General features: G+C 71.9%; 53 protein-coding genes (1 of these 53 only partly in view). 25 read left to right on the top strand and 28 right to left on the bottom strand.

Annotation, left to right across the window (positions count from 1 at the left end; translation table 11 throughout):
• On the bottom strand, nt 1-756 hold the 5' portion of the coding sequence (locus J4H92_RS12200) for a substrate-binding domain-containing protein (RefSeq protein WP_208098476.1). The gene continues 381 nt to the left of window position 1, outside the view; only the first 756 of its 1,137 coding nucleotides appear in the window; its start codon is at nt 754-756; its stop codon lies off the left edge, out of view.
• 220 nt (nt 757-976) lie between these two features.
• Here J4H92_RS12200 and J4H92_RS12195 point away from each other — a divergent pair, with 220 nt between their 5' ends.
• Together J4H92_RS12195 and J4H92_RS12190 are read left to right on the top strand one after the other, a co-directional pair.
• A complete protein-coding gene (locus J4H92_RS12195) occupies nt 977-1,780 on the top strand; it encodes an SDR family NAD(P)-dependent oxidoreductase (protein WP_208098475.1) in 804 nt (267 codons plus the stop codon).
• Nucleotides 1,780-2,082, top strand: a complete 303-nt coding sequence (locus J4H92_RS12190; RefSeq protein WP_208098474.1) for a hypothetical protein — start codon at nt 1,780-1,782, stop codon at nt 2,080-2,082. Before J4H92_RS12195 ends, J4H92_RS12190 begins: the two co-directional genes overlap by 1 nt.
• Nucleotides 2,083-2,104: 22 nt before the next feature.
• Here the strand turns inward: J4H92_RS12190 and J4H92_RS12185 are convergent, their stop codons facing one another.
• From J4H92_RS12185 to J4H92_RS12140, 10 genes are all read right to left on the bottom strand, one after another.
• Nucleotides 2,105-3,037, bottom strand: a complete 933-nt coding sequence (locus J4H92_RS12185; RefSeq protein ID WP_208098473.1) for a LysR family transcriptional regulator — start codon at nt 3,035-3,037, stop codon at nt 2,105-2,107.
• An 80-nt stretch (nt 3,038-3,117) separates the two neighbouring features.
• Nucleotides 3,118-4,080 (bottom strand): fumarylacetoacetate hydrolase family protein, encoded by a 963-nt coding sequence (locus J4H92_RS12180; protein WP_208098472.1) that lies wholly within the window; start codon nt 4,078-4,080, stop codon nt 3,118-3,120.
• On the bottom strand, nt 4,080-4,373 hold the full coding sequence (locus tag J4H92_RS12175; protein ID WP_208098471.1) for a putative quinol monooxygenase: 294 nt from the start codon (nt 4,371-4,373) through the stop codon (nt 4,080-4,082). The genes J4H92_RS12180 and J4H92_RS12175 overlap by 1 nt, the downstream gene beginning before the upstream one ends.
• Nucleotides 4,374-4,608: 235 nt before the next feature.
• Entirely contained in the window at nt 4,609-5,586 is a 978-nt protein-coding gene (locus tag J4H92_RS12170) for a fumarylacetoacetate hydrolase family protein (RefSeq protein ID WP_208098470.1), read from the bottom strand.
• Between the two features lie 9 nt (nt 5,587-5,595).
• Entirely contained in the window at nt 5,596-6,396 is an 801-nt protein-coding gene (locus tag J4H92_RS12165; RefSeq protein ID WP_208098469.1) for a cyclase family protein, read from the bottom strand.
• Between the two features lie 97 nt (nt 6,397-6,493).
• Nucleotides 6,494-7,234 (bottom strand): SDR family oxidoreductase, encoded by a 741-nt coding sequence (locus J4H92_RS12160; RefSeq protein WP_208098468.1) that lies wholly within the window; start codon nt 7,232-7,234, stop codon nt 6,494-6,496.
• The gene (locus tag J4H92_RS12155) at nt 7,231-8,832 is read right to left on the bottom strand and encodes an FAD-binding oxidoreductase (RefSeq protein WP_208098467.1); all 1,602 of its coding nucleotides are present in this window, start codon (nt 8,830-8,832) and stop codon (nt 7,231-7,233) included. The genes J4H92_RS12160 and J4H92_RS12155 overlap by 4 nt, the downstream gene beginning before the upstream one ends.
• 89 nt (nt 8,833-8,921) lie before the next feature.
• Entirely contained in the window at nt 8,922-9,941 is a 1,020-nt protein-coding gene (locus J4H92_RS12150) for a dihydrodipicolinate synthase family protein (RefSeq protein ID WP_208098466.1), read from the bottom strand.
• Between the two features lie 41 nt (nt 9,942-9,982).
• Nucleotides 9,983-10,990, bottom strand: a complete 1,008-nt coding sequence (locus tag J4H92_RS12145) for an ornithine cyclodeaminase family protein (protein ID WP_208098465.1) — start codon at nt 10,988-10,990, stop codon at nt 9,983-9,985.
• A complete protein-coding gene (locus J4H92_RS12140; protein ID WP_208098464.1) occupies nt 10,987-11,703 on the bottom strand; it encodes a GntR family transcriptional regulator in 717 nt (238 codons plus the stop codon). The genes J4H92_RS12145 and J4H92_RS12140 overlap by 4 nt, the downstream gene beginning before the upstream one ends.
• A gap of 158 nt (nt 11,704-11,861) precedes the next feature.
• On the opposite strand from J4H92_RS12140, the gene J4H92_RS12135 reads away from it, so the two are divergent.
• Nucleotides 11,862-13,238 carry an NADP-dependent succinic semialdehyde dehydrogenase gene (locus J4H92_RS12135; RefSeq protein ID WP_208098463.1) on the top strand — a complete coding sequence of 459 codons (1,377 nt, stop codon included), beginning with the start codon at nt 11,862-11,864 and terminating at the stop codon, nt 13,236-13,238.
• 171 nt (nt 13,239-13,409) lie between these two features.
• Here the strand turns inward: J4H92_RS12135 and J4H92_RS12130 are convergent, their stop codons facing one another.
• From J4H92_RS12130 to J4H92_RS12115, 4 genes are all read right to left on the bottom strand, one after another.
• A complete protein-coding gene (locus J4H92_RS12130) occupies nt 13,410-14,324 on the bottom strand; it encodes an NADP-dependent oxidoreductase (RefSeq protein ID WP_208098462.1) in 915 nt (304 codons plus the stop codon).
• A 10-nt stretch (nt 14,325-14,334) separates the two neighbouring features.
• Nucleotides 14,335-14,853: an RpiB/LacA/LacB family sugar-phosphate isomerase gene (locus J4H92_RS12125; protein WP_208098461.1), complete on the bottom strand. Its 519-nt coding sequence runs from the start codon at nt 14,851-14,853 to the stop codon at nt 14,335-14,337.
• A 4-nt stretch (nt 14,854-14,857) separates the two neighbouring features.
• Entirely contained in the window at nt 14,858-16,261 is a 1,404-nt protein-coding gene (locus tag J4H92_RS12120; RefSeq protein WP_208098460.1) for an FAD-binding oxidoreductase, read from the bottom strand.
• A 67-nt stretch (nt 16,262-16,328) separates the two neighbouring features.
• Nucleotides 16,329-17,600, bottom strand: coding sequence for a multidrug effflux MFS transporter (locus tag J4H92_RS12115; RefSeq protein ID WP_208098459.1), 1,272 nt, complete (start codon nt 17,598-17,600; stop codon nt 16,329-16,331).
• A gap of 174 nt (nt 17,601-17,774) precedes the next feature.
• Between J4H92_RS12115 and J4H92_RS12110 the strand changes: the two genes are divergently transcribed.
• From J4H92_RS12110 to J4H92_RS12095, 4 genes are read left to right on the top strand one after another with little or no spacing between them, the layout of a single operon-like run.
• Nucleotides 17,775-18,989: a cytochrome P450 gene (locus tag J4H92_RS12110; protein ID WP_208098458.1), complete on the top strand. Its 1,215-nt coding sequence runs from the start codon at nt 17,775-17,777 to the stop codon at nt 18,987-18,989.
• On the top strand, nt 18,989-19,189 hold the full coding sequence (locus J4H92_RS12105) for a ferredoxin (RefSeq protein WP_208098457.1): 201 nt from the start codon (nt 18,989-18,991) through the stop codon (nt 19,187-19,189). Before J4H92_RS12110 ends, J4H92_RS12105 begins: the two co-directional genes overlap by 1 nt.
• Entirely contained in the window at nt 19,189-20,310 is a 1,122-nt protein-coding gene (locus J4H92_RS12100; RefSeq protein WP_208098456.1) for an FAD-dependent oxidoreductase, read from the top strand. The genes J4H92_RS12105 and J4H92_RS12100 overlap by 1 nt, the downstream gene beginning before the upstream one ends.
• Nucleotides 20,307-20,972 (top strand): TetR family transcriptional regulator, encoded by a 666-nt coding sequence (locus J4H92_RS12095; RefSeq protein ID WP_208098455.1) that lies wholly within the window; start codon nt 20,307-20,309, stop codon nt 20,970-20,972. The genes J4H92_RS12100 and J4H92_RS12095 overlap by 4 nt, the downstream gene beginning before the upstream one ends.
• A 50-nt stretch (nt 20,973-21,022) precedes the next feature.
• Here J4H92_RS12095 and J4H92_RS12090 read toward each other — a convergent pair whose 3' ends face one another.
• Nucleotides 21,023-21,946, bottom strand: a complete 924-nt coding sequence (locus J4H92_RS12090) for an Lrp/AsnC family transcriptional regulator (RefSeq protein WP_208098454.1) — start codon at nt 21,944-21,946, stop codon at nt 21,023-21,025.
• A gap of 198 nt (nt 21,947-22,144) precedes the next feature.
• Between J4H92_RS12090 and J4H92_RS12085 the strand changes: the two genes are divergently transcribed.
• From J4H92_RS12085 to J4H92_RS12070, 4 genes are all read left to right on the top strand, one after another.
• Nucleotides 22,145-23,815 carry an amidohydrolase family protein gene (locus J4H92_RS12085; RefSeq protein WP_208098453.1) on the top strand — a complete coding sequence of 557 codons (1,671 nt, stop codon included), beginning with the start codon at nt 22,145-22,147 and terminating at the stop codon, nt 23,813-23,815.
• A gap of 37 nt (nt 23,816-23,852) precedes the next feature.
• The gene (locus J4H92_RS12080) at nt 23,853-25,208 is read left to right on the top strand and encodes an MFS transporter (RefSeq protein ID WP_208098452.1); all 1,356 of its coding nucleotides are present in this window, start codon (nt 23,853-23,855) and stop codon (nt 25,206-25,208) included.
• An 88-nt stretch (nt 25,209-25,296) separates the two neighbouring features.
• On the top strand, nt 25,297-26,937 hold the full coding sequence (locus J4H92_RS12075; RefSeq protein WP_208098451.1) for a thiamine pyrophosphate-binding protein: 1,641 nt from the start codon (nt 25,297-25,299) through the stop codon (nt 26,935-26,937).
• On the top strand, nt 26,934-27,929 hold the full coding sequence (locus J4H92_RS12070) for a C-terminal binding protein (protein ID WP_208098450.1): 996 nt from the start codon (nt 26,934-26,936) through the stop codon (nt 27,927-27,929). Before J4H92_RS12075 ends, J4H92_RS12070 begins: the two co-directional genes overlap by 4 nt.
• 37 nt (nt 27,930-27,966) lie before the next feature.
• Here the strand turns inward: J4H92_RS12070 and J4H92_RS12065 are convergent, their stop codons facing one another.
• Entirely contained in the window at nt 27,967-28,905 is a 939-nt protein-coding gene (locus tag J4H92_RS12065) for a VOC family protein (RefSeq protein ID WP_208098449.1), read from the bottom strand.
• Nucleotides 28,906-29,010: 105 nt separating this feature from the next.
• Here J4H92_RS12065 and J4H92_RS12060 point away from each other — a divergent pair, with 105 nt between their 5' ends.
• The 8 genes from J4H92_RS12060 to J4H92_RS12025 all read left to right on the top strand — a co-directional run bounded on the left by J4H92_RS12060 (nt 29,011) and on the right by J4H92_RS12025 (nt 35,062).
• Nucleotides 29,011-29,925 carry a LysR family transcriptional regulator gene (locus J4H92_RS12060; RefSeq protein WP_208098448.1) on the top strand — a complete coding sequence of 305 codons (915 nt, stop codon included), beginning with the start codon at nt 29,011-29,013 and terminating at the stop codon, nt 29,923-29,925.
• 169 nt (nt 29,926-30,094) lie between these two features.
• Entirely contained in the window at nt 30,095-31,231 is a 1,137-nt protein-coding gene (locus J4H92_RS12055; protein ID WP_208098447.1) for an FAD-dependent monooxygenase, read from the top strand.
• Between the two features lie 26 nt (nt 31,232-31,257).
• Nucleotides 31,258-31,770 carry a cupin domain-containing protein gene (locus J4H92_RS15785; protein ID WP_208098446.1) on the top strand — a complete coding sequence of 171 codons (513 nt, stop codon included), beginning with the start codon at nt 31,258-31,260 and terminating at the stop codon, nt 31,768-31,770.
• An 8-nt stretch (nt 31,771-31,778) separates the two neighbouring features.
• Nucleotides 31,779-32,195, top strand: coding sequence for a VOC family protein (locus tag J4H92_RS12045; protein ID WP_208098445.1), 417 nt, complete (start codon nt 31,779-31,781; stop codon nt 32,193-32,195).
• On the top strand, nt 32,192-32,986 hold the full coding sequence (locus J4H92_RS12040) for an SDR family NAD(P)-dependent oxidoreductase (RefSeq protein WP_208098444.1): 795 nt from the start codon (nt 32,192-32,194) through the stop codon (nt 32,984-32,986). Before J4H92_RS12045 ends, J4H92_RS12040 begins: the two co-directional genes overlap by 4 nt.
• A 45-nt stretch (nt 32,987-33,031) precedes the next feature.
• Nucleotides 33,032-33,457 carry a nuclear transport factor 2 family protein gene (locus J4H92_RS12035; protein ID WP_208098443.1) on the top strand — a complete coding sequence of 142 codons (426 nt, stop codon included), beginning with the start codon at nt 33,032-33,034 and terminating at the stop codon, nt 33,455-33,457.
• Between the two features lie 41 nt (nt 33,458-33,498).
• On the top strand, nt 33,499-34,659 hold the full coding sequence (locus J4H92_RS12030) for an alpha/beta hydrolase family protein (protein WP_208098442.1): 1,161 nt from the start codon (nt 33,499-33,501) through the stop codon (nt 34,657-34,659).
• Between the two features lie 7 nt (nt 34,660-34,666).
• Nucleotides 34,667-35,062: a Rid family hydrolase gene (locus J4H92_RS12025; protein WP_208098441.1), complete on the top strand. Its 396-nt coding sequence runs from the start codon at nt 34,667-34,669 to the stop codon at nt 35,060-35,062.
• Between the two features lie 4 nt (nt 35,063-35,066).
• Here the strand turns inward: J4H92_RS12025 and J4H92_RS12020 are convergent, their stop codons facing one another.
• Entirely contained in the window at nt 35,067-35,858 is a 792-nt protein-coding gene (locus tag J4H92_RS12020; protein WP_208098440.1) for an SDR family NAD(P)-dependent oxidoreductase, read from the bottom strand.
• A 148-nt stretch (nt 35,859-36,006) separates the two neighbouring features.
• Here J4H92_RS12020 and J4H92_RS12015 point away from each other — a divergent pair, with 148 nt between their 5' ends.
• A complete protein-coding gene (locus J4H92_RS12015; protein WP_208098439.1) occupies nt 36,007-36,306 on the top strand; it encodes a rhodanese-like domain-containing protein in 300 nt (99 codons plus the stop codon).
• A 25-nt stretch (nt 36,307-36,331) separates the two neighbouring features.
• Here J4H92_RS12015 and J4H92_RS12010 read toward each other — a convergent pair whose 3' ends face one another.
• Both J4H92_RS12010 and J4H92_RS12005 read right to left on the bottom strand, forming a co-directional pair.
• Nucleotides 36,332-36,775: a hypothetical protein gene (locus J4H92_RS12010; protein ID WP_208098438.1), complete on the bottom strand. Its 444-nt coding sequence runs from the start codon at nt 36,773-36,775 to the stop codon at nt 36,332-36,334.
• A 131-nt stretch (nt 36,776-36,906) separates the two neighbouring features.
• Nucleotides 36,907-37,545 (bottom strand): Maf family protein, encoded by a 639-nt coding sequence (locus J4H92_RS12005; protein WP_208098437.1) that lies wholly within the window; start codon nt 37,543-37,545, stop codon nt 36,907-36,909.
• 155 nt (nt 37,546-37,700) lie between these two features.
• Between J4H92_RS12005 and J4H92_RS12000 the strand changes: the two genes are divergently transcribed.
• The gene (locus J4H92_RS12000) at nt 37,701-39,053 is read left to right on the top strand and encodes a class I SAM-dependent RNA methyltransferase (protein ID WP_208098436.1); all 1,353 of its coding nucleotides are present in this window, start codon (nt 37,701-37,703) and stop codon (nt 39,051-39,053) included.
• A gap of 31 nt (nt 39,054-39,084) precedes the next feature.
• Here J4H92_RS12000 and J4H92_RS11995 read toward each other — a convergent pair whose 3' ends face one another.
• On the bottom strand, nt 39,085-40,032 hold the full coding sequence (locus J4H92_RS11995; RefSeq protein ID WP_208098435.1) for an NAD(P)-dependent oxidoreductase: 948 nt from the start codon (nt 40,030-40,032) through the stop codon (nt 39,085-39,087).
• A 56-nt stretch (nt 40,033-40,088) separates the two neighbouring features.
• Here J4H92_RS11995 and J4H92_RS11990 point away from each other — a divergent pair, with 56 nt between their 5' ends.
• Nucleotides 40,089-40,955 (top strand): alpha/beta fold hydrolase, encoded by an 867-nt coding sequence (locus tag J4H92_RS11990; RefSeq protein WP_243752324.1) that lies wholly within the window; start codon nt 40,089-40,091, stop codon nt 40,953-40,955.
• A 40-nt stretch (nt 40,956-40,995) separates the two neighbouring features.
• Here J4H92_RS11990 and J4H92_RS11985 read toward each other — a convergent pair whose 3' ends face one another.
• Genes J4H92_RS11985 through J4H92_RS11975 form a run of 3 tightly spaced genes read right to left on the bottom strand, consistent with a single transcriptional unit; the run spans nt 40,996 to nt 45,317 of the window.
• Nucleotides 40,996-42,177 carry a M24 family metallopeptidase gene (locus J4H92_RS11985; RefSeq protein WP_208098433.1) on the bottom strand — a complete coding sequence of 394 codons (1,182 nt, stop codon included), beginning with the start codon at nt 42,175-42,177 and terminating at the stop codon, nt 40,996-40,998.
• Nucleotide 42,178: 1 nt separating this feature from the next.
• The gene (locus tag J4H92_RS11980; protein ID WP_208098432.1) at nt 42,179-43,672 is read right to left on the bottom strand and encodes an amino acid permease; all 1,494 of its coding nucleotides are present in this window, start codon (nt 43,670-43,672) and stop codon (nt 42,179-42,181) included.
• Nucleotides 43,659-45,317: an amidohydrolase gene (locus J4H92_RS11975; RefSeq protein ID WP_208098431.1), complete on the bottom strand. Its 1,659-nt coding sequence runs from the start codon at nt 45,315-45,317 to the stop codon at nt 43,659-43,661. Before J4H92_RS11975 ends, J4H92_RS11980 begins: the two co-directional genes overlap by 14 nt.
• Nucleotides 45,318-45,467: 150 nt before the next feature.
• On the opposite strand from J4H92_RS11975, the gene J4H92_RS11970 reads away from it, so the two are divergent.
• Both J4H92_RS11970 and J4H92_RS11965 read left to right on the top strand, forming a co-directional pair.
• Complete coding sequence (locus tag J4H92_RS11970; protein ID WP_208098430.1) at nt 45,468-46,124, top strand: TetR/AcrR family transcriptional regulator; 657 nt, start codon at nt 45,468-45,470, stop codon at nt 46,122-46,124.
• Nucleotides 46,121-47,227, top strand: a complete 1,107-nt coding sequence (locus tag J4H92_RS11965) for a lipoate--protein ligase family protein (protein WP_208098429.1) — start codon at nt 46,121-46,123, stop codon at nt 47,225-47,227. The genes J4H92_RS11970 and J4H92_RS11965 overlap by 4 nt, the downstream gene beginning before the upstream one ends.
• Nucleotides 47,228-47,394: 167 nt before the next feature.
• Here J4H92_RS11965 and J4H92_RS11960 read toward each other — a convergent pair whose 3' ends face one another.
• From J4H92_RS11960 to J4H92_RS11950, 3 genes are read right to left on the bottom strand one after another with little or no spacing between them, the layout of a single operon-like run.
• Nucleotides 47,395-48,492 (bottom strand): hypothetical protein, encoded by a 1,098-nt coding sequence (locus J4H92_RS11960; RefSeq protein WP_208098428.1) that lies wholly within the window; start codon nt 48,490-48,492, stop codon nt 47,395-47,397.
• A gap of 20 nt (nt 48,493-48,512) precedes the next feature.
• Entirely contained in the window at nt 48,513-50,711 is a 2,199-nt protein-coding gene (locus J4H92_RS11955; protein WP_208098427.1) for a YhgE/Pip domain-containing protein, read from the bottom strand.
• On the bottom strand, nt 50,708-53,452 hold the full coding sequence (locus tag J4H92_RS11950) for an MMPL family transporter (RefSeq protein WP_208098426.1): 2,745 nt from the start codon (nt 53,450-53,452) through the stop codon (nt 50,708-50,710). Before J4H92_RS11950 ends, J4H92_RS11955 begins: the two co-directional genes overlap by 4 nt.
• 188 nt (nt 53,453-53,640) lie before the next feature.
• Here J4H92_RS11950 and J4H92_RS11945 point away from each other — a divergent pair, with 188 nt between their 5' ends.
• The gene (locus J4H92_RS11945) at nt 53,641-54,285 is read left to right on the top strand and encodes a TetR/AcrR family transcriptional regulator (RefSeq protein ID WP_208098425.1); all 645 of its coding nucleotides are present in this window, start codon (nt 53,641-53,643) and stop codon (nt 54,283-54,285) included.
• Between the two features lie 27 nt (nt 54,286-54,312).
• Here the strand turns inward: J4H92_RS11945 and J4H92_RS11940 are convergent, their stop codons facing one another.
• On the bottom strand, nt 54,313-54,945 hold the full coding sequence (locus tag J4H92_RS11940) for an FMN-dependent NADH-azoreductase (protein ID WP_208098424.1): 633 nt from the start codon (nt 54,943-54,945) through the stop codon (nt 54,313-54,315).
• Between the last annotated feature and the right edge of the window lie 213 nt (nt 54,946-55,158).

The following is a 55,158-nucleotide window of genomic DNA, read 5'->3' as shown; positions in this document are numbered from 1 at the left end:
GACCTTCTGCAGGTAGGAGTTGTCGGCGGTCTCCGGATCCGAGACATCGATGACCTCGAGCACCTCGCCGCCGCCGAGCTCGTCCAGCTGCGACTCGAAGGACTCGGTGATCCACGGCCCCCAGGCGTTCGTCGTGCTGTTGATCACGATCGCCTTGACCTCGCCGTCGTTCTTGCCGTAGGCGTAGTCCGCCATGAGCTCGCCGAAGACGCCGAAGAACCCGAACTCGCCGGCGTCCGACAGCCACAGGCGCTCGGAGTCCCACACCTTCGGGTCGCAGTCGTCGACGCCGCCGCCGCCGATGATGGTGACCCCCGCGTCAGCCGCCTCCTGGAAGGCCGCCGCCGCGGCGCCGCAGCTGATGCCGATCGGCACGAGCACATCCGCACCGCCCGCGATCGCCTGCCGGATCGCGGTGGCGAAGCCCTCCGGGCTGAGCTTCCCGTCGACGATCTGCGCGCTCCACCCCGCCGCCTCGCCGGCCTCGACCACGGCAGCGGCGGGCTTCGCGCAGGTCGCGAGCTGCTCGCCGCAGGACATGACGTAGAGATCGAGCCCCTCGGGGACCGTCGTGCTCGCCAGATCGCTCAGATCCGAGCCGACGCCCTCGTAGGCCCGGTCCAGCGCCTCCTGCGCCTCCGCGCTGACCTCGGTCGTCGGATCGTCGGTCTCCTCCGGCGCCTCGCTGCAGCCGGAGAGGATGAGCGCGGCCAGTACCAGCATCGATGCGGATGCCGCCGCCTTTGCCTTGATCACAAGTTACCTCCTGGTATCGGCGGCAACGCTGCGATCGGTTCGGCCGCGCTGCCGCAAGGCTCCGCCGGTGGGAGCCTGCACCCAGTCAAGACGTCCGAGCCCTCGCTCGCCAGCGCCGCGCGGCAATAACAGCTATCGATCGTGCGGATGGGTGGGGCCGATGCCAGTCATCGCCGAGAGCGCTGTCGCGGGCGACCCCTCGCGGGCTACCGTTGGCGCCATGACCGCATCGACGCCGCCGACCGGAGCCGCACCATCGGCGGCCGAACTCTTCTCCCTCCAAGGCACGGTGGCTCTGGTCACCGGAGCGACCTCGGGGATCGGGCTCGCCACGGCGAGGCTGCTCGCCTCCGCCGGCGCGCGAACCGTGCTGAGCGGACTCGGAGACGAGGACCCGGCCGGCGCCGCGGCGGGGCTGCGCGCCGAGGGGCTGCCCGTCGAGGGGCGGGCCTGCGACGTGACCTCGGAGGAGGAGCTGACCGCGCTCGTCGGCACCGCGCTCGACGCGCACGGGCGCATCGACACGGTGTTCTGCAACGCCGGCCTGGCACTCGACACCGGGCCGCACCTCACGAGCACCGACGAGCAGCTCGATCGCATGTTCGACGTGCACGTCCGCAGCGTGCTGCGGCTCGCCAACCTCACGATCCCGCACATGGCCGAGCGCGGCGGCGGCGCCTTCATCGTCATGTCGAGCCTGTCGGGACTCCGCGGCAACTCGCAGATCGGCCTCTACGGCCTCACCAAGGCCGCGAACGCCCAACTCGCCCGCAACCTCGCCGTGCAGTGGGGAGCCTCCGGGGTGCGGGTGAACGCGATCTCGCCCGGCGTGATCGAGACCGGGTTCGCGCGACCCATCACGGAGGGCCCGGGCAGGGACGAACGGCTTCGGAAGACCCCGCTGCGACGGTTCGGCGAGGCCGCGCACGTGGCGGGCACGGTGCTCTACCTGGCGTCGCAGGCGGGCGGGTTCACCACCGGGCAGAACCTCGTCGTCGACGGCGGCACCCTGGTGAGCGACTGATGAGCGACCGCACCCTCATGCTCCGGCGCTACGAGCTCGCCCCCGGCACCGCCGAGGAGTTCGGGAGCTGGTGGTCGGCGCACATCCCCGCACTGCGGGAGCGCGCCGGGTTCGCGATCGAGTGGGCCTATCTGGACGCCGAGCACGAGGCCTTCACCTGGGCGATCTCGCACCCGGGGGACCGGGAGGCGTTCCTGCGCGCCGAGCGCGCCTACGAGGCGGACCCGGATCGCGCCGCCGCGATCGCGCTCGCACCGCCGCTGCGCAGCGCCGCCGTCGGCTTCCCGGAACGGCTCCGCTGAACCCCTCGGGCGCTCCGAACGCTCACACGCCCGCCGGCTCCGCCTCGGACGAGAACTCGATCCGTTCGGCGGTCTGGCGCAGAATGCCGATGAGCCAGCGCAGCGCGGGGTCGTCCGTCTTCGAGGGATGCCAGTACACGACCTCCACGAGGGTGCGATGCGAGAGCGGGGTCCTGGCGATCACGAGGTCCAGCGGGCCGGCGTACTGCTCGGCGACCCGCGCCGGGACGAAGCCGTACATGTCGGTCCCCTCGAGCAGGAACGGGATCGGGAGGAAGCCGGTCACGCTCATGGTCACGCGGGGCGCCACCCCGGCGTCGTGGAGCGCGTCGTTCGCCACGGCCACGACGTCCTCGGCGAACGCCACGTCGATGTAGGGCATCTCCCCGAGATCCTCGAGCGTGAGCGCGCCGTCCCGCAGGCGCGGGTGTCCCGCCCGCACGAGGCAGACGAACGTGTCCGAGAACAGCGCCTGGTGCTTGCCGGGCACGGCGCGGTTCGCCGCCGTGACGACGACGTCCTTGCGGAGCAGGTCGACGGGGTCGATGCTGTTGAGCGCATCGAACTCGACCGAGATCTCCGGCGCCTCCTGCTCCAGCACCGCCAGCAGCGGCGCGGTCATGACGGAGAGCGCGTAGTCGGAGGCCGAGATGCGGAACTGCCGGTCGCTCGTGCGCGGGTCGAACATCGGGCGGAGGTTGAAGGTGCGGGCGACCTCCGTGAGCGCCTCGCTCACGATCGGCTGCAGCTCCCTCGCGTGGTCGGTGAGCTCGAAGGTGCGGCCGGAGCGCACGAGCAGCGGGTCGCCGGTCACCTTGCGCAGCTTCGCCACGGCCCCGCTGACGGCCGGCTGCGTGAGGCCGATGGACTCGCCCGCCTTCGTCAGGTTGCGCTCCGCGAGCACGGCGTCGAGCACCATGAGCAGGTTGATGTCGATGCCTCGCAGATCTTCCATGACCCGACTTTCACTCCATTGTGCGTTCGTCACAGCATAGCCGATCCCGCCCCGATGCCCGCGGGGCACCGGGGCCCTCCCTACAGCCGATCGGGGCCGTAGGTCCGCCGCGCCCGCGGCACCGTGTGCCCGGGGCTCGTCTGCTCCACGACGCGGTTCTCGATCGATCCGAGCCCCGCCACCGTCATCCGCACCACGTCGCCGACCCGCAGCGGCGGGGGCGTGAGCGCACCGCTCCGGCTCCAGCGCTCGGAGAGGGCGCCGGTCGAGGCGGTGCCCGAGGCGAGCGCATCGCCCGCGCCGACCCAGGCATCGCGGGACGCGTGCACGAGCATCTCCTCGAACGACCACGACATGTTCCGCAGGTTGTCGCCGCCGATCACCTCGCCGTTGACCTCGACGGTCATCTCGAGGTCGAAGCGGTCGCCGTCGCGATACGGCTCGAGTTCGTCCGGCGTGGTGATCCACGGGCCGAGGGTGTTGGCGAAGTCCTTGCCCTTGGAGGGGCCGAGCCCGATCCGCATCTCGCGGCCCTGGATGTCGCGCGCGCTCCAGTCGTTCAGGATGCAGTAGCCGGCGATGTGCCCGGCGGCCTCCTCGATCGGCACGTCGCGGACCGTGTTCTTGACGATCGCGGCGACCTCGAGCTCGAAGTCGAGCCGTTCGGTGAACGGGGGCATGGGGATCTCGGCGCCGGTGCCGACGACGGACCAGGGGTTCATGAAGAGGAAGGCGGGGGCCTCGTACCACGGTTCGGGCACGCTCCCATCGCCCGGCTCGCTCTTCTTCATCCCCGCGATGTGCGCCTCGAAGGCCACGAAGTCGCGCATCGCGCGCGGCTCCACCGGCGTCAGCAGCTGGGTCTGCTCGACCGGCTTGCGCTGCTGCCTGCCCGAGCGCAGCAGCACATCCGCGCGCTCGGCCTCCGGCGCCTGGAGCAGCGTCAGGATGTCGGGATCCCCCGGCAGATCCTGCACGCGATCGTGGCGGACGACGCCCGTGTGCACGATCCCGTGCTCGCGGTAGCGCACGTAGCGCGGCATCAGAAGTCCAGGGTCTCGTAGAAATCCCGCTGCCGCGTCTCGAGGGCGGGGATCGCCTGACCGAGCGCCCACTGCTCGAAGTGCGGGTAGGTGCCGTGCGCCTTGAACGCGGCCTCGTCGGTGTAGACCTCGAAGATGCGGAAGACGTTCGGCTCCTCCGGGCTCCGGTAGGCCTGGTAGTAGACGTTGCCGGGCTCCTCGCGCGAGGCGGGCGAGAGGCGCTCCAGCGCCTGGCGCACCGTCTCCTCCTCACCGGGCTTGGCGGTCCAGGTTGCAGAACAGACAAAGGCCATTTCGGGTTTCCTCTCTCAACTTCTTCGTCGGGTGTCCCCCGCGGATCTCACCTTACGGATCTCGGCACGCGCCGGCTACCGGCCGGGCGCAATGCCTCCTATCGGCGAGCGGCCGGTCCGCCGATGCGATCGAGCGGCGAGAAGCCCCCTCCGCCACGAGAATGGCGCTCCGCACCGGTCGCGGAGCGTGCCTCTCGTGCCGGAGCATCGTGCTCGCGACCGCCACAGGCGGTTCTCAGCGGGTGCGCGCCCGTGACCTCGGGCGCGCCGGCGGGATCTCGGGCACCTCGCGCGCGGCGCCCACGATCCCGTGCAGCTCGCCGATGCGCTCGACCCGCAGCGTGACGGTGTCGCCCGCGACCAGCGGCGGCGGCGTGCGCGCGCCGTTCCTCCCCCACAGCTCGCCCAGGCAGCCGCCGTTCCCGGCCGTTCCGGAGCCGAGCAGGTCCCCCGGAACGACCCGGGTGTTGCGCGACGCGTAGGCGACCAGCTCCCCCAGCGGCCAGCCCATGTTCGAGAGCAGATCGTGTCCGACCCGCTCACCGTTGACGAGCGCCTCCAGTTCGAGCGGCAGGAAGCCCTCGTCGTCGACGAGGTCGGCGAACTCGTCCGCCGTGACGATCCAGGGGCCGAGGGCCGTTCCGAAATCCTTCCCCTTCGCGGGGCCGAGGCGGACCTGCATCTCGCGGGCCTGCACATCGCGCGCGGACCAGTCGTTCATGATCGTGTAGCCGAAGATCGCCTCGGCGCCCTCGCCCGGGGTGAGATCCGATCCGTCGCGGGGCGGCGCACCGACCACGACCGCGACCTCGAGCTCGAAGTCGAGCGCCTCGCACCGCGGCGGAGTGACCCGCTCGTCCGGCCCGAGCACCGAGTGGGGGTTGGTGAAGTAGAAGGTGGGGTAGCGGTACCAGGCCTCGGACACGCCACCCCGGCCGTCGACCGACACCGACACGCCCTCGACGTGCTCCTCGAAGGCCACGAAATCGCGGATCGACGACGGCTGCAGGGGAGCGAGCAGCCGCACGGCGGCGAGCGCCGTCCCCCGCCCGTCCGCCGCGGCGAGCATCTCCGCACCGACCTCCAGCGCGGTGGCCAGGCCCGCGGCCAGCAGGCCGGCCGTGGTGGTGCCGTCAGGGAAGGGGATCACCCGATCCCCGTGCACCAGGCCCTCCTCGAGCCGGCCGTCGGTCTCCCAGCGTGCGATGCGCATCGTCCCCCCTTACGATTCGTCGCGTCCGCCGCGGCCCTCGGGCTCGTCGCCGAGGATCGCGACGGCGCGGGTCCAGCCGGCAGAGGCCCCGCGCACCTTCGCGGGGAAGCAGGCGACGGTGAAGCCGTGATCCGGGAGCGATCCGAGGTTCTGCAGCTTCTCGATCTGGCAGTAGCCGACGTCCGCACCGGCCTTGTGCCCCTCCCACACGGTCGAGGGGTCTCCCGTCTCCTCGAAGCGACGGCGGCCCGAGCTGACCGGCAGATCCCAGCCCCACGCGTCGGTGCCGACCACGCGGATGCCCTGATCGGTGAGGTGCAGGGTCGCGGCGCGCCCGAAGCCCACGCCGGTGTCGATGTAGTCGTCGCGGCCGTAGGCCGCCGCCGCGACCGTGTGCATGAGCACGATGTCGAGGGGACGCAGCCGGTAGTCGATCCTCGCGAGCGCGGCATCGATGTCGGCCGGCGTGACGAGGTGGCCGCTCGGCAGGTGCCGCAGGTCGAGCCGCACCCCCGGCCGGAAGAACCAGTCGAGGGGCACTTCGTCGATGGTCCAGGCGCGCTCGCCGCCGTTCATCGTCGGATGGTAGTGCCAGGGCGCGTCGACATGGGTGCCGGCGTGCGTCGTGATCGTCACCGTCTCGGCGGCGAGACCCTGGCCGTCGAGCAGCTGCTCGGGCAGGATCCCGTACATGGCGCGCAGGTCGGCGAGGCCGGCGGTGTGATCCTTGAACTCGATCCTCGGCTTCAGGAACGGGGGATCGACGGGGACGACATCGTCCAGTGGCATCGACAGGTCGACGAATCGCATGTGGCTCCTTCGCTCGCTGACTCTATCCTGCGCGGTCGCGCCGCCCCGCGACACCCGCGCCGGGGGATGCTTGCCATCGCCCGGACCGGGGCAGGCCTCAGATCCGGCTCTCCCCGCCGTCCACCAGCAGGGTCTGGCCGGTCATGAACGCCGCGTCGGCGGAGACCGCGAACGACACCACCGCCGCGATGTCCTCGGGCCGGCCCGTGCGCGGGATCGCCTGCCGCGAGCGCACCGCGGCGAAGTGCGCCTCGGGCACGTCGCCGAGCGCGTGCTCGGTCGCGGTGAGCCCCGGCGCGACCGCGTTCACGGTGATGCCGTGCGGGCCGAGTTCGGTCGCGAGAGCGCGCACCATCCCGGTGAGCGCGCCCTTGCTCGCGATGTAGTGGGTCATCATGGGCGGCGGAGCGAACTGACTCGACGAGGTGATCATCACGATCCGGCCCCGACCGGCCTCCCGCATGTCGGGAAGCACCGCCCGCACCACGTTGAAGCCGCCGTCGACGTTCACGCGGAAGGTGCGATCCCACACTGCGGGATCGAGCCGGTCGAACTCCGCCAGCACCTGATAGGCGGCGCCGTGGATCACGGTGTCGACGGGGCCGAGGACGGCGCCGACGTGTTCGACGGCGGCGGCGACCGCCGCGGGATCGGCGATGTCGCACTCCAGATCGACGACCCCCTCGCGGGGCCGCGGCGGGCGCAGCAGATCCAGGCTCGCCACCCGCAGGCCGTCGGCGCGGAGCCGCGCGGCGACGGCCGCGCCGATGCCACGAGCCCCGCCCGTCACCAGCGCGACCCGGCCGCCGCCGGGAACGCCCGCGGCGCCCGCGCTCACCGCTCCCCCCGCAGCGCCGCCGGCCAGATGCCGTGCCGTCCGGGGCTGAGGATGCCCTGCGGATCGACGGCGTCCTTGATCTTCTCGACGAAGCGGCGATAGGCGTGGTCGCCGTAGCCGAACTGCTCCTGCGCGAGGTCCATGAAGTGCAGGTGGGCGCGGTACTCGCCGTAGCCGATCCTGCCGGCCTCGCGCACGAGCTCCTGCATGACCCGGTAGGCCTCCGCCGTCGCTGCCGCGTCGTCGACGTCGAAGGTGATGCCGGCCACGCTGCACAGGGAGCGCTCGTTGACGACGATGAGATCGGCCGTGTGGTCGATGCCGTTCCGCTCGAACTGCGACTTCAGCCACATCTGCAGCTCGTACGTCTGCCGGCCGGTGAGCGGCGCGACCGGCGTGAACGACATGTGCCCGCCGTGCGTGCCCCCGCGCCATCCCGACATGGTCGTCCAGTCCTGGTTTGGCACTCCCGCGTAGACGCGGTCGGACGGGTCGGGCAGATCCGCCCACTCGTCCGGTCCGGTCGTCGTGCTGCGGATCCGGGCATCGGGAATGCCGCCGAACGCGCGCTCGATCTTCGCCAGATTGTGCTCGTTGACCGGCCGGTCGCCGTAGAGGGCGAGACGCAGGTGCCAGCGGCCGACGCCGATCCGCTCAGCGATCTCGTCGATGACGCGGTCCGGGATCACCCCCTCCTCCGGCTCGTACCAGTGCGAGCGCGGCGCGATCGTCGAGGCGATCAGCAGGGTGTTGAGGATGCAGGGCACGCCGTCGATCGTGCCGTCAAGCCGCAGCCGGCGCAGGGTGTCGACGAGCGGGATGAGATCCTCGTCGCGCGTCACGTCGATGTGCACGTGGGTGATCGCCTCGGGCTTCGGCATGAGCCAGACGCCGAGCCTCGTCACGATCCCGAAGCTGCCCTGGAAGAAGAGCGGCTCGATGGTGGGCCCGAGGCTGCGCCGGTAGAGATGCCAGGAGTCGTTGCCCTCCATCGCGCCCATACCGGTGCGCAGCAGCCCGCCGTCGGCGGTGACGACCTCGAGCCCGCAGATGTTCCGCCAGTCCTTGCCGTACGGGAGGTAGGTGAGCCCGTTGTCCTGCTGGTTGCCGCCCATCGACCCCCAGCCGAGATCCGGCACGCTCACCATGAGATCCGCGCCCGCCGCTTCGACGGCGTCGTAGAGCTCAGCGAACGAGACCCCGGGCTCCACGACCGCGTAGCCGAGTTCCTCATCGATCTCGAGCACCCGGTTCATGCGCCGGAAGTTGACGGTGATGCCGCCGGACACCCGCGGAGCCGCGCCGCCGTAGCCGTTGTTGCGCCCCTGCCCCTGCGCCCAGACCGGAACCCCGTGCGCGGCCGCGATCCGCACGATCGCCTGCACGTCCTCGGTGCGGTCGGGCTGCACGACGCCGGCGGTCTCGAACGCCTCCCACCCCTCGGGCTGGTAGGGATCCCGGTACTCCCCGCCGCCGTCGCCGAGGATGACGCGATCCTCGCCGATGGCCGCGGCGATCTCGCGCAGTGCCGCGCGCACCTCGTCCGAGTCGGCGGCGGTGCGCACCGCGGGAATGAATGCCGGGGTCGTGCGGCTCATCGGTCTCTCCTTCGAGTCGATCGTGCGGGGTGGGGAACCGCCCCGGCCGGAGGTCGATCCGGCCGGGGCGACGCCGTCGGCCGGCGGCCTCAGGCCGGGTTTCGCCCGACGAAGAAGTCGCGCAGCGGATCGGCGGTCGGCTCGAAGCCGGCATCGATCAGCCCCTTGCGCAGCGCGTTCATCTGCGGGTCGTGGATGCGCTGGGTCGGCAGGCGCAGCGGGCCGCCGTTGTAGCCGCGCAGCCAGCCCTGGAACTTCCACAGCTGGCGGTCGATGAAGTGGCCGCCGTTGAGCTGCTGGGCCATCTGGCCCTTCACCTTGCGGGCCGGATGCATCCTCCAGTAGAGCTCCGTCACCTCGTCGAACCGCTCCTCGCGCAGCAGCCGCATCGCCTCGGGGATCGTGGGCCCCCAGAACTCGTGGTCGCTCGTCGCCGAGAGCTGGATCGGGATCAGCTGCCCGAGCGGCAGCAGCTCGCCCTCGATCGGGCACGAGATCACGACCTCCTCGCCGAAGAGCCGATGGGCCTCGACGATGCCCATGATGCTGGGGAAGCCGCCCTCGGCCTTGATGACGGCGATGTTGGGGACGTCGTCGAGCAGACGGCGGATGAGCCGCGCGGGGATGTCGGAGGGGTGGATGCGCGAGCTGAAGCCCCACAGGAACATCGGGAAGAGGATCACCGCGAGGTTCGTGGCCTCGCAGACCGCCCTGGTGTAGTCGTAGATCTCCTGCTCAGACTCGGGGTAGAAGTTCGGCGGGTACGAGAGCAGCACGAGTTCGGCCCCGGCGGCCTCGGCGCCCCGGACCGCCTCGATGTTCTGCTCGAGGGTGCTCCAGCTCGCGTGGTGCACGACCACGAGCCCGCCCCGCGCCTCGTCGACCATGATCTCGAGGAACTCGAGATACTCGGGCAGGGTGATGTTCACCTCGGAGACGCCCAGGCTGCCGAGGAAGCCGTGCTCCTTCGCGAGTCGCACGTCGTGCCGGATGCCGCGCTCGTTGATGGCGGTGAGGTCGCCCGTGAACGAGGGGATGGTGCAGTTGACGGCGCCGATGAGCCGCTCGCGGGCCCACTCGCGGGCTTCGGCTTTCGTATATCCGGCCATGAGGCTTCTCCTTCGGAAGACGGTCTGGGTGGTGGTCTGCGTTACTTGCGGATGGTCAGGACGCCGACCGGCAGCGGCGTGCCGCGTCCCTGCGCGACCGCCCGGTCGTAGAGCAGCTCGGCGAGCACGATGTCCTGGAAGCCGCTGCCCGTGGACTTGTAGACGGCGATGCCGTGCTCGGGCCGCGCCGCGCGACCGCCGAGGAGGTCGTGCAGCGAGACGGTGATGGCGTCGGGATCGAAGCCGGCGCCTCGGGCGGCGATCAGGTCGCCGCTGTCGTGCAGCACCTCGGCCGGCGCGTCGGCGACCACGAGGGCCGCGCGGCCGATGATGGCGGGATCGAGCTCGCGCTGGGAGCGCGTCGTCGATCCCACCGAGACGACGGTCGCGTCGTCCGACACCCAGTCCGAGCGCACGGTGGGCGTCTCGTCGCGCGAGCGCGCGGCGCACAGCACGAGCCCCGCGCCGCGCACCGCCGCCTCCGGGTCGCCGACGGCGGTGACGGGGAGGTCGAGCTCGGCCGACAGCTCGGTCGCGAAGCGCTCCCGGTTGGCCGCGGTGGGACTCGTGACCCGCACCTCGGCGAGATCGGCGACCCGCGACGCGGCGCGCAGCTGCGCGCGCGCTTCGAACCCGGAACCGACGACGGCCGCGACGACCGGGCGCGGCGGCAGCAGGGCGGTCAGCGCGGCCGCGGCGGTGGCCGCGGTGCGCAGGCCGGTGATCCGGTTGCCGTCGACGAGGGCCGCGAGACGCGAGTCCCGCTGATCGAAGAGGGTGATGAGGTAGCTCGCGAGCCCGTTGCGCATCGACGCCGCGATCGTCTTCGAGCCGGCGAACTTCGCACCGGGAGGAGCGGAGGGCATCACCCGCTGCCAGCCTCCCGCGGTCGCGGCCACGGCGCGCTCCGGAGTGGCCGCCGCATCGTCGGGGCGGCGGTACGCCTCCCGGAGGGCGTCGATCGCGCTCTCCCAGTCGGCGAGCGCCTCGACATCGGCGTCCGTGAGGAACAGGGTCGGCGGCTCGGCCAGGAATGCGTCGGCGGTCATCGCTTGGTCTCCATTCTCGAGTCGCGGATCACGTCCGCGAGCATGCCCGTCTCGGGCGGCTGCGACGCCCCTCGGATCGCGAGGTACGATTCGAGCAGGTGCCGCCTCGTCGCCTCGCAGGCGGCCTGCGGATCCCGGCGTTCGCAGGCGTCCAGGATCTGCGCGTGAAAGGCCTCCGCGGTGGGTCGACGCATGTCGACGCGCAGCCGCATGCGATCCGCCTCGTCCTGGAGGACGCCGATGATCCGCAGCAGCGTCGGCGAATCGGCCGCGGCGTAGACGACGCCGTGGAACTCGCGATTGAGCCGGTTGAAGCCGTCGGAGCGCCGGGCCGCCTCGTCGCGGTGGGCGCGATCGTATGCGGCGAGCGCGGCGTGCAGCTCGCGCATGCGGTCGACGTCGGCCTCGGAGAGCCGCGGCACGCCGAGCAGGGTGGCGCGTCCCTCGAGATCGATGCGCAGCGCCGTCACCTCCTCGAGGCGGTTCGGATCGATGCCGGCGACCACGCTGCCCCGGTACGGCTGGCGCGTCACGAGCCCCAGCGCCTCGAGCTGGAGGATCGCTTCGCGCACCGGGGTCTGGCTCACGCCGAGCTCGGCGGCGATCTCGTTGATGTCGATCCGGCGGCCCGCGGCGAGCGCGCCGGCGACGATGCGCTCGCGGAGCACGCGGACGACCTGATCGGTCATACGGCGGGGCTGGAGCGCGGTCATGCCCCAAGGATTATCGAATATCGAATATCGAACCAGGCCGGATCCCCCATGCCAGTCATCGCCCGCGGCTATGGACGGCTCCCGCGCTTCGTCATACGCTCGCGGGGACGCGGCGTACCCTGGAGAGACCGCGGAGTATCCGAAGAAGGAGCGCACACATGGCCATCGCGACGATCAACCCGACCACCGGAGTCACGGAGCAGACCTTCGAAGCGCACACGGACGCCGAAGTCGAGGATCGGATCGCGCAGGCGCAGTCGGCCTACGAGACCCTGCGGCAGACGAGCTTCGCGCAGCGCGCCGGGTGGATGCGCCGCGCCGCCGATCTCCTCGAGGAGGAGGTCGAGCGGCTGGGGAGACTGATCACGCTCGAGATGGGGCGGCCCCTCGCGGGCGCGCGGGCCGAGGTGCTGAAGTCGGCGAAGGGCCTCCGGTTCTACGCGGATCACGCCGAGGAGTTCCTCGCGCCCGAGCCCCTGGCCGATCCGTCGGTCGTCGGCGCCTCTGCGGCGGGCACCCGCTACGCCCCGATCGGCATCGTCCTCGCGGTGATGCCCTGGAACTACCCGCTCTGGCAGGTGCTCCGCTTCGCCGGGCCCGCGCTCATGGCCGGCAACGCCGGCCTGCTCAAGCACGCCTCGAACGTCCCGCAGTCGGCGATCTACCTCGATACCCTCTTCGAGCGAGCGGGCTTCCCCGCCGGGGCGTTCCGCACGCTGCTCATCCCGGCTTCGCGGGTCGAGGGGGTGCTCCGCGACGGCCGGGTGAAGGCGGCGACGCTGACGGGATCCGAGCCCGCCGGCCGGTCCCTCGCCGCGATCGCGGGCTCCGAGGTGAAGCACGTGGTGCTCGAGCTCGGCGGATCCGACCCCTTCATCGTGATGCCGAGCGCCGACCTCGAGCGCGCCGCGACCGTGGCGGTGACGGCGCGCAACCAGAACAACGGCCAGTCGTGCATCGCCGCCAAGCGCTTCATCGTCCACGCGGACGTCTACGACGAGTTCACCCGGCTCTTCGCCGAGCAGGTCGCGGCGCTGACCGTCGGCGATCCCTTCGACGAGGGCACCGACGTCGGTCCGATCGCCACGCAGAGCGGGCGCGACGAGCTGGAGGAGCAGGTGGCCGACGCGGTCGCCAAGGGAGCGCACCTGCTCACCGGCGGCACGGTGCCCGAGCGCGACGGGTGGTTCTACGAGCCCACGGTGCTCGAGGGGGTGACCCCGGAGATGCGCCTCTACCTGGAGGAGGCCTTCGGCCCCGTCGCCGCCGTCTACCGTGCGGCGAGCCGGGAGGATGCGCTGCGCCTCGCCAACGGCACGACCTTCGGGCTGAGCTCGGCCGTGTGGACGCGGGACGAGGAGGAGCGGGAGTGGTTCATCGATCGCCTCGACGCCGGGGCGGTCTTCGTCAACGGCATGACCGCGTCGTATCCCGAGCTGCCCTTCGGCGGGGTGAAGGACTCCGGGGTCGGCCGGGAGCTGGCCGCGGCCGGTATCCGCGAGTTCTGCAATCTCAAGACCGTCTGGGAGGGCTGAGCGCGACCCCCGCCGAACCGCTCAGGCTGAGACCTCGAGGCGATCCCGGAATCGGGGACGCATATGCAGGTTGCCCGGTGCCGATAATGCGCATCTGCGTCCCCGATTCAGCGAGAGGGACGGGGAGGGGAAGGGGCCGCTGCTACGTTTCGAGGGCGGGGCCGCGATTCGCTACGGCAGCACCACGATCTTGCCCGGGGCGTGCGGGCCCTCCAGCTCGGTGAACGCGGCCGCCACCTCGTCGAGGGCGAAGGTCCGCGCGACGGGGAGACGCAATCGCCCCGCGGCGATCTCGTCGGCGAGGCGCGCGAGGTTCTGAGCGGTCCGCGCCTTGCGCTCCACGCTCCGCACGCCGAGCTCGTCGACGGCGTCGTACGCGGCGATCGCCACCATGCGGTCGGCGGGCACGCCCAGCGCCAGTCCCGCGTCGAGCGCGTCGCGGCCGTGGCAGTCGTAGACGGCGGTCGGGGTGCCGAGCGGGCGCACCCGGTCGGAGAGGCCCGCACCGTGGGCGACGGGCGCGACCCCGATGGAGCGCAGGAGGTCGTGGTTGCGCGGCGAGGCGGTGCCGACGACCCGGGCTCCGGCGGCGACCGCGAGCTGCGCCGCGACGATCCCCACCGCGCCCGCGGCACCGCCGACGAGCACCGTGTCGCCCTCGCCCACCGGCACGGTCGCCAGAACCGATACGGCGGTGAGCCCGGCGACGTTGAGGCCGCCGGCGACCGCCACGGGCAGCGCCTCGGGGCGGCGCGCGAGATCCTCCGCGCGCGCGAGCGCCCGCTGCGCGACCGAGCCGCTCGCCCGGCCGAGCACCTCGTCGCCCACGGCGACGTCGCCGCCGTCCCAGTAGCGGGCGCCATCGCCCACGGCGATCACGGTGCCCGCGACGTCGCTGCCGATCCGCCTCGGGAAGGGCGCGTCCGAGGGGATGAAGCCGCTGCGCACCTTCGCGTCGAAGGGATTGAGCCCCGCGCTCGCGACGCGCAGCAGCACCTCGCCCGCCGCAGGCGCAGGATCGTCGACCTCGGCGATCCGCAGCACCTCGGGGCCGCCGGGGATCTCGTACCGCGCGACTCGGCTCATGGCGCCCTCCTCAGTCGTAGTGCCGGGCGATCTGCTCGGGTTCGAGCTGCACCGCCCAGCCCTCGATCGTACCCGCGTTCTCGTACTCCTCGATCTGCAGGATGCGGCGGCCGTGATCGACCACGTGCTCCATCCCCGTCCGGATGAAGGCCCCGAGCGTGAGCCAGGCCTGCTCGTCCCAGGCCACGCCGGCGATCACGAGCACGTTGGCGTCGACGATGCGGCGGGCCGCGATCGCCTCGTTCGGCGAGACCGCGTGGACGGCGCGCGCGCCGTTCACCTTGTTGGCGGCGACCGCCGTGGCCGCCGGCTCGCCCGCCACGAGGACGGCGAACGCGTCGACGGCGGCGTCCTGATCCGCGACCGCGGCCGCGCCCACCCGCACGGCGAAGACGGGGTAGTCGTCGCCGGGGTCGAGCTCGTCGGCGCCGTGCCAGACGACGTCGTGCCCGGCCGCGATCGCGCGCTCCTGCAGCGTCCGCCCCAGCTCGTATCCGCCGTGATCGGCGGCGATGTGGATTCGTGTCATGATCTCAGAGCTCCCAGTGGTTGATGTTCAGGTTCTCGGGATCGCGCGCCAGATAGCGCGCGAAGCGCCCCTCGGGATCCCGGTCCGCGATGACCCTCCGCAGGCGCTCCCAGTTCTCGGGCGCCATGAAGCGGAGCTGGCGGTTGGTCATGTCCGAGTCCCCCAGGTACTGGCCGGCGGTGACGGGCTGCGCGTGGGCCATGACCGCGTCCAGCCAGTCGCGGTTGCGCCGGTAGTCCGCCGGATCCTCGTAGACCGTGTAGCTCGCCACGTAGGCCTCCGTCTGCAGGGAGAAGGCCATGTCCGGCAGCTCGCGGCGCAGGGGCGCGTTGCTCATCCAGATCGCGAAGCCCCGCTCCGTGGGGTTCTCGGTGAACAGCGGCCGCAGCCGTTCGACGGCGAAGGCGATCCCGTCGGGCGTGGGGTCGGCGTCGATCCAGGCGTTGTCGGTGAGGTACTGCCACCCCTCCGGGTTCTGCAGCTCCTGCTGCGCGCGCTGCGCCGCCAGCGTCGACTCCGCGGCGTCCTGGACGAACACCGCCCGGTCGAGGATCGGCGAGGAGTTGAACTCGGCGAGCGAGGCCCTGGCGTGGTCGAGGTCGTCGCCGAAGGCCACACCGGTGACCAGGAACAGGCGGCGCTCCCCGCCGTCGGGCACCTGGGTGCGCGTCGAGACCGCCACGATCTCGACGTTGTCGGGGATGCGGTGGTGGGCCCCGTACAGCCAGGTCAGCGCCTCCTCGAAGTCGGCCAGCTCGTAGCCGTGCACGGTGTGCGCGAGCGCGCCGAACCCGGGTCGCGTGCGGAGGTGGAAGCGCACGACGATGCCGGGGAACGAAGGCCCCGCGCCGCGCGCCGCCCAGAAGAGGTCGCTGTTCCGCGTCTCGTCGGCCCGCACGAGCTCGCCGTCCGCGGTGACCACGTCGACGGCCACGACGCTCTCGGCCGCCCAGCCCCAGCCGCGCTGGTTCCAGCCCTGCCCGCCCTGCAGGAGGAAGCCGCCGATGCCGACGCTCGGGCAGTGGCCGCCGTTGAAGAAGCGTCCCCGCTCCTCGAGGAACGGGGAGAGCTCGTCGCCGCCCTTGGTCGCCGGCCCGGCGCTCACGATCCCGGTCGCCTCGTCGTACTCGATGCCGCGCAGCGCGCCGAGGTCGATGAGCAGGCCGCCGTCGCGCACGCTCCACACCGCCCAGGCGTGGCCGCCGGAGCGCACCGCGATCGTCCATCCGCGCTCGGCGGCGAGCCGCACGCCGCTCACGACGTCGCGCTCGTCGGCCGCCAGGAGCACGGCCTCCGGTCGGCGGTCGGGTCGGCGCCCGTTGAACACCCGGCCGAGCACGGCCTCCTCGAAGTCGGTGTCGGCCGGCGTGACGAGCCGGCCGGTGAACTCAGCTGCATCCTGGATCATCGTTGAACCTCCGCTGCGAGCCTACGCATCCGGCGCAGCGCGGGCCACGCGTGAACCGGGATACCAGTCATCGCCGCGGCGCCCCCTCGAGCCGCTCGGCGCGCGGGCGCAGGAGGAACCAGCCGGCCCACGCCACCGCGCTGCCGCCGACCACCAGCGCCGCCATCGCCGTCAGGTCGGTGCCCCCGCCGAGAGCCGAGATCGGCGACACGAGGCCCGCGACGACGAACTGGATCGCGCCCACGAGGGCGAGCACGGTGCCCGCGATGTGCCGCAGGCCCTGGACGGCGACCGACAGCGCCGGTCCGATGTAGAGGCCGCAGGCGGCGGCCAGGCAGAAGAATCCGGGGAGGATCAGCCAGGGGGAGAGCCGGCCGGTGAGACCGGCGACGGCGACGAGCGCCGCGCCGATCGAGAGCACGACGAGCCCGAACCCGACGAGGGCGTGGTCGTTCCACCGGCGCGACAGGCGGGCGGCGAGCAGCCCGACGGCCATGAGGCCGACGCCGTTGACCGCGAACGTGACGGCGTAGGCGGCGCTGCTGAAGCCGAGGCCCAGCTGCAGTACGTAGGACGACCCGGCGATGTAGGAGAAGCTCGCCGCGAACGCCGCCCACACCGAGATCGCGCCGCACCAGAAGGCCCGCGATCTCGCGGCCGCCGACACCGAGCGCGGCACCGCGGACACGCCGCCGCGCACCCGTCGGGCGGGCGGCAGCGACTCCGGCACGAAGGCGGCGAGGGCCGCGAAGATCAGAGCAGAGACCGCGGCGAGGCCGATGAAGATGCCCCGCCAGCCCCAGGGGATCATGAGGAGCACGCCCACGACCGGGGCGATCACCGGCCCGAGCGACATCAGCGTGCCGAGCAGGGCGAAGCCCCGGGTGATCTCGGTGCCCACCGCGACATCGGACACCACCGCCCGCCCCACGGTGCCGCCGGTCGAGGCGCCGAGGCCCATGAGGAAGCAGGCCGCGATGAGCAGCCACAGCTCCGGGGCGGCCGCGCAGGCCACGGAGAACAGGGTCATGGCGGCGCTGCCGACGAGCAGCGGGCGACGACGGCCGATCGCGTCGGAGAGCGGCCCGGAGAACAGCTGCCCGATCGCCAGGCCGACGGTCGTGGCCGTGAGCGAGAACTGCACCCGTTCCGAGGTCGTCGCGAACTCCTCGGCGATCGTCGGCAGCGCGGGCAGGAAGACGTCGGTCGACAGGGGTCCCAGCATCGCGAGCGCCCCGACGCTCAGCAGGATCGGGGCGGTCAGCCCGCGACCCGCCCGAGGCCCGGTGCCCTCAGCCGCGCCGGTCTCGGCCGGTGCGGCGCCATCCGATCGCGTCATCGTCCCTCCTCGGTGCCCGTTGCTCCCATACTGATGCCGCGTCCGGCCGGGCGAGTCGATAGCTGGTATCGACGAGGAGCTCTACATAACAGAATCAATATTCTGTTTCTGTTTATGTACGCAATCTCGCGAACCTCGTACACGATCGCCCGAATGCAGCTCAAGGAGGAGCCCATGCCCACCACCCTGTCCCCCAGCCCGCCCAGCACCGACCTCGACCTTTTCGCCTCGTACGACCGCGCCTCGCGGCTCGAGCAGTACCGGCAGCTGCGCGACCTGAGCGACGTCGTGCGGCTCGAACAGCACGACGTCTACGCCATCACGAGCTACGACGCGGTGCGCTCCGTCCTCGCCGATCACGAGACCTTCATCTCGGGGGAGGGCGTCGGCTTCACCCAATCGATCAACGAGATCCTCCGGGGCACCACGCTGGCGAGCGATCCCCCGGAGCACGATCTGCTACGCTCGGTCGTCGCGACCGGCCTCCAGCCCCGCGCCGTGCGCGGACGCCGCGATGAGATCGCGGAGAAGGCGCGCGGGGTCGTGACGGCCGCGCTCGTAAAGGGCGCAGACAGGGGCCGCATCGAGGGAGTCACGGACCTGGCCCAGGCCATGCCGCTCTCGGTAATCCCCGACTTCCTCGGGCTGCCGGAGCAGAACCGCGATCGTCTGTTCGAGTGGGCCCAGGGCGGCACCGACAATCTCGGGCCGACGAGCGAGCGCACGCCGCACAACAACGAGATGTCCCGCTGCATCGCCGGCTACACCTCGGACCTCGCGGCACGCCGGGATCTCGCACCGGGCAGCCTCGGCGCCTCGGTGCTCGCCGCCGCCGATGAGGGCGTCATCCCGGAGCAGAAGTGCCCCGTGCTGCTCATCGACTACATCGGCCCGTCGCTCGAGACCACGGCCACCGCGATCGGCCACCTGCTCGTGACCTTCGCGGAGCACCCCGAGCAGTGGCGCATCCTCCAAGAGGACCCGGGCCTCGTCGCGTCGGCCATCAACGAGCTCGTGCGCTACGAGAGCCCGATCCGCGGCTTCACCCGAGTTGCGGCCCGCGATGCCGAGGTAAGCGGGCTGACCATTCCGGCCGGAAGCCGGGTGTGGACGCTACTCGCTTCGGCGAACCGGGATGAGCGCAAGTGGGAGTCTCCGGACGCCTTCGACGTGCGCCGAAACCCGCTCGATCATCTCGCCTTCGGCTACGGCACCCACGGCTGCGCCGGACAGGGAGTCGCACGGCTCGAACTGCACGCGCTGTTCCATGCGCTGCTCGACTCGGTCGAGCGGATCGAGCTCATCGGAGAACCGGTGATCGCCGAGAACTCCATGCTCAACACGTGGGCCAGCATCCCGCTCCGCCTCGTCACCACCGGAGGACGCTGATGCGCATCGACGTGATCATGGAACGCTGCGAGGGCCACGGCCTGTGCGCGGAAGTCTCCCCGGAACTGTACGCGCTCGATGACGAGGGGTACGTCGTCTTCGAGCACGACGGTGCCGACGTCCCCGACGCCGACCGGGCGGCCGCTGCCGCCGGGGCCCGGGTCTGCCCCGTCGCGGCACTGCTGGTGCGGGGCGAGTGATGGGCCTTCGCCGCAACGGGCGCGTCGTCATCGTCGGCGGCGGGCCCGCGGCCGCGGCCGCGGCCGTCGCGCTCCGCGGGCACGGCCACGAGGGCACCATCGAAATGCTCTGCGCCGAGAGCACCGCACCCTATTCGCGCCCGCCGCTCTCCAAGACGCTCCTGCGCGGCGAGGTCGACGCCTCCGACCTCGCGCTCGACGTCGCGGACGCCGAGGTGCATACCAGTGCGCGCGCCGTCCGGGTCGACTTCGACGCACGGAGCGTCGAGCTGGCCCACGGCGAGCGGCGCCCCTACGACGGCCTCGTGATCGCCACCGGCACCGCCGCACGGCGACCGTCGGATCCGACGATCGAGGTGCTCCAGACCATCGAGGACGCCGTACGGATCGCCCCGCGGTTGCGCGCGGCCCGCTCGGTGCTCGTGGTGGGATCCGGGTTCCTGGCTCACGAGCTCGCCTCCGCCGCCCGCACCCAGGGTGCCGAGACATCGCTCGTCGTCAGGCCTCGAGCGCTGGCGCGCCGCATCGGGCCGATGCTAGCCGAGCTGATCGAGGCGCGTGCGGCTCAAGCGGGTGTCCGGCTCGTCGAGAGCGCCGGCGGCGACTTCCGGGACGGGGGCTTCACCACCGCGGCGGGCGAGCGGCTCGACGCCGACCTCGTGCTCGCAGCCATCGGCAGCAAGGCGAGGAGCTTCGATACGACAGGCGCGCCTGCGAGCAGGTCCGAGGCCTACGTTGTGGACCAGCACTGTCGGCTCCGGGACGGGGTGGTTGTCGCCGGCGACGCCGCCGTCGTGCGCACCCCCGACGGCCGCCTGCGGAGCGACCGCAGCTGGATGAGTGCGCTCGCACAGGGCGCAGCCGCCGCGCGCGGCCTGCTCGATGACGACGCGCCGGTGCCGGCAACGGTTTCTTACGCCTGGACCGAGGCCTACGGCTTGGAGGTGAAGATCTCGGGAACGCCCCCGATCGGCGAAAGCCCCGTCGTCCTCGACGGCGATCTCTCCGATGGCCGGGCCCTCCTGCAGTGGCCCGGCGGGGCCGCAGCGGCGGGCTATCGCATCCCCACCCCACGCCTTCGCGCGCTGGCGTCCGCGACATCTGCGACACCGGGATCGTGACGCCCTCCGCACCACCGCGTGCGAGCTCGGGATTCCGCCCCCCGCTCCAGGAACGATCCCGCCGCACCCTCGAACGCGTCCTCACCGCCGGAGCAGAGGTGTTCGCCGAGCACGGCTACGAGGGTCTCGCCATCGCGGAGGTGTGCCGGCGCTCCGGGGTCTCGGCAGGTGCGCTCTACACCCGCTTCGAGAGCAAGGAGGCGCTCGCGCGGGCCATCCACGATCACGTGCTCGAACGGCTCTCCGCCGAGGTCGCCGGACTCTACGCGCCGTCGGAGGCCTGGGGGGCCCTTCCCGCGGACGAGTTCGTCGAGCGGGCGATCCGACTGCTCGTGGGCCACTTCCAGGAGCATGCCGCGATCGTCCGCGCCATCGTGCTGCGCGCCGCGGTCGACCCGACGATGCGCGCTCGAGGCACCCGCGCAGTCGGCGCCATGGCCGATGCCTTCACGGCCCGACTGATGGACCGGGCCGGCGACTTCGCCGCCGCAGAGCCCGAGCCCACGATCAGATCGACCTTCGCGATGGCGTTCGAGGCGACCTCGTGGGACGTGACCTTCGGCTCGGAGTTCCGGGCCGAAGGCGCACTCGGACCGGATGACCTGGGCGAGCGCCTCGTCGCGATGTGCCGCCTCATGCTGCTCAGCGGATCGCTCCCGTGATTCCGCGGCGGCTCCGCGGACTGACGCAGCGGCGCGCAGCTTCGCGCCGCTCAGACGCCGCGGCTGCGCGCGAGACGGTCGAGGCTCCACTCGTAGCGCTCGAGCCAGACGAAGGCGTGCACCCAGGTCTCGACGAGGCGCACGCCGCGATGGGCCCTGATCCTCCGGACGATGTCCGTGTAGTCGGCGAGCGAGCGGGCGGCGATCGTCGCGATGAGCGCGTAGCGCCCCAGCGTGCGCGCCGCGAATTCGATGGTGGGGATGCCGAGCAGCAGCTCCTCGGCCGCGGCCGCCCCTTCCGCGTCGCCCCTGAGCACGATCCCGACGCCCGAGAGCACGGAGGTGGTCGCGCTGCGGCGGCTGCGCACGGCGCCGATGCGCATCACGCCGGATTCGAGCAGCCTCAGCACGCGCGCGCGGCACGCCGAAGCGGATCGCCCGGTGCGCTTCGCGAGCTCGCCGAAGGTGAGCCGGCCGTCGAGCTGGAGCTCGGCGATGAGCGCGATGTCGAAATCGTCGAAGGCCAGATCGCCGGCTTCGGGATCCTCTCCGAGTCGCAGCCGGCGCAGCACCCGGTCGTAGAGGGAGAACTGCGTCTCGACGACCCCCTCGATCGCCTGAATCGCGCGCACGGCGCGCGCGACGTCCTCGCGATCGGCCGCCCACACCTCCGCCACCGCCTGGTTCTGCCCGCTGATCTCGGACAGGAAGACGACGTTGGTGAACTCGCTCAGGCGCTCGAACACCGGCGAGGTCGGCCCGCTGATGCGCAGCTGCAGATTCGCCTGGATCGGCAGCCCCACCGCGCGGGGATGCACCGCGGCGAGGATCCGGATCTCGCCCGAGGCGAGCAGCTCGTGGACGCGCTGGGCGACGAGGGTGCGGTGCACCCCGAGGTCGGCGGCGAGCGCCGAGAACTGCGCCCGGCCGTCGAGCTGCAGGGCGCGGATGAGGTCCTCGTCGAAGTCGTCCATGCCCAGCATCATGCCAGAATGCCCGTGCCCGCGCATGACAAAAGATCACAGATAGGACGCTTATCGACGCATATGGGCGGCGAAATGCGACCATAAGCTAACGTTCCAGCGGAAGTATCCGATTCAGCGCTTTTTCTGCTTTTCTTCTGGGAGCAGGTGAGCGTACCCTCGTATCGATTCGAGACGAAGGAGTTCCCCGTGCGCAAGCTCGCGTTCACCCAGGCCCCCGCGCCGACCGCGCCGAAGATCGTCACCGCCGCGCGCATCCACGCCCTCGACGAGTCCGGCAGCGCCCCGGAGGCCTTCCTGGTGATCGGCGACCGGATCCGGCAGGTCGGCACGATCGACGCCTGCCGCGCCGCGGCCGCGCAGACGAGCGCGCTCGCGCCCGACGTGATCGATCTCGGGGACGCCGTGATCGTTCCCGGCTTCATCGACGCCCACGCCCACCCCCTCATGCTCGGCCAGATGATGAGCTGGGTCGACTGCGGCCCCGACCGGGCCGGCTCGATCCCCGAGATCGTCGCACTGCTGCGCGAGGCCGCGAAGACCCTGCCCGCGGGGCGCCCCGTCCGCGGCTACGGCTACGAGCAGCGCAACCTCGCCGAGCGCCGGCATCCGACGCGTCTCGAGCTCGACGAGGTCGCGACCGACCGCGAGGTCTACCTCATGAACGCGTCGGGCCACGGCGGCGTGGTCAACTCGTACACCTTCGAACAGCACGGTGTCACGAGAGACACCCCGAACCCGCGAGGCGGCGAGTTCTTCCGCGACGAGCACGGCGAACTCACCGGCGAGCTCTCCGACGCCGCCTGCAACGTCCTCACCGGCCTCGAGGGCGTGAAGATCGGTCACCACGGACCGAACTTCCACCTCGCCGACGAACCGGAGGAGCACCAGCGCCAGCTGGCCGCGGCGCAGGAGAACTTCCTCGCGGGCGGCGTCACCACGATCGGCGACGCCCAGGTCAGCCGCCGCGAGTTCGACATGTACCTCCGCCTGGCCGAGTCCGGCGCCCTCAAGGTCCGCATCAGCATGTACCTGCTCTCCCATCTCCTCGACGACGCCCTCGAGATGGGCCTCCACGGCCAGTTCGGCAACGAGCACCTCAGCTTCGCCGGTATCAAGTTCTACTCCGACGGCACCCTCGGCGGCTGGACGGCCTACTTCCCCGACGGCTACGTCGGCGATCCCTGCCGCACCGGGCAGCTGTACCACGAGCCCGGCGACTACACCGAGCTCATCAGAAAGGCCCACCGCGTCGGCCTCCAGACCGCCACCCACTCCCAATCCCCCACCGCGCTGGAGATGGTCATCGGCGCCATCGAGACCGCGCTCGCCGACCGCCCGGACCCCGACGCCCGCCACCGCATCGAGCACTGCGGCCTCCCCACCCCCGAGCAGATCGAGCGCATCGCCGCAGCCGGCATCTACCCGGTGAACCAGCCCCAGCACCACTACAACTGGGGAGAGGGCGTCCAGCACGCCATCGGCACCCCCGGCGAGCGCTTCAACCCCCTCGGCGAGTTCGAACGCGCCGGCGTCCCCGTCACGATCTCCTCCGACGCGCCCGTCGCCGACCCGCGACCGATGGAAGCGGTCCACGCCGCCGTCACCCGCACCACCCGACGGGGCGCGCGACTCGGACCCGACGACCTCGCGGTGTCGATCGACACCGCCCTGCGCGCCCACACCATCACCGCAGCGCGCGCGCTCGGACGCGAAGACGAGCTCGGCAGCATCGAACTCGGCAAACGCGCCGACTTCGCCGTACTCGACCGGGACCCCTACGACACCGAGACGGCGAGCATCTCCTCGATCCGCGTCACCTCGACCTGGGTCGGCGGCGAGCGCGTCTACGCCCTCTGACCCGACCACCCATCCGGAACCCAGCAAAGGAGCTCACATGTCCGCATCACCGGCCGCAGCGCCGAACACCCACAGAAGGGCGCTGAAGGGCGGCATGGCCGCCCTCGTCGGCACCTCCATCGAGTGGTACGACTTCTACGTCTACGCCACCGCCGCGGCGATCGTCTTCCCCCACGTCTTCTTCCCCGAGGATCTCGATCCCGCGCTCGCCACGCTGGCGTCGTTCGGCACCTATGCCGTGGCGTTCTTCATGCGCCCGCTCGGCGGCATCATCTTCGGGCACATCGGCGACAAGCTCGGCCGCAAGCCGGCGCTGACCATCACCCTGGTGCTGATGGGCGTTGCCACGACGCTCGTCGGCGTGCTCCCCGGCTACGCGGCCATCGGCATCTGGGGCCCGATCCTGCTGATCCTCTGCCGCATGGCGCAGGGCCTCGCCGTCGGCGGCGAGTGGGGCGGCGCGAGCCTCATGGCGGTCGAGAGCGCGCCGCAGAAGTGGAAGACCTTCTACGGCGGCTTCACCCAGGTCGGCAACCCCCTCGGCGCCCTCATGGCCACCGGAGCGTTCTGGGCGCTGTCCGCACTCGGGCAGGACGCCCTGCTGAGCTGGGGCTGGCGCCTGCCGTTCCTCTTCAGCATCGTGCTGATCGGCGTGGGCTTCTGGGTGCGCTACCGCGTCGAGGAGACCCCCGTGTTCGCCGAGAAGGTCGAGGGCCAGGAGCAGTCGACCCCCATCCTCTTCGCGCTGAAGAACAACTGGGGCCCGATCCTGCTCGGCTTCTGCATCATCGCGATGTCCTCCGGAGGCTACGTCATCGCGACGACCTTCGTGCAGAACTACGCCGACTCCCCCGAGATCGGCCTCGACCCGACCGTCATCCTCGGCGCGCTGACCATCGCGTCGCTCGTGGAGATGCTGGTCACGCTCCCGCTCGCCGCGCTGGGCGACAAGATCGGGCCGAAGACGGTCATGTACCTCGGCATCATCCCCTCCTTCCTCGTGATCATCCCGCTGGTGCTCTCGATCCAGGCGAAGAACGTGGCACTGATCTGGGTGTTCGTGATCCTCATCCGCGTCACGCTGAGCGGCGCGTGGGCACCGCTCTCCACCCTCATGGCGCAGATGTTCCGGCCGCAGTCGCGCTACACCTCGATGTCCCTCTCCTACGGCATCGGAGCTGCGGTCTGGGGCGGGCTCTCGCCGGCGATCGCCTCGCTGCTGCTCGTGCTGACCGACGGCAACTTCTGGTCCGTCGTGGCCTTCTTCGGCCTGCTGACGGTGGTCGCCTGGATCGGCGTGCGCTTCGCCCCGCAGCACTCCGACGCGGCCCCGGTGACCGGCTCGTTCACGGCGCGGCTCGACACGACCGCGATCGACCAGCCGGGCACGTAGCACCCCGGTGCTCCGCGGGCGTCGACGCCCGCGGAGCACCGGAACCGACCACGCGGTGCGGCACCGCAGAACCAAGACGTGAGGAACCATGGAAACCGTACGCCAGCGCACCACCGGCTGGGTGATCATCGAGACCCTGCACCACTACGGCATCGACACCGTGTTCGGGATCCCGGGCACCCACAACCTCGAGTTCTACCGACCGCTGGACGCACTGGGCATCCGCGCGGTCACCTCGCGCCACGAGCAGGGGGCCGGGTACGCGGCCGACGGCTGGTCGCTGCAGACGGGGAAACCCGGCGTGGTCATCACGACGAGCGGCCCCGGTCTGCTGAACGCGCTCTCGGCGGCCGGAACCGCCTACTGCGAGTCCCGCCCGATGATCCTCCTCTCCCCCGGACCGGCGAGGGGCGCGGAGTTCGCCGACGTCGGCACGCTGCACGAGACGAAGGATCAGCTGGGCGCCGCCTCCGCCATCGTGGAGTGGGGGCGCCGCGTGCGGACCGCCGAGGAGGCCGTCGAGGCGGTGCACGACGCGTTCGAGCTCTTCGCGACGACGCGGCCGCGACCGGTCTACATCGAGGTGCCCCTCGACCTGCTCGAGGAGACCGCCGAGGTCGCTGACGGGGCCCTCCGGGCTCGCGCATTCGCCCCCGCCGCGCGCCCCGATCCCGCCGCCGTCGCCGAGGCGGCCGCGCTGCTCGCCTCCGCGCAGGATCCGGTCGTCCTCGCGGGCGGCGGATCCCGCGCCGCCGCCGCGGAGCTGCGCGCGCTCGCCGAACGGCTCGGCGCGCCGGTCGTCACCACCGGCAACGCGAAGGGCGTGCTCGACGAGCACCACCCGCTCGCCCTCGGCGCGAACCTGCGCCTGCCGGCCGCCCGGAACCGGGCCCGCGACGCCGACGTGCTGCTCGTCGTCGGCTCGAAGCTCGGCGAGGCCGAGCTCTGGGTGGAGCGCCTGGAGGCGCGGGGCTCGGTGATCCGCATCGACCTGCTGGCCTCCCAGATCGACAAGAACCAGCCGGCGCGGATCGGGCTCGTGGGCGACGCGAGGGTCGCGCTGGCGGCGATCCTCGACGAGCTCGCTGCGCTCGGCAGCGCATCCCCGCGCGACGGGGCGCCCGGGGCGGCGCGGACGCGCGCCGCCGCGCGCGCCGAGTGCGCCGAGCTGTCACCCGAGAACACCGCGCTCGCGGAGGTCATCGCGGCGGCGCTGCCCGAGCGCGCGATCGTGTCGACGGACTCCTCGCAGATCGCCTACTGGGGCCTGCTCAACGTGCTGCGCGTGTCCGAGCCCAACTCCACCCCGTACATGACCACCTACGCGACGCTCGGCTACGGCCTGCCGGCCGCGCTCGGCTCGCGGATCGCGCGCCCGGACCGCCCGTCGTTCGTGGTGATCGGCGACGGCGCGCTCATGTTCTCGATGAACGAGTTCATCACGGTGGTGGAGCAGCGCGAGGACGTCACCGTCATCGTGGTCGACAACGGCGGATACGCCGAGATCAAGCAGAACGAGGCCGACGCGGGCATCGCGCCGATCGGCGTCGACCTCGTGCAGCCGGACTGGCCGGCCGTCGCCACGGCGTTCGGCGGTACCGGCCGCCGGGCCGGCGCCCCCGGCGAGCTGGCCGCCGCCGTCGACGCCGCCCTCCGCGAGGGCGGACTGCAGCTGATCCACATCGACCAGGCGGGATTCGAGCTGCCGGAAGGAGGCGCGACCGCATGACCGCCGACACCACGCGACCGATCGCGGTCTACACCGACGTCGACGACACCGATCCGGCGATCGGGATCCGCCTGCTCGAGGAGCACGGCTTCGAGGTGCGCGTGCTCGGCAGCCGCGACGCCGGCGAGATCATCGCCGGCGCCCGCGACGCCGTCGCGCTGCTGCCCGGCTATTCGCCGGTCACCCGGGAGATCATCGAGGCGCTGCCGCGGCTTCGCATCGTGTCGCTCATGTCGATGGGATTCGACTACGTCGACGTCGCGGCCGCGACCGAGCACGGGGTCTGGGTGACCAACGTCCCCGGCGCCGCCACCGAGGAGGTCGCCACGCACGCGCTCGCGCTCCTGCTCAGCAGCGCGCGCCAGCTGCCCTTCTACACGGCGTCGGCCAATCCCGAGGAGTGGAACGACCGCGCGCCCTCGCCGCCGCCGCGCCTGAGCGAGACGACGCTCGGCATCGTCGGCCTCGGCAGGATCGGGCGCGAGCTGGCCCGGCTCGCGGGCCCCCTCTTCGGCTCGATCGTGGGCTACGACCCGCTGCTGCCGGACACCCCCGAGGTCCGCGCCGACCTCGCGTCGCTCGGGATCTCCCGCACGAGCCTGGAGGAGGTGCGCCGCACCGCGAACGCGCTCTCCCTGCACCTGCCGCTCACCCCGGAGACCACCGGGATGATCGACGGCGACTTCCTCTCGGAGATGCCGCGAGGCGCGGTCCTCGTGAACGTGTCGCGCGGCGGCCTCGTCGACGAAGCCGCCCTCGCCGCAGCGCTCGACGCGGGACGGCTCTCCGGCGCGGCGCTCGACGTGCTCTCCCAGGAGCCTCCGGCGCCCGGCCATCCGCTCCTCGACCGCGACGACGTGGTGCTCACCCCGCACATCGCCTATTTCTCGGCGCGCACCGAGATCGAATACGTGCGGATCCAGGCGCAGAACGCCGTCGCGCTGCACGAGACGGGCCTCCCCGATTCGCCGGTGAACCGCCCGGGCGGGTGAGCGCCCGCCTCGCTGCGGACCCGCGCCCGGACGCCCGTCAGACCGGCGGCGCGACGAACAGCCCCGTGTCGATGTCGTTGAACGACTCCCGGGCGACCAGTTCGCTCATCTCCGCGGCGGTGCCCCACTGATCCTGCGTCGACAGCTCGCTGATGTCGTGCCGGGACGGGTGCCAGGTGTCCTCGTCGAGCACCGCGAGCTCCGTCGTGTACTCGATCGTGTTCCCCGCCGGGTCGAGGAAGTAGGCGAAGGTGTTGTCGCCGGCGTTGTGCCGCCCCGGGCCCCAGACCATGCGCGCGCCGGCGCGCAGGATCTTGCCCGCGCCGCGCATCCACTCCTCGATGCTGCGCATCTCGAACGACATGTGGTGCATCGAGTGGTGCGGTCCCTGGGCCACCGCGATCGAGTGATGGTTCTCGTTGCAGCGGAGGAAGTGCATCATGTCGGTGCCGTCGGGCCGCACCAGCGAATCGGAGATCGCGAAGTCGAGGTGGTCGATGTACCACTGCACGGTCTCGTTGAGGTTGGCCGAGTTGTAGACGAAGTGCGACAGCTTCACCGGGATCGGCTCGCGCTCCCGGATCTTGCGCGACTGACGCAGTTCGTATCCGGTGGAGAACTCGAGGGTGCGACCGTCGCCGTCGAACACGCGGAAGCCGTAGCCGCCGCCGTACTGCGTCAGCTCCCGCGGCTCGTGGACGAACCGCACGTCCTCCGCCCGGAGCTTCTCGGCGAGCCGCGCCACATCCTCGCGGCTCCGCACCCCGAAGCCCACCAGGTCGACCCGCTTCTCGTCCCGGCGCAGCCGCAGGATGTAGGGCTCGGGCGACCCCTCCGCCGCGAGATACGACAGCCCCTCCTCGCCGTGCGCCTCCGAGAGCCCCCAGTGCGTGACGAAGAAATCGCGCTCCTCCTCGAAATTCGGTACGGCGAGCGCGGCGTAGCGCAGGTGGGAGACCAGCCTGTCAGTCATCATCGACCCTTCCTCGAAGTGAAAACGGACGCGCAGCGGGCGCGACACTCCGAGCGTACGTCGGGCTCGGGCGGGTGACCATCGGGTGAAGCGAATACCATACATCGCATGGCTATCGGTGACCCGGATCTGAACCTCCTCGTCGCGCTGCGCGCCCTGCTCGAAGAGGCGAACGTCACGCGCGCCGGAGAGCGCATCGGCATGGGCCAGTCCACCATGTCGTCGGCCCTCGCGCGGCTGCGGACGGTGTTCCAGGACGAGCTGCTCGTGCGCATCGGGCGGGACTACGAGCTGACGCCGCTCGCGCATCAGCTCCTGCCGCAGGTCCAGCTCACGCTTCCGCTCGTGGCCCAGGCCCTCGGGCAGAAGGAGCCGTTCCAGCCGGAGCTGACCCAGCGCCGATTCGGGATCCAGCTCACCGACTACGCCGCGATCGAGCTGCGACCGGTCTTCGGCATCGTGGTCGCCGCGGGCGACGGACTGGCCTTCGACCTGCGGCGCCTCCCCACCGAGCCCACGGCGGCCGGAAGGGATCTGCTCTCGAACGACTTCATCGTCACGGTGCCGGGCATCGGCATCGAGGCGCCGAGCTTCGAACTCTTCCGGGACGAGTACGTGGTGGTCGCCGACCGGGACAATCCGCTCGTCGCGGACGGGAGCATCACCCTCGAGGACTTCCTCGCCAGCCCGCACATCCGCTGCGATTTCGGTCGCGCGCATCTGACTCCCGCCGAGCGCCGGATGCGCGAGCTGGATCTGCGGCCCGAGGTACGGGTCGCGACGTCGACGCTGCTCTCGATCCCGCCCATCGTCATCGGCACCGACCTCATCGGGGTCGTGCCGCGCCGACTCGTCGAGCGCAGCGGCACGACGACCGTCGCGGTGCCGACGCCCTTCCCGACCGTCGAGCTCGTGGAGCGCCTGTGGTGGCACCCGGCGCACGGACACGATCCCGCGCACGCCTGGTTCCGCGACACGATCGCGGCGGTGGTCGGCTCCGGCGCGCTGGGGACCGCACCGTAGACCGGGGCGGTCGCCCGCGGGGCCCCGGCACCACGGGCGGGCCGATAGCTGGCATCGGCGCCCGCGGGTGGCGGTCACCGCCCGGTCACCCCTAACGTCGACACAGGATGTGAGGGCGAAGGCATCGCCCCGAGGATGTGACGGCGCGTCCGTGAGGAGAGTGACGAAGATGTCAGTCGGCAAGGTGCTGATCGTCGGTGGGGGATTCACCGGCCTGACCGCGGCGATAGCGCTCGCGAAGAAGGGGATCGTCTCGACGCTCATCGAGCGCGCTCCCGCCTGGGCACGGGTCGGTCACGGCCTGACGATCCAGGGCAATGCGCTCCGGGTGTTCCGGGAGCTCGGCGTGGTGGACGAGGTGCTCGCGAAGGGGTTCCCCGAGGAGCGGGGCGTCACGCTGGTCTTCGCCGACGGCCGGGTGATGACCCATCTCGACACCCCCCGCACGGGCGGGCCGGACCTCCCACCGACGATCGGCGCCCTCCGGCCCGACATCCACGAGATCCTGCTGCGGCGCGCGGAATCGCTGGGGGTCGAGATCCGGCTGGGCACGCAGCTCGACTCCTTCGAGAACCACGACGGCTTCGCGACGGCGACGCTCTCGGACGGCACGACCGAGTCGTGGGACCTGATCATCGTCGCCGAGGGCATCAAGTCGCAGACCCGGCCGAAGCTCGGGATCACCGAGGATCGCGCGCCCAGCGGTCTCGGCATCTGGCGAGCCGTCACCGAGCGGCGGCCCGACATGCTCGGCGCCATCGCCTTCCCCGATGGCACGGGCGGGCCGGGCGGCGCGTTCAAGGTCGGCTACACCCCCGTCAGCGACACGCAGTGCTACGTGTTCGTGCTCTGCGACCCGGTTCGGCCCGCCAACGGTCTGAGCGACTGGCAGGAAGTGCGGCGCCTCATGGCGGACTTCCACGGCGAGTTCGACTTCCTGCGCGAGACGATCGACGAATCGACGTTCCTCAACTTCCAGGAGATCGAGTGGATCTTCGTCGAGGGCCCCTGGCACACGGGCCGGGTGCTCGCCCTCGGCGAGGCCGTGCACGCGGTGCCGCCGCTGATCGCGCAGGGAGCCGCGCAGTGCGTGGAGGACTCCCTGCTCCTCGCCGAGTACCTCACCGCCGAGGGCGAGCTCGAGGAGCAGCTCACCGCCTTCCACGCGCGCCGGGTGCCCAGGGTCAAGGGCGTCGTCGACGCGTCGCTCCAGTTGGCGCACTGGGAGCAGCACCCCGGCAGCCCCGATGCCGACCCGGGAAGGGTCATGGCCGAGGCCCTCGTCGCACTGGTGCCGGAGCCGTGAGCGGCTTCCGCGCGCCGCGGCGGATCGTGACGGGACACGATGCCGACGGAGCCTCGATCGTCGTGAGCGACGGTCCGGTGCCCGTGACGAAGGAGCTCCCGGAGGACGGCGTCGCGTTCCACGAGGTGTGGCGCACGGAGCCCTCCCCCGCGCAGATCCACGCGGGACCGGAGGATCCGACGATCGGCGACGTCACCGTGCCGCCGCCGCCGCGGGGCACGCGGATCCGGATCAACGAGTTCCTGCCCGGTCACCTCGACGAGCGGGGCCTGCAGTCGCCGGTGCACCGCACGGAGTCCATCGACTACGGGATCGTGCTCGAGGGCCGGATCACCCTGATCCTCGACGACAGCGAGGTCACCGCCGAGGCGGGCGACATCGTCGTGCAGCGCGGCACCGATCATGCGTGGGCGAACCGCGGCGACAGCATCGCGCGCGTCGCCTTCGTGCTCGTGGACGGCGAGTTCCAGGCCGATCTGCTCGACGCGCTCCCGTCCGATGTGCGCGAGCGCCTGATGCGCCACGGGCCGCGCGACTAGGAGGACGGATGCACATCGATCATGTGGGGCTGTCGGTCGGCGACCTCGACGCGCAGCTGGCGTGGTATCGGCACGCCTTCGGCTTCCCCCTGGCGAAGCCGTTCGAGGTCGCCGAGCTCGGGCTGCGCGGGGCGTTCCTGCTCGGCCCCGACGGGGTCGCCGTCGAGTTCCTCGAACGGGCCGGATCCGCGCACCGCGCACCCGCCCGCTCCGCTCCCGACGAGCTGCTGGCGCAGGGCTGGGGGCACCTCTGCTTCCGGGTCGACGACATCGAGGCCGTCTTCGCCGCCCTCGTCGCCGCCGGCGCCGGCGTCGTGAGCCCGCCGTCGCCGTCGCCCGAGCCGGGCGTGCGCTTCGCCTACGTCACCGACCCCGAGGGCAACTTCATCGAGCTGGTGGACCGCGACCGGGCGGTGGGGGGATGAGCCCGATCCTGCCGGGCCTCTCCGGCGAACTGTTCGTCGTCACGGGCGCCGCGGGCGGCCAGGGCGCCGAGGAGTCGCTCCTCCTGGCCCGCAACGGCGCGCGGGTCGTCGCCGTCGACGTCGCCGAAGAGGCGCCCGAGCTGCTGGCCGCCGCCGCGGGGCTTCCCGGCGCGGTCGAGTACCGTCGCCTCGACGTCACCGACGAGGCCGGCTGGGCGTCGCTCGCCGCGGCGCTCTCCGGAACCCCGGTGAAGGGCCTCGTCAACAACGCCGGGGTGACGCACCGCGTGCGCATCGGCGCGGTCGAGCGCGAGGACTGGGATCGCGTGCTCGCGATCAACGTGACCGGCGCGATGCTCGGCATCCAGGCGCTGCTGCCCGCGATGGGCGCGGGATCCTCGATCGTCAACATCGGCTCCGCGGCCGGCGTCACCGGCCACTACACGGCCGCCTACACCACCAGCAAGTGGGCGATCCGGGGGCTCAGCCACTCCGCCGCCACCGAGCTGGGGCCGCGCGGCATCCGGGTGAACCTGGTGCATCCCGGCTACATCCACACCGACATGACGGCGAGCGCGCCGCCCGCCTTCCTGGAGGCGAACCTGGCGGTCTCGCCCCTGCACCGGGGCGGACGCCCGGAGGAGGTCGCGAGCGTCGTCGTGTTCCTGCTGTCGGACGCCGCCTCGTACGTCACCGGCGCCGAGGTCGGCGTCGACGGGGGCCAGCTGCTCTCCGGAGTCGCGACGTACCTCTCCGACGCCGTGCGGGACGCCACGACCGCAACGGGATAGCCGCACCAGCGCCCGGCACCGCACACGAGACCCGAGGAGACGCAGATGGACCAGCAGAGATTCGACGACTACATCGCACGATTCAACCGGAAGGACGCGACCGCGTTCGACGACTACCTGGCCGACGACCTGCACATGCAGAACGGCACCCTCGAGTACACGGGAGTGCAGGGCATGAAGGATCACTACGCCAAGATCTGGTCGACGTTCACGGAGGAGCTCGCGCCGAGCGACTTCGTCGGCTCCGAGACGAACGCGGCGATCCGCATGGTGACGTACTTCACCGCCGAGCGCGACGACGAGGAGTCGACGTTCGGGCCGGTCGTCGCGGGCGATCGCTTCGAGTTCCGGGGCGTGATCTCCTACCGGCTCGACGAGGCGGGCAGGTTCGCCGACATCCTCGTCGCCTACAACTCGTTCACCGCCATCCGCCGCGACGGGACCGTCGCCGAGCTCGGCATCCCGCACTGATCCGCACGGATCCGCCCCGACCCGCACCCCAGGAGATCCCCATGTTCATGTACTTCCCCACCAACTACGTGTGGAGCATGTCGGTCGTCGCGACGCTCAACAACGGCGGCTACATCGACGAGGTCGACCGCGCCTGCCGGCCGGTGCTCGAGGCGGCGCTGCACGGCGACGACGCGGGCACCGAGGAGCTGTACGCGTCGTGGTCGGCCGTCGCCGACCGCCTGATCGCGAAGGCGCAGGACGACGAGGCCCGCGGCCGCACCATCGGCGCGGGTGAGACCTACTACCGGGCCTCGCTCTACACCTCGCAGGCGGAGCGTCTGCAATCGCCCGGCTGGAGCGGCCGGAACGCCGCCTACCAGAAGTCGATCGATCTGCTGCTCAAGCACGTGGAGCTGCTGCGGGTGCCGCTCACCCGTGTCGAGATCCCCTACGAGGGCTCCTCGCTGCCCGGCTACTTCCACCGCGCGCCCGGGGACGGGCCGCACCCCGTGATCATCCAGTGGAACGGCCTCGACTCCACCAAGGAGATGATGTACTACTCGGGGTTCCCCCAGATGCTCGCCCAGCGCGGCGTCTCGACCCTGATGATCGACACCCCCGGATCCGGGGAGGCGCTGCGGCTGCGCGGGCTGACGGCGCGCCACGACACCGAGGCGTGGGCGGCCGCGATCGTCGACTGGCTCGAGTCCGAGGCCGATGCCCTCGGCGTCGACGCCGAGAGGATCGGGGTCGTGGGCTGGTCGCTCGGCGGATACTACGCGCCGCGCGCGCTCGCGTTCGAGAAGCGGCTGAAGCTGGGCGTCGCGTGGGGCGCCAACCACAACTGGTTCGAGGTGCAGGAGGGCCGGCGTCAGCGCGAGGGCGAGAACCCGGTGCCGCACTACTGGGACCACGTGTTCTGGGTGTGGGGCGCCGCCGACATGGACGACTTCGTGGAACGGACCCGAGGCATGCACCTGAACGGCGTGGCCGAGCGGATCACCTCGCCGATCCTCATCACGCACGGCGTCGGGGACCGCCAGATCAACGTCAAGTACGCCCATCAGACCTACGAGCAGGCGGTGAACAGCCCCAAACGGGAACTGCGGCTCTTCGACGACCCGGAGGGCGGCACCGAGCACATCTCGATCGACAACATGCCCTACGTCGCCGGCATCATCGCCGACTGGGTGGCCGAGACCTTCGGCGAGCTCGTCTGAGGCGGCCGTGGAGCCGAGGAGCTTCGTCAACCCGGGCGCGCTGCTGGATCCGCCCGGACCGTACTCCCAGGTCGTCGCGGTGGGGCCGCTGGCCTTCGTCTCCGGGCAGGTGGGAGGAGGGCCCGACGGCGAGTCGGTCGGACCGGGAATCGTCGCGCAGACCCGGCAGGCCGTGGCGAACATCGGTGCCGCGCTCGATGCCGTCGGGCTCGGACTCGAGCACGTCGTGAAGCTCACGATCTTCGTCGTCGACGAGAAGGACCTGGACGAGCTGGTGCCCTACATGGACCGGGCCTTCCCACTCGCGTTCCCCGGAGGCCTCCCGGCCAACTCGCTCGTGCTCGTCCGTCGACTGATCGACCCCGGGCTGCGGATCGAGATCGAGGCGGTCGCGCACGCCTGAGGGCTCAGCCGAGTACCGAGCCGCCGCCGTCGACCACGAGGTTCACGCCCGTGATCCACGACGCCTCGTCCGACGCCAGGAACACGGCCGCACTCACCACGTCATCCGGGCGACCGACCCGGCGCAGCGGGATCCGATCCCACGTCGCCTTGAGCGGCGCGGGCGGATCCTCCACCAGGAAGCGCGTCGCGGGCGTCTCGATGAACCCCGGCGAGACGCACACCGCGCGAATCCCGTGCGGGCCGCCCTCGACCGCCAACTGCTGCGTCAGGTTGATCACCCCCGCCTTCGCCGCTCCGTGCGCGTTCTGCGGCATGAACTCGACCCCGCGCGTCCCCGCGATCGAACCGATGTTCACGATCACGCCCCCGCGCCGCTTCAGGTGCTTCCACGCGGCGCGCACCGCGTAGAACACGAGGTTGAGCTCCATGTCGATCGCGAACTCCCAATCCTCCACGCCGATCTCGTCGATCGCGCCGAACCGCTGGATCGACGCGTTGTTGTAGAGCACGTCGATACCGTCGTGCTCCGCCCCGGCGGCGTCGATCCACGCCTCCACGGCCCGGGCGTCGCCGACATCGACCGGCGCGCTGCCCGAGATCTCGCCCCCGGCCTCGCGCACGAGCCGCAGCGTCTCCTCGAGCCCCTCGACGTTCAGGTCGCAACCGACCACCGTCGCGCCCTCCGCCGCGAAACGGCGCGCCGCCTCACGGCCCATCCCGGCACCGATCCCGGTGATCAGCGCGACCTTGCCCTGCAAACGACCCATCGTCTCCTCCTCCTCGAGTGCTTCCATCCTCGCCCCTAGCGACCCCCGCCCGCCCCGTGCCCGGAGATGGCTGGTATCGCCGGAGACGGGCCGGGATCGACCCGCACGTGCGCCCGCATGCGCTCCGCACCCGCCATCTCGTAGACTCGTCGCAGGCCACCGCGAAAGGACCATCATGTCAGGACAGCCCCCCACCCCGGCGCCGTCGAACACCGTCGTGCTCGACGTGCGCTCCGCAGACGAGCGCGCGAACGGCTACCTCGAGGGATCGGTGCCCCTCGACTTCAACAGCGGCGAGTTCGCGGACGCGCTTCCCGGCCTCGACAAGCACGCCGACTACCTGGTCTACTGCGCCGCGGGCGGGCGGGCGGCGCAGGCGGCCGAGCAGTTGCGCGAGGCGGGCGCGGCGAGCGCCGAGAACCTCGGTTCGCTGGAGGACGCGGCCCGTATCACCGGGGCGGCGATCGTACGCTGACGGGCGCCGTCTCCCGCCGTCCCCGCTACCGTTCGGAGACCACCACGGTGAACCGCGGCGGATCCCAGTCGTAGAAGAAGACGTCCATCGCCACCTCGGTCTCGCCGGGCGCGAGCGCGACGAGACCGGGATTGAACTCGGCGCTCCCGTCGGCGCGCCCCGGGGCGAAGCGGAGCACCGCGGGATCGGAGACCTCCGCGGTGAGCGCCTCCCGCACCCGATCGTCGTCGACGGAGACGTTGAGCACCTGGCCGACGACGAGTTCGAGCGGCTCGGCGGGAGCCCCGGTATCCCGCGGGAGATCGCCGAGCGCCACGGAGAGCGGTGCGATCACGTCGCCCCCGACCGGCGCCGCCTTCTCCGGCTCCATCTTCTCCGGCTCCGTCTCGGCCGCGCAGGCTCCGAGCGTCAGCCCGAGCCCGATCGCGCCGAGGAGCGCAAGCGCCCTCCTGCCGCTCGCTCGTCCCATGGTGCGCTCCTGTCCGTGTCCCGGGCTCCTGCCGCGCGGCTTCATTGGTTCGAGCCGGATCCGCCGCCCGAATCCGACGGATCCGCGGCCCCGGCGCTCCCGGCGTCCTCTGAGCGCATCACGAGCGTTCGTCAGCCTCGGTTCCAGAGCTCCTGGTATCCGTGGCCCAGCTCGATCACCAGACGACGGAGAGCGGGGAGCGAGAGGCCGATCACGCAGCTCGGCGCCCCCTCGATCCGCTCGATGAAGGCACCGGCCAGGCCGTCGATCGCGAAGCCGCCCGCGAGTTCGAGCGGCTCGCCCGTGGCGACGTAGGCTTCGAGCTCACGGTCGGGGATATCGGCGGCCAGCGTCACCGACGCGGTGTCGACCGCGCCGCGCGCGCCCCGCACGCCGCCCTCGCGATGATCGATCAGCCAGTGCCCCGAGTGGAGCACTCCGGTGCGCCCGCGGTGCTGCTTCGCGCGCGCCAGGGCGATCTCCGGCTCGTGCGGCTTGCCCAGGATCTCACCGTCCAGGAGGAACGCGGAGTCACCTCCGAGCACCAGGCCGTCGATCTCACCGCCGTGGCGGCGCACGACGTCCTCCGCCTTCAACCGGCCGAGGTACTCCGTCAGCTCAGGAGCGGTGAGCGGCCTGCCCAGCTCGCGCTCCCTCGCCGCCGCCTCCGCGGCCTCGTCGACGTCGGGGGCGAAGCAGACCGGCTCGATGCCGGCCGCGCGCAGGACCGAGAGCCGGGCGGGAGAGGTCGAGGCGAGGTAGAGCCGCATACCAGCGATCCTATTCCCCTCGCGAGCTGCGCTCCCCCTCGCGAACGGGTCGCTGTTGCGCGAGTGTACCCCCTTTGGGCGGTAGAACCCGGGTACACTCGCGCAATCCCGTCCCACTCACGCGGCCGCAGCACCGCGACGGGATTCGAGGGAGAATGGTGGGCATGCCAGAAAACGCAGCACTCTCCGTCGGCGATCTCGTCGAACTCGACCTCACCGGGATCGCTCACGGCGGCGTCGGCGTCGCCCGCCACGAGGGGCGCGTCGTGTTCGTCGCCGACGCGATCCCGGGCGAGCGGGTGCGCGCCCGCATCACCGAAGCGCGCAAGAAGTCCTTCGCCCGAGCCGCGACCGTCGAGGTGCTCGATCCCTCGGAGGATCGCAGACCGCACATCTGGCCGGAGGCGGGACTCGAGCGGGATCCGGCCGAGCGGCCAGGAGGAGCCGAGTTCGGGCACATCGCCCTGCCCCGGCAGCGCGCGCTCAAGGCCGAGGTGCTCACCGACGCGCTGCGGCGCTTCGGCGGACTCGGCACCGACGCGCTGCGGGATCTCGGCGGCGGCGTCCTCCAGGTCGAGTCGCTGCCGGGCGATGCGGAGGCGGAGGCCCCCGGCCTCGACGGCACCACGCATACCTCGGCCCCCGGCCTCGGCTACCGCACCCGTGTGCGCCTCCACGTCGATCCCGAGACGGGCGAGGTGGGACCGTACGCGGCGCGCAGCCGCCGCGTGATCCGCACCGCGTCGCTGCCGCTCGCGGTCGAGGAGATCGGATGGATCGCGCCGCTGGACGAGGCCATATCTGAGGCGGAGGCGGTCGATCTCGTCTCGCCGAGCGCCGACGACCCCCGCATGCTCGTCTCGTACCCGGGCGAGCGCCGCCGCGCGGGCGCCGACGATCCGGTGCGGGAGTCGGTGGGCGGGCGGGAGTTCCTGGTGCGGGCGGGCGGCTTCTGGCAGGTGCATCGCGAAGCGCCGGTGACGCTCTTCGAGGCGGTGCGGGACGCGATCCTCGAGCTGGCCGGCTCGGATCGCTTCGACCCGGGCGCCGCGAACCTCGACCTCTACGGGGGCGCCGGTCTGCTCGCCGCGGCGGTGGCCGAGGCCGCCGGACCGGGCCTGCGGATCACCACCGTCGAGAGCGACCCGGGAGCGACCGACGACGCGGCCGAGAACCTGGCGGATCTCGTCGGCGCGCTCACCGTGACCGCCCGGGTGGACCGGCACCTCGCCGAGCTGCGGGCGGCCGCGGCGCCCGTCCGCGAACGACTGCGACGCGGCACCGTGGTGCTCGACCCGCCGAGATCCGGGGCCGGCGGCGAGGTCTGCGCCGGGCTCGGCGAAGTGGCGCCCGCCAACATCGTCTACGTCGCCTGCGATCCGGTGGCGCTGGCCCGCGACACGGCCACCCTGCGCGAGTTGGGCTACACCCCGGTCTCGCTGCGCGCCCTCGACCTCTTCCCGCACACGCATCACTTCGAGACGCTCGCGGTGTTCCTCCGCGACTGACCCGGGCGGGGTTCTGACGCGGCGGGCCGCCTCAGCCGCCGAGGACCAGGTTCTCGGGCGCCTCGCCGGCGCGGAGGTGCCCGATCTGGCGGCGGATCAGGGCCGCCATACGGGGCAGCATCGCGCTCGAATCCCCGCCGACGTGGGGCGTGATCAGCAGGTTCGGACAGTTCCAGAGCGGGTGTCCGGCGGGCAGCGGCTCCGGCTCCGTGACGTCGAGCGCGGCCCTAAGACGCCCCGCGTTCAACTCGGAGACGAGCGCGTCGGTGTCGACGACCGGGCCGCGGGCGACGTTGACCAGCAGTGCGCCGTCGGGCAGCGCGGCCAGCGCAGCCGCGTCCATGAGCCCTCGGGTGTCGTCGGTCAGCGGCACCGCGAGGATCGCCACCTCCGCTTCGGCGAGCGCCGCGTGCAGGCGGTCGAGCCCTCGGATCTCGACCTCCTCGCCCGCGAGGTTGCGGTCCGTCCGCGCGGTTCGGGCGAGCCGGGTGAGGCGCGCCTCGAAGCCCGTGAGCCGCGCCTCGATCGCCTTGCCCACGCCGCCGTAGCCCACGAGCAGCACGCGTCGATCGGCGAGGCTGGGGAAGGAGCGCAGCTGCCAGCGGCGCTGGTCGCCGTCGCGCACGAACCCGGGGATGCCGCGCTGGGCCGCCAGAGCGAGGGCGAGGGCGAGCTCGGCCGTCGAGGTCTCGTGCACGGTCGCGGCATTGGCGAGCTGCACGCCCGACGGCAGAGCCTCCGCGACGCCGTCGTAGCCGATGGACTGCCACTGCACGAGGCGTGTCTCGACGCCGGCGAGCTCGGCGAGCCTCCGCGCGCCGCCCCAGTAGGGAGGCACCACGACATCGATCCGCTCCCGCGGCGGCGGCCCCTCGAGATCCCAGGCGACGAACTCCACGTCGGCGATCCCGCCGACCGCCTCCTCCAGGCCTTCGCCGCTGGGCAGGGACACGATCAGGGGCGCTTGAGGATGAGCCATACCACGAGTCTATGCTCGCCGCCCGTCGCCCGCGACGCACGGTTTACAGTGGGAGCATGAGCAACGAGCCGGATCGCTTCACCTACACGGACGCCGAGGGGATCGAGATCAGCGCCTACTCGTGGGCCGTGCCCGCCGGGTCCGGCGGGCCGCACGCGATCGTCCAGATCGCGCACGGCATCGGCGAGCACGCGCGCCGCTACGACGCCTTCGCCGACGTGCTCACCGCGAACGGCTTCGCGGTCTTCGCCGACGACCATCGGGGGCACGGCGAGACCGGCAGGAGCCAGCACCGCGGCGACCTCGCGCAGCTGGGCCGTCTCGGACCGGGCGGCCTGCGCGCGGCGGAGGCCGCGGTCCTGCGCCTCACCGCGATCGCCCGCGAACGGCACCCCGGCCTGCCGCTCATCATGTTCAGCCATTCGTGGGGCTCGCTGATGACGCAGCGGATCCTGAACCGCGAGCCCCGCGCCTTCGACGCCGTGGTGCTCTCGGGCAGCGCCTACCGCACGCCCCGTGCCATGGAGTCCGGCGACCTGAACCGGCGCTGGGGAGGGCCCGACGCGAACGGCTTCGAGTGGCTCAGCAGCGACGCCGCGAGCGTGGCGGCCTTCATCGCGGATCCGCTCTGCTTCGAGGCGGACATCCTGCGGCTGTTCGGGCTCGCCGACGGGCTGCGGCTGTACGGCGTGCCGAAGCGCGGGATCCCGGCCGAGCTGCCCCTGCTCATCGTGTCGGGGGGCGACGACCCGTTGAGCCGCGGCGACGGCCTGCAGCGCCTGGCCGACGCCTACCGCGCCGTGGGCGTGCGGGACGTCTCCCTCCGGATCTACCCCGGCTCCCGGCACGAGCTGCTGAACGAGGTCGACCGCGACGAGGCGACCGCCGACATCGTCACCTGGATGCTGGGGCGCGTGGAATGAGCCGCATCGGCCCGTCCCCGGCCTGAACCGGGCCCGGCGCTCACGCGCCGACGAACTCCTCCGGCCCGGGGATCTCGGTCAGCCGCCGCAGCCCGTGCGCCTCGACCACGAAGTCGTCCTCGATCTTGAAGACCGTCGCCCGGCCGTCGACCACGACCGTCGTCTCGGGCTCGAGGGCGATGACCTCGCCCTCGACGAGCGTCACGTCCTCGTCCATGAGCCCCGGAGAGAAGAGGGTGGGCAGCTCGCAGATGCGCAGGCCCACGCCGTGCCCGATGGCGTAGGGCGTGCGCCCGAGACCGTGCGACTCGAGGTACTCGTTGCAGGCGGCGAGCAGCGACGAGGCCTTCGCGCCCGGAACCGCGAGATCCTGCGCGATCCGATAGGCGGTCTGCAGGTGCTCGTAGGCGGCGAGATGCTCGGGCGCCGGCTCCCCCACGAATCCGGTGCGCCCGGCGTCGGAGGCGTAGCCGCCCGGTCCGTAGCAGCCGATGTCGAAGAAGAAGGGGTCGCCCTCGGCGAAGCGGCGCCCGCCCGCGAACCAGTCTCCCGTGCCGTTGCGCAGATTGCACACCGAGTGCGTGACGAACTCGACGCCGGCCGCCTGCTGATAGGCCATCGCCGCCGCGAGCACCTCGTGGTCGGTGCCGCCGACCCGCGCGGCGCCGAGGGCCGCCTCCATCGCGCCCGCGTTGACCCGCGAGACCGCGTCGAGCAGCAGCACCTCGGTCGGATGCTTCTCGCGACGGAGTCGGTGCAGGCCGGTGCCGACGGGCACCGGCGTGAGGTCGAGCTCCCGCTGCAGGCCGGAGAGCAGCCCCTGGTCGACCGAGTCGATGCCGAGCCGCAGGCGGCTGCCCAGGCTCCTCGCCGCCCGGGCGACGGCGGCGATCCAGGTCGCCGGGTTCGCCGTCGCGGCCGACCAGGACGCGACGGCGTGCACCGCCCGCACCCAGGGCAGTTCCGGGTAGGGGTCGACGATCGTCTCGTCGATGTAGGGCAGGAAGATCTCGGCCTCCCCGTCGCGGGTCACCAGCGCGGCGAACCACTCGGACTCGTTGGTGAGGTGGGCGCGGAAGTCGGTCGCGTAGCGGATGTGGTCGGGCCCCACCAGCAGCAGGGCGTCGAGCTCCTGCTCGCGCATGAAGGCCTGCACGCGGGCGGATCTGGCGCGGTGCAGTTCGACCGCGTCGTAGTCGGGCCAGCGGTAGAGCGCGCTCATGTCAGTTCTCCTCACTGGGTGCGGGCGCGGCGGGGGTGCGGGCGGGCGCCTCGTTCGATGGTCTCACGACGCCGCGGCCCACGGGCGAGAGCCGGTAGACGAGTTCGCCCACCAGCGCCACCCCGACCGAGGCGATGAGCGGCGCGTAGTTGATCAGCCAGAGATCCGCGGATTCCCTGGGCCAGAGCACGTTCGTGATCTCGAGCACCAGCCAGGCGAGCGCGACCCACGCGATGCCGAGGCCGAAGCGCCCCATGAAGAGCCGCTCCCCCGGCTTCCAGGTGCCGCGGATGCGGGCGATCGCGAGCCCGAGCACCGGGAAGGTGAAGGCCGCGTAGAAGCCGACCGTGGTGAAGGCGACGAGGAGGGTGTTGATGTCGTCGTTCTGCAGCAGCAGCAGCGCGAGGATCGAGACCACCCCGGTGAGCAGGATCGAGTTGCTGGGCAGACGGCTCGGTCCGCGGAGCTTCTTGAGCCACCCGGAGAACGGCAGCTCGTCCTCGCGGGCGTTCGCCCAGATCAACCGCGAGCAGGCCGCCTGGATCCCGACCAGGCTCGCCAGGAAGGCGATGACGAACATGCCGAGGATGAGCTTCACGACCACGGGAGGGAAGTGGTAGGCGAGGATCGCGATGATCGGGTCGCCCTCGGACGCGGCGAGGATCTGCTGCAGATCCGGGATCGCGAGGAGGATCGCGAAGCTCGTGAAGAGGATGACCGCGCCGACCCCGAGGAGCGAGTACACGATCGCGCGGGGCACGGCGTGCTTCGGGTTCTTCACCTCCTCCGCGATGCTGCTCGCGCTCTCGAAGCCGAGGAACGACCAGCCGGCGATCGCGACGAGCAGGACGAAGGGCGTCATCATGAAGGGCGTCTCGGGCGCCGCCTGCAGGCCCTCGAGCAGGATGGAGGGATCCTGCTCGCGGTGGAAGAGCAGCAGGTAGACGGCGACGCCGAGGGAGCCGATCACCTCGGCGATGATGCAGGCGGTGGCCACGAACTTGACGACGGCTCGCCCGGCGATGTTCACGACCGTGGTGACCGTGAGGAAGAGGACGGCCAGCACGACCAGCACGCCGGTGGCCGTGGCGTCGAGGTCGAAGAGCAGGGCGATGAACACCGCGCCGGCGTAGGACACCGAGCTGAGCGCGATGAGCAGTGCCCAGGTGTAGGCCCAGCCGGCGAACCAGCCGTACCGCGGATTGACGAGCCGCCTCGACCACTGGTAGACGCCGCCGGCCAGCGGCCACCGGGACGCGAGCACGCCGAGCGTGATGGCGACGGTGAGCTGGCCCGCGAGGGTCACCACCCAGCCCCACCAGAACGCGGGACCGATGAGTTCGAGGCCGAGACCGAAGATCCCGTACATGGCGACGATGGGCGAGATGAAGACGAATGCGAGCGAGAACGTCGACCAGAGGGTGAACTCTCGCTTCATCACGTCGTCCCGGGGCGGCGATGCCGTGGGCGCTGGGCTGTGGTTATCGGTGGACACGGTTCTCCTCATTCGACGGGTTGCGGTGAGATTCCGGGCGGGTGAAGACGGGCGCGCCGCCGAACCAGGTGGCCTCGACCCGGGCGCTCAGCAGTTCGCTCGCGGCCGGAGCATCGGGCAGGCCGGAGACGATGGCGAGATCGGCCGCCGCGCCCTCGGCGATCACGCCGAGGCGCCGATCCGCGAACTGCGTGTAGGCCGAGCCGGCCGTGGCCGCCCGCGCGATCGCCCGGAAGCCGAGGCGCTGCTCCGGGAGCCAGGAACGGCTCAGGTCGCCGTGCTCGTCGCGGGCCATCGCGACGGCCATCGCGTCGAGCACGCTCGGCGTCGTGATCGGATAGTCGCTCGACGAGGCCAGGCGCACGCCGGCGTCGTGCAGCGTGCGGAAGGGGTACTGACGCAGCTCGCGCTCGCCGCGCAGCCGCTCGTTGGTCAGGTGCCTCACCACCGAGTCGAGCTTCGCCCAGTAGGGCTGCACGGCGACGGTGACGTCGGCGGCGAGCAGGCGCGCGATCTCGGGAGGGTTGACGAGCTGCGCGTGGGCGATCACGGGCCGGCGGTCCCGGTCGCCGTTCGCGTCGGCGGCGTGCTCGATCGCGCCGAGGGCGCGGGCGACGCCCGCGTCGCCGATCGCGTGGATGTGCAGCTGGAACCCCAGGTCGTCGAACGCCGCCGCGGCGGCGTTCAGCTCGCTCTCGTCCCAGGCGGGGAGGCCGCAGCACGAACCGCCGTGATAGGGCTCGCCGACGTGGGCGGTCCCGCCCTCGACGATGCCGTCGGCGAAGAACTTGACGGTGCGGGCCGTGAACGTCTCGAAGCCCAGCCCCTCCACCGCGCGGCGCGCCTCGGCGAAGTCGCGCAGCCGGCTCCGCCAGGACCCGGGTTCGGCGCGGAACGCCAGGTTCAGCCGCAGCGGCAGCCCGCGCCTCGCCGCGATGAGATAGGCCTCCAGATCCTCCAGCTCCACCCACGCGTCCTGCGCCGTCGAGACGCCCTCGCGGCTGAGCCTGCCGAGTCCGCGCAGCAGCGCCTCGGCGGTCTCGGTGTGCGGGCGGCGGGGGATCGCGCGGTAGAGCGGCATGAAGGCGCCCCATTCGCGCAGTGTTCCCGTCGGCCGGCCGACCCCGTCGCGCTCGATCACCCCGTCTCGCGGGTCCGGGGTGCGATCGGTGATGCCGGCGAGTCGGAGGGCGCGGCTGTTCGCCCACATCGTGTGGATGTCGCTCGAGCGCAGCGCCACCGGCCGGTCCGAGACCACCGAGTCGAGATCGGCCGCGAAGTAGATGCCGCGCGGATCGATGCTGAGGTCGAAGCCCTCGCCGACGATCCACGGGAGCTCGGGATGCTCGCGGGCGAACTCCGCGACGATGCGCACCGCTTCGCGCACCGAGCCGGCGTCCCGCACCGGGGCTCCGGCGAACTCCGTCCCGCCGATGAGCGGGTGAGCGTGCGCGTCGACGAACCCCGGGAAGACGACGTCGCCGCCGAGGTCGACCACCGAGGCATCCGGGAGATCCGGGAGGTCCTCCCCGGCCGGGATCACTCGCCCGATCGTCGCGCCGTCGATCAGCAGGGCCGCGGGCCGGAGGGCCTCGCCGTCCCAGATGCGCCCGCCGCTGAGCAGCGTGGGTGAGTTCCCGGTCATCCCCGTCCTTCCTCGGACCATCGTGTTGCACACCGATGTTACCTAACAAGATTAGGATTTCCAAATATTATTAGGCAGACGGCTCGATGACCGGCGCCCGGGGTGCTAACGTGGTGACTCAGACCCCAGCGAGGAGCCGGACGAACAGCGATGAAACCCCCTCGGGCCGTGCGCGCCCACATCACCGAAGAGCGCATCGTCGAGGCCGCGCTCGAACTCATCCACGACGAGCCCTCGGGAACGTTCACCCTGAGCAAGCTGGCGAAGCACCTGGGCATCAGCGCGCCCACGATCTACAGCCACGTGCCGAACAAGCAGTACATCATCGAGCGCGTGCGCTCCCGGGTCGTCGCGGACATCGACTGCAGCTCCTTCGAGACGAAGCCCTGGGACGCGGCTCTGGCCGACTGGGCGCGCTCGTACGCGGACGCGTTCGCGAAACACCCCGAGACGATCCCGCTGCTCACCACCAACCCCGTGCAGGCCCCCGAGCTCATCGCGCAGTACGAGGTCATCGCCCGCTCGCTGCTGCAGGTCGGCTGGCCGCCGGGGGAGATCGTCGCGGTCTTCACCGTGGTGGAGAGCTTCGTGCTGGGCTCCGTGCTCGATCTCGTCGCTCCCGTCCAGATGGTGCAGCCCGCGGCCGACGGCGACTACCCGGTGCTGCGCTCGCTCATCGAGGACGAGACGGACGCGCTCCGCGCGAAGCAGACCTTCGAGCTCGGACTCGAGACGCTGATCGTCGGGTTCACGGACCGCCTCGAGAGCCTGCGCGCCGGCGACGCGAGGCGTAGCCTGGAACCATGAGCGCGCACCACGGCGAGTACAAGGTTCCCGGCGGCAAGCTGGTCGTCGTCGATTTCGAGACGCACGAGGGGAGGATCGCGGGCTTCCGGCTGAGCGGAGACTTCTTCCTCGAACCCGACGACGCGCTCGAGCGGATCAACGCCGCGGTGGGCGGCTCGTCCGGGAACGGCTCCGCTGGACCGCCCGCGGACAGCACCGTCGGCCTGCCCGCGGACAGCACCGTCGAGGAGATCGCCGCCACGATCGCGCGCGCGCTGCCGGAGGGCGCGCAGCTGCTCGGGGTCACGCCGGAGGGCATCGGCGTCGCGATCCGGCGCGCGCTGACGGGCGCCGCGCAGTGGCGGGATTACGACTGGAGCATCGTGCGCAGCCGCGCGATCTCGCCGATGCACAACGCCGCCCTCGACGAAGCGCTGACGAACGCCGTCGGACGCGGCGAGCGGGGGCCCACCCTGCGGATCTGGGAGTGGGATCGCACCGCCGTGTTCATCGGCAGCTTCCAGTCGGTGCGCAACGAGGTGGACGAGGAGCAGCTCGCCGCCGCGGGTGCGCAACTGGTGCGGCGCATCTCGGGCGGCGGGGCGATGTTCATGGAGCCCGCGTCCTGCATCACCTACTCGCTCTACGCCCCCGCGGAGCTCGTGCAGGGCATGGGTTTCGCCGAATCGTACGCCTTTCTCGACGAGTGGGTGCTCGAGGGGCTGCGCTCCCTCGGCATCGAGGCCGTCTACCAGCCGCTCAACGACATCACCAGCCCGCTCGGCAAGATCGGGGGCGCCGCCCAGAAGCGTCTCGCGAGCGGCGCCGTGCTGCATCATGTGACCCTCGCCTACGACATGGACGCCGAGGCCATGACGCGCGTGCTGCGCATCGGGCGCGAGAAGCTGAGCGACAAGGGCACCACGAGCGCGCAGAAGCGCGTCGACCCGCTGCGCAGCCAGACCGGGCTGTCGCGCGAGCGGATCACCGAGCGCCTGGTCGAGACCTTCGTGCAGCGGCACGGCGGCACCCCGGGCGAGGTCGCTGAGGCCGAGTACGCCGAGGCCGAGCGGCTCGTCGCCGAGAAGTTCTCGACCGAGGAGTGGATCCGCCGCGTGCCGTGATCCCCCACCCCGATGCCGCACATGTGCAGGTTCTGTTCACCACTGCACCTGCCACGGGTTCTTCTTGGCATCAGTGCGCGGCGCCCCCGACAAACGTGTGCAGGTGCTCTGCGGCGTCACCCGCGTCGATCCGGCCGCGGGCTGAGCGCCCGCTCGTCGCACTGCCGTCACTCGTCCGCGGGGAGCGGATCCCAGAGCGGGGTGTCGCGGTCGATCTCCGCGGCCTCGACGCCGGACGCCGCGAGCAGCGCGTCGGCGCAGGCCCGTGAGCAGGCGATGAGCGTCGAGTCGAAGTCGATCTCGCTGATCAGGAACCAGGCGCGGTCCTCCGGCCAGACGAGGTTGGGGGACTGAGCGTCCTGAGCGCCCTGAGCGAGCTCGTCGGGCGCGATCCAGGGCGCCCGGCCCGTCCAGCGCCCGTCGGCGAAGCTCTCCACGCCCGCCTCGAAGCAGACGTAGGCGCGGTCGGGGAGCTCCAGGCGCGGGCCGTTCGCCGCCTCCCTCGAGAGCAGGCCGCTGCCGGCGGGCTGCTCCCACCGGGGCAGGAGCCGCGCCCGCAGGGCGGCGCGCAGACCGAAGCTTCGGCGATGCGCCTGAAACGCGCCCCAGGCGCCGCAGAGTCGGGCCCACGCCCGGCGCACCCACCGCGGCGCGGACCACTCCGGCTCCGGGACGAACACCACGAAGCCCACGCCCTGCGCGCTGACGAGCCCGCCGTAGCCCTCCCACACGGCGGCGATCCCGCGATCGGGGGTCGCGGTGTGCGCGGACAGCACCCGGGCGACGGCGGCGAGGGCGCGCACGTCGAGTCGGCCGTCCGCCGGCAGATCGTAGCGCCAGCCGGAGGGGTGGCTCCCGGTGCCGTCGGGCGGCCGGCCGTCGTGCGCGAGCCCGAGGATCCCGGGCGCCAGCGAGTCCGGCGCGAACTCGGCACCGTGCGCGGCGGCCGTGGCCTCCCAGCCGATCGGCTCCTCCCGGATCTCGGGCAGCTCGCCGCCGCGCCCAGCGGCCCGCTCGCCGTCCGCCAGGCGCTCCCACTCGGGCCAGCTCATCCCCTCCGGACGATCGCGCCGGAACGGGTGCAGCACCCGCACCAGCGCATCGAAGCCCGCGGGCACGAGGTCGCCGAGCGCCGGGCCGATACGCGGCACCCCGTCGTCGGTCTCGCGCCGGTCCCCGTCAAGGCGTTCGGCGATCCAGTCCCCCCGTGCGACGTCGCCCGTCCACGGGAACGGCTCGGACGAGGATCCTGCGCGCGAGGGCATGCCGTCAGCCTATCCTCCCCCTATGCGGGCGCTGCGGCGGCCCAGCGGCGGCGATCCCGCGCGATGGCGAAGGCCGTGAGCAGCAGACCGCCGAGGCCCCAGAGGATCAGCACGGCGAGCGCGCCCCCGGCGCTCCCGGTGCCGAGCGCGACGGCCTGGAACCCGGCGAACAGCGCCCCGATGGGGCTCGCGTCCCCGATCGCCTGCAGCACCGGCGGGGCTGTGGAGATCACGCCGATCGCGAAGGCGACCACCAGCAGGACGAAGGAGAGGAAGCGGCCGAAGCCGCCGAGCAGCGCCGAGAGCCCCTGGTTGACGAGCGCGAAGGCGATACCCGCGACGACCGCGAGCCCCAGGAAGCCGAAGCCCTGGGAGAGGTTGTAGCCGAGCAGCGGAGGAAGCACCGCGCCCGCGATGAGCCCCTGCACGGCGCCGAGCCCGATGGCGGGCAGCGCACTGCGCAGCGTGAGGAAGCCGGTGCCCCGCGCCGCCTCGCCGGTGCGGCGCCACAGCGGCGACAGCACGAGGAAGGCGGCGAGCGCGCCGGCCCAGAGCGCGATACCGGCGAAGAGCGGCACGCCGGAGGCGTTGAACAGCTCGTCGTCCGCGCCCTCAGCCGAGACGGGGGCGACCATCGTCTCCGCCAGCCGTTCGGCCTGGGAGTCGGTGTAGCTCGGGATCCCGTCGGAGGCTTCGCCGAGCCCGTCGGCGAGCTCGCGGGCCCCGTCTGCGGACTGGCGGACGCCGTCCGCGAGCTCCCCGGTGCCCCCGGCGAGCTCGCGCGCACCGAGAGCGAACTCGCCGGTCCCTCCCGCCAGCTCCTGTGCTCCCGTCGCCAGCTCGCCCGTGCCGTCGGCCAGCTCCGCGGCGCCTTCCGAGAGCTCGCCGGTGCCGGCCGCGAGCTGCTCGGCGCCCTTCGCGAGCGCGGGGACGTTCTTCGCGAGCTCGTCGAGGCCGCCGGAGAGCTCGGCCGCGCCGCCCGAGGTCTGCGCGACGGCGTCGGCGAGCGTCTTCTGGCCCTTCGCGGACTCGCGCGCGCCCGTGGCGAGCGGAGCCCCGGCCGCCTTCAGCCGGTTGAGGTCGGTGTTCGGGTCCGTCGAGGCCGCCGCGGCGAGCCCGTCGATCAGCTGGTTCAACCCGGCGATCGCCTGGGACTTCGCCTCGGGGCTCGGCATGGGGATGAGATCCGCGTCGATCGCATCGCGATACTGCGTCAGCGGCTCGATGGCCGCAGCCCCGCCCTCTTGCAGCCCCGTGATCGCCTGCCCGGCGCCGTCGGTGTAGGTCTCGACGCCGTCGGCCAGCGTCGAGCCGCCCTTCGCCGCGGTCTTCGCTCCCGAAGCGAGCTCGCTCAGGCCGTCCGAGAGCCCCGACGCCCCCTCGGCGAGCTTCTCGACCCCGCCGGAGAGCTCCGACGTGCCGTCCGCGAGTTCGGAGGCGCCGTCCGCGAGCTCCGACGTGCCCGTGGCGAGACCGGAGGTGCCCTCGGCCAGCTGGGACGCGCCGTCGGAGAGGCCGGACGTGCCGGTGGCCAGCTCCGAGGCGCCGTCCGCCAGCTGCGACGTCCCGTCCGCCAGCTCGTCGGCGCCGCTCGTCAGCGCGGATCCTCCCGTCGCGAGCTGAGAGGCTCCCCCGGCGGCCTCCCCGATGCCCGCGCCGAGCTCGTTCATGCCGACGAACACATTGCCGACGTACTGCGCGCCGAGCTGCTCGTTGAGTACCCGCGTGGCGGTCGCGGTGACGATGTTCGAGAGCGCTGAGTCGAGCAGGCGCCCCCGGTCGCTCGTCCGGATGTCGATGGTCGCGGCCTCGGCCTCGTCCGCTCCGCGCGAGACCGAGGTGGCGGCGCTGGAGAACTCCTCCGGGATGGTCACCACGGTGGCGTACCTGCCGTCCTCGAGACCCGACGCCGCGTCGTCCTCATCCGTCAGCTGCCAGGTGAAGTTGTCGTCCTCGCTCTCGCCGAGCTCCGCCTCGCCGATGAGCTCGGCGGCGAGGACGCGGCCCATCGGCACGGTCTCGCCGTCGACCGTCGCCGGCTCGTCGAGGTTGACGACGGCGGCGGTCATGCCGTCGAGCCGCTCGGTGGGGTTCCACAGCCCCCACAGCAGGACTCCCGCCGCGACGAGCGGGACCAGCACCAGACCGAGCACGGTGCGCCAGGTGATCGCGCGGCCTCCGCGCAGTCGTTCGAACACTCTGCTCTCCGCCCCGCTCATCGCTCAGCTCCGATCGTCTCCAGCAGTCGTCCCGGTCTCACCAGCGCGGTGCCGGGCGGCAGCGCTGCGGCCGCCGATTCGGCCAGGCCGAGCGCCACCACCGTCACCGGTGTCGCCTCGCCCCGGCTCGCGAGCTCCGCGCGCTCGGTCAGCAGCTCGCGGTTCGCCCACGCCTGCTCGGCCGCGTGCAGGGTGCCCGTCGCCGCGCCGGTGCTGCGCAGGTCGAGGACGAGCAGTTCGGGCTCGTCCTCCAGCGTCTCGGCGAGGGTCGACGGGGTCGCCCAGGCCGCTCGCGAGCGCAGCGAGCTCGCGCGCTCGGGGAGCAGCAGGCCCCGGACCTTGAGGGTTCCCGTCTTCACCGGTCCGCGACCGCTGAGCACCCCGGCGAGCGGCAGCGACGCCGGGTCGGCCGGATCGAGCAGGAGCGCGGCCTCCGGGGCGACGCGCAGCTCGGGTACCGAGATCCCCCCGGGCAGCGTGATCCGGGATCCGGCGATGCTCGCGTCCGGGGCGTCCGGCGGCCAGTTCGCGAACTCGAGCTCCCGGGCGAGACCCTCGCCCTCGACGTCGAAGGACGGGAGCAGCCGGTCGAGCCAGCGCGGCATCCACCAGGCCTGATCGCCGAGCAGCTGCAGCACGGCGGGCACGAGGATCATGCGCACGATGAAGGCGTCGACGAAGACGCCCACGGCCAGCCCCAGGGCGATGACCTTGATCGACGGATCGCCCTCGGGGACGAAGGCGGCGAACACCGCGAACATGATGATGGCGGCCGCGGTGACGACGCGCGCGGAGCCGACGAAGCCGCGGCGGATCGCGGCGCGGGAGTCGGCGCCGTGCACGACCTCCTCTCGGATGCGCGAGACGAGGAACACCTCGTAGTCCATCGCGAGGCCGAAGAGCACGCCCATCAGGATGATCGGCATGAAGCTCAGCACCGGCCCGGCGTGGTGCACGTGCAGCGGCTCGGCGAACCATCCCCACTGGAACACGGCGACGACGGCGCCGAACGCGGCGCCCACCGAGAGCAGATAGCCGAGCGTCGCCTTGATCGGCACCCAGACGCTGCGGAACACCATGGCCAGCAGCACCAGGGAGAGCCCGACCACGAGGATCCCGAACGGGATCAGCGCCTCGAACAGCAGCTGGGAGACGTCGATGCCGACGGCGGTGAAGCCCGTGACCGCGAGGCTGACGCCGTACTCCTCGACCCATTCGTCGTGATGGGACCGGAGCTCCGCCACCAGGTCCGCCGTGCTCTGGGCCTGCGGCCCTTCGTCCGGGATCACCTGGATGATGCCGGTGTCCGCGCCCTGGTTCGGGGTGGCGAGCGGCACGTCGGCCACGCCGGGGATGGCCCGCACCTCGTCGGCCAGATCGTCCATCAGCCCGAGCGGGTCGGTGCTGTGGATGATCGATCCCGTGAGCAGCAGCGGCCCGTTGGCGCCCTCGCCGAAGTGCTCGCCGGTGAGCTCGTAGGTGACGCGTGCGGGGTTGTCGGCCTCCAGCGTCTCCGCGCCCGGCAGCGCCAGGCGCAGACCGAAGGCGGGCAGGGCGGCCGCGCCGAGGCCGATGAGCACCACGAGCACGGTGATGATCGGCTTGGCGGTGACCGCGCGCACCCAGCCGACGAAGAAGCGCTCCGCCCGCGTGCTGGAGCGCGGAGCGGAGCCCGTCTCGGACTCGGGATCCTGCGCGCTCAGCGCACGCCGCTGCTTGCGCGGGAGGATCCGGATCCCGGCCATCCCGAGGATCGCGGGAGTGAGCGTGACCGCGATGAGCACCGCGACCGCGACGGCGGCCGCCGCGGCGACGCCGAGCGCGGTGAGGAACGGGATGCCGGCCACCGAGAGCCCGACGAGCGCGATGATCACGGTGAGGCCGGCGAACACCACCGCGCTGCCGCTCGTCGCGGTGGCCCGGGCGATCGACTCGTCGACGGGCACGCCCGCGCGCAACTGCTCCTGGTGACGGCTGACGATGAAGAGCGTGTAGTCGATGCCGACGGCGAGACCGAGCATGAGAGCGAGCATGGGCGTCGTCGAGGTCATGTCGAGGAACGCGGTCGAGAAGTAGATGCCCGCGACCGAGATGCCGACGCCGAGGAGCGCGATGATGAGCGGCATGCCCGCGGCGACGAGCGAGCCGAGGGTGAGGACGAGCACGATGAACGCGACCACCACGCCGATGGCCTCGGTGATGGTGAACCCGGGGATCGAGGTGGAGTAGAGCTCGCCGCCGTAGGATGCCTCCGCCCCGGCTGGAAGCGCGTCCCGCAGCTCGGCCGTGAGATCGGGGATGGCCTCCTCGGTCGCCGCCGGCACGGTGTTCACGCTCGCGTCGAGCTGCACCGTGATGAGCGCGGCCCGGCCGTCGTCGCTGAGCTCGCTGGGCGCAAGCTCGGAGAACGGGGTCGAGACGGCGGCGACGGAGTCGAGCTCCTCGAGCTCCTCCGCGCTCTCGACGATGCGCTGCTCGTAGGCGGGGTCGTCGACCCGCTCCCCCTCCGGCGCGACCACGATGATGGTCGCGCTGGTGCCGCTGACCTCGGGGAAGGTGCGGCTGAGCGTGTCGATCGCCTGCTGCGACTCGGTGCCCGGGATGGTGATGGGGGCGTTCGTCCCCTGCGAGAGGAACACGGCGCCCGCGCCGAGCAGTGCGAGCACGGCGATCCAGGCGCACAGGACCAGGATTCTCGCGCGGTTCGCCCATCCTGCGAGCGCGTAGAGCAGTGATGACATGGTGCCTTTCGGTCGCGGGGCGGGACGGCGAGGAAGAACCGGGGAGGACGGTCCGGTCGCTCTGGAGAACTCCGGCTCGATACACTAGTGTATCCGTATCGATACAGGAATGTATCCGGCTTGGCTTCGAGAAAGCTGAGCATCGACGCCGAGGGCGAGGCCGCCCCGCGCACCCGAGGGAGGATCCGATGACCGAGAGCGTCGCGCCGAGCGCGCGCCGTCAGGCGACCCGCGACCGGCTGCTCGAGGCCGCCACCGAGGTGTTCGTCGAGGAGGGCCTGCAGGGCGCCTCCGTCGAGGCGATCTGCAGTCGCGCGGGATTCACCCGCGGAGCCTTCTACTCGAACTTCGACAGCAAGGAGGAGCTGTTCCTCGTGCTGCTGGAGCGCGAATTCGCACGCCAGTCGGCGGAGCTGCAGGACACCACGGACGAACTCGCACCCATCCTGCGCGGGCAGAGCTGCGCCATCGGCCCGGAGCAGGCGGCCGAGTACATCGCGCAGATCCTGGCGCCGAAGGGAGACACGACGGCCTGGTACGTGCTCGAGACGGAGTTCTGCCTGCTCGCGATGCGCGACCGGGAGATGTCGGCGGGCTACGCCGAGTTCCTGAGCCGCTCGCACGCCGCGATCGTCGGTCCGGTGGAATCCGCCCTCGCGGCCGCCGGGCGCCGCTTCACGCTGCCCGCCGAGCACGCCCTCGCCATTCTCGGCGGGGAGTACGAGCGCGCCATCAAGATCACGGCGCTCAGCGGCGCCGCGGCGCCCGGCGGGGTCGACGAACTCGCGAGGCGGATCAGCGAGGTGCTCTTCGCGATCACCGAGCCCATCTGAGTCGACGGCGTCGCATCGGCGCCCGAGTCAGCGCACGCCCGCTCCGAGGGCGCGCGCACGATCCAGGGCTCGCGCGAACTCCTCGGCCGCGCGTGCGGGATCGAGGTCGGGCAGCAGATCCGCCAGGGTGCGGCTCGTCCCGACGACCTGCACCTCCATGCCGAAGCTTCCTTCGAGGACCAGCCGGAGGGAGTGCGCCGCCGGGCTCTCCGCCGGGCCGTCCTCCGTCTCGTCCGGTGCGCCGCCCTGGGCCGTGACGACGATCGCGGATCGCCCCCGGAGCGGCTGCACGGGCTCGTCGAACGGGACCGTCAGCCCGGGAACGTGCACCAGATCTATCCAGGCCTTCAGCGTCGACGGCAGCCCGAAGTTGTAGGTCGGCGCGCCGACCAGGAGCACATCGGCGGCGAGCAGCTCGTCGACCGCTCGCCTCTGCGCCGCGGCCGCCTGCTCGGAGAGCTCGGCACCGTCGCGGAGCCGCTCGGGCCAGTGCTGCGCCACCTCGCCGATGTGCTGCGGCGGCTCCTCGTGGAGGTCGTGGTGGACGACGCGGAACTGATCGCCCCGGGAGCGCCAGCTCTCGGCGACGGCCCGGGTCAGGGCACGAGTTCTCGAGCGCTCGCCGGCGATGGATGAGTCGAGGTGCAGCAGGGTTGGCATCTGTGATTCTCCGTTGTTCTCTGGTTCGTCCGATTATCCACGTCGATGAGCGTTTCGTCCTCGGTCCCGCGCGACGTGCCCTAGCCATTCCCCGCAAGTTCAAGATTTCTGAAGGCGCTTCAGCGTGAAGATGCGGGTTGAGGTATCGCTGGGCGGGGTGTGAGAGTGCATGTTCGTGGAAGATGCACCCTCACACTGCTCGTCGGCGTCGGC

The sequence above is a fragment of the Leucobacter weissii genome, assembly GCF_017565745.1.
Lineage (GTDB): Bacteria > Actinomycetota > Actinomycetes > Actinomycetales > Microbacteriaceae > Leucobacter > Leucobacter weissii.
Note: the sequence above shows the minus strand (reverse complement) of the source record. Positions and strands in the feature narration are given on the sequence as shown.

What these genes read in the sequence shown, in the direction of transcription:
- J4H92_RS12195 (WP_208098475.1), top strand. Translation starts at nt 977, where the DNA reads ATGACCGCATCGACGCCGCCGACCGGAGCCGCACCATCGGCGGCCGAA.
- J4H92_RS12190 (WP_208098474.1), top strand. Translation starts at nt 1,780, where the DNA reads ATGAGCGACCGCACCCTCATGCTCCGGCGCTACGAGCTCGCCCCCGGC.
- J4H92_RS12185 (WP_208098473.1), bottom strand. Translation starts at nt 3,037, where the DNA reads ATGGAAGATCTGCGAGGCATCGACATCAACCTGCTCATGGTGCTCGAC.
- J4H92_RS12180 (WP_208098472.1), bottom strand. Translation starts at nt 4,080, where the DNA reads ATGCCGCGCTACGTGCGCTACCGCGAGCACGGGATCGTGCACACGGGC.
- J4H92_RS12175 (WP_208098471.1), bottom strand. Translation starts at nt 4,373, where the DNA reads ATGGCCTTTGTCTGTTCTGCAACCTGGACCGCCAAGCCCGGTGAGGAG.
- J4H92_RS12170 (WP_208098470.1), bottom strand. Translation starts at nt 5,586, where the DNA reads ATGCGCATCGCACGCTGGGAGACCGACGGCCGGCTCGAGGAGGGCCTG.
- J4H92_RS12165 (WP_208098469.1), bottom strand. Translation starts at nt 6,396, where the DNA reads ATGCGATTCGTCGACCTGTCGATGCCACTGGACGATGTCGTCCCCGTC.
- J4H92_RS12155 (WP_208098467.1), bottom strand. Translation starts at nt 8,832, where the DNA reads ATGAGCCGCACGACCCCGGCATTCATTCCCGCGGTGCGCACCGCCGCC.
- J4H92_RS12150 (WP_208098466.1), bottom strand. Translation starts at nt 9,941, where the DNA reads ATGGCCGGATATACGAAAGCCGAAGCCCGCGAGTGGGCCCGCGAGCGG.
- J4H92_RS12145 (WP_208098465.1), bottom strand. Translation starts at nt 10,990, where the DNA reads ATGACCGCCGACGCATTCCTGGCCGAGCCGCCGACCCTGTTCCTCACG.
- J4H92_RS12140 (WP_208098464.1), bottom strand. Translation starts at nt 11,703, where the DNA reads ATGACCGCGCTCCAGCCCCGCCGTATGACCGATCAGGTCGTCCGCGTG.
- J4H92_RS12135 (WP_208098463.1), top strand. Translation starts at nt 11,862, where the DNA reads ATGGCCATCGCGACGATCAACCCGACCACCGGAGTCACGGAGCAGACC.
- J4H92_RS12130 (WP_208098462.1), bottom strand. Translation starts at nt 14,324, where the DNA reads ATGAGCCGAGTCGCGCGGTACGAGATCCCCGGCGGCCCCGAGGTGCTG.
- J4H92_RS12125 (WP_208098461.1), bottom strand. Translation starts at nt 14,853, where the DNA reads ATGACACGAATCCACATCGCCGCCGATCACGGCGGATACGAGCTGGGG.
- J4H92_RS12120 (WP_208098460.1), bottom strand. Translation starts at nt 16,261, where the DNA reads ATGATCCAGGATGCAGCTGAGTTCACCGGCCGGCTCGTCACGCCGGCC.
- J4H92_RS12115 (WP_208098459.1), bottom strand. Translation starts at nt 17,600, where the DNA reads ATGACGCGATCGGATGGCGCCGCACCGGCCGAGACCGGCGCGGCTGAG.
- J4H92_RS12110 (WP_208098458.1), top strand. Translation starts at nt 17,775, where the DNA reads ATGCCCACCACCCTGTCCCCCAGCCCGCCCAGCACCGACCTCGACCTT.
- J4H92_RS12105 (WP_208098457.1), top strand. Translation starts at nt 18,989, where the DNA reads ATGCGCATCGACGTGATCATGGAACGCTGCGAGGGCCACGGCCTGTGC.
- J4H92_RS12100 (WP_208098456.1), top strand. Translation starts at nt 19,189, where the DNA reads ATGGGCCTTCGCCGCAACGGGCGCGTCGTCATCGTCGGCGGCGGGCCC.
- J4H92_RS12090 (WP_208098454.1), bottom strand. Translation starts at nt 21,946, where the DNA reads ATGGACGACTTCGACGAGGACCTCATCCGCGCCCTGCAGCTCGACGGC.
- J4H92_RS12080 (WP_208098452.1), top strand. Translation starts at nt 23,853, where the DNA reads ATGTCCGCATCACCGGCCGCAGCGCCGAACACCCACAGAAGGGCGCTG.
- J4H92_RS12075 (WP_208098451.1), top strand. Translation starts at nt 25,297, where the DNA reads ATGGAAACCGTACGCCAGCGCACCACCGGCTGGGTGATCATCGAGACC.
- J4H92_RS12070 (WP_208098450.1), top strand. Translation starts at nt 26,934, where the DNA reads ATGACCGCCGACACCACGCGACCGATCGCGGTCTACACCGACGTCGAC.
- J4H92_RS12065 (WP_208098449.1), bottom strand. Translation starts at nt 28,905, where the DNA reads ATGATGACTGACAGGCTGGTCTCCCACCTGCGCTACGCCGCGCTCGCC.
- J4H92_RS12060 (WP_208098448.1), top strand. Translation starts at nt 29,011, where the DNA reads ATGGCTATCGGTGACCCGGATCTGAACCTCCTCGTCGCGCTGCGCGCC.
- J4H92_RS12055 (WP_208098447.1), top strand. Translation starts at nt 30,095, where the DNA reads ATGTCAGTCGGCAAGGTGCTGATCGTCGGTGGGGGATTCACCGGCCTG.
- J4H92_RS12045 (WP_208098445.1), top strand. Translation starts at nt 31,779, where the DNA reads ATGCACATCGATCATGTGGGGCTGTCGGTCGGCGACCTCGACGCGCAG.
- J4H92_RS12040 (WP_208098444.1), top strand. Translation starts at nt 32,192, where the DNA reads ATGAGCCCGATCCTGCCGGGCCTCTCCGGCGAACTGTTCGTCGTCACG.
- J4H92_RS12035 (WP_208098443.1), top strand. Translation starts at nt 33,032, where the DNA reads ATGGACCAGCAGAGATTCGACGACTACATCGCACGATTCAACCGGAAG.
- J4H92_RS12030 (WP_208098442.1), top strand. Translation starts at nt 33,499, where the DNA reads ATGTTCATGTACTTCCCCACCAACTACGTGTGGAGCATGTCGGTCGTC.
- J4H92_RS12020 (WP_208098440.1), bottom strand. Translation starts at nt 35,858, where the DNA reads ATGGAAGCACTCGAGGAGGAGGAGACGATGGGTCGTTTGCAGGGCAAG.
- J4H92_RS12015 (WP_208098439.1), top strand. Translation starts at nt 36,007, where the DNA reads ATGTCAGGACAGCCCCCCACCCCGGCGCCGTCGAACACCGTCGTGCTC.
- J4H92_RS12010 (WP_208098438.1), bottom strand. Translation starts at nt 36,775, where the DNA reads ATGGGACGAGCGAGCGGCAGGAGGGCGCTTGCGCTCCTCGGCGCGATC.
- J4H92_RS12005 (WP_208098437.1), bottom strand. Translation starts at nt 37,545, where the DNA reads ATGCGGCTCTACCTCGCCTCGACCTCTCCCGCCCGGCTCTCGGTCCTG.
- J4H92_RS12000 (WP_208098436.1), top strand. Translation starts at nt 37,701, where the DNA reads ATGGTGGGCATGCCAGAAAACGCAGCACTCTCCGTCGGCGATCTCGTC.
- J4H92_RS11995 (WP_208098435.1), bottom strand. Translation starts at nt 40,032, where the DNA reads ATGGCTCATCCTCAAGCGCCCCTGATCGTGTCCCTGCCCAGCGGCGAA.
- J4H92_RS11990 (WP_243752324.1), top strand. Translation starts at nt 40,089, where the DNA reads ATGAGCAACGAGCCGGATCGCTTCACCTACACGGACGCCGAGGGGATC.
- J4H92_RS11985 (WP_208098433.1), bottom strand. Translation starts at nt 42,177, where the DNA reads ATGAGCGCGCTCTACCGCTGGCCCGACTACGACGCGGTCGAACTGCAC.
- J4H92_RS11975 (WP_208098431.1), bottom strand. Translation starts at nt 45,317, where the DNA reads ATGACCGGGAACTCACCCACGCTGCTCAGCGGCGGGCGCATCTGGGAC.
- J4H92_RS11970 (WP_208098430.1), top strand. Translation starts at nt 45,468, where the DNA reads ATGAAACCCCCTCGGGCCGTGCGCGCCCACATCACCGAAGAGCGCATC.
- J4H92_RS11965 (WP_208098429.1), top strand. Translation starts at nt 46,121, where the DNA reads ATGAGCGCGCACCACGGCGAGTACAAGGTTCCCGGCGGCAAGCTGGTC.
- J4H92_RS11960 (WP_208098428.1), bottom strand. Translation starts at nt 48,492, where the DNA reads ATGCCCTCGCGCGCAGGATCCTCGTCCGAGCCGTTCCCGTGGACGGGC.
- J4H92_RS11955 (WP_208098427.1), bottom strand. Translation starts at nt 50,711, where the DNA reads ATGAGCGGGGCGGAGAGCAGAGTGTTCGAACGACTGCGCGGAGGCCGC.
- J4H92_RS11950 (WP_208098426.1), bottom strand. Translation starts at nt 53,452, where the DNA reads ATGTCATCACTGCTCTACGCGCTCGCAGGATGGGCGAACCGCGCGAGA.
- J4H92_RS11945 (WP_208098425.1), top strand. Translation starts at nt 53,641, where the DNA reads ATGACCGAGAGCGTCGCGCCGAGCGCGCGCCGTCAGGCGACCCGCGAC.
- J4H92_RS11940 (WP_208098424.1), bottom strand. Translation starts at nt 54,945, where the DNA reads ATGCCAACCCTGCTGCACCTCGACTCATCCATCGCCGGCGAGCGCTCG.